The 55,663-nt window shown below is 67.2% G+C and carries 48 protein-coding genes (1 of these 48 cut by a window edge); 26 read left to right on the top strand and 22 right to left on the bottom strand.

What is annotated here, in order from left to right:
* The 3 genes from ACSLUQ_RS15275 to ACSLUQ_RS15265 all read right to left on the bottom strand — a co-directional run.
* A protein-coding gene (locus ACSLUQ_RS15275) for an NAD(P)/FAD-dependent oxidoreductase (RefSeq protein WP_417771650.1) crosses the window boundary here: on the bottom strand, window positions 1-1,133 show its 5' portion. 52 nt of this gene lie to the left of the window's left edge; 1,133 of the gene's 1,185 nt are visible here — the first part of the coding sequence; the start codon lies at window positions 1,131-1,133; its stop codon lies beyond the left edge, outside the window.
* 126 nt (window positions 1,134-1,259) lie between these two features.
* The gene (locus ACSLUQ_RS15270) at window positions 1,260-1,595 is read right to left on the bottom strand and encodes a hypothetical protein (protein WP_417771651.1); all 336 of its coding nucleotides are present in this window, start codon (window positions 1,593-1,595) and stop codon (window positions 1,260-1,262) included.
* 135 nt (window positions 1,596-1,730) lie between these two features.
* Entirely contained in the window at window positions 1,731-3,719 is a 1,989-nt protein-coding gene (locus ACSLUQ_RS15265; protein ID WP_461809021.1) for a methyl-accepting chemotaxis protein, read from the bottom strand.
* Window positions 3,720-3,913: 194 nt separating this feature from the next.
* Here ACSLUQ_RS15265 and ACSLUQ_RS15260 point away from each other — a divergent pair, with 194 nt between their 5' ends.
* Window positions 3,914-4,807, top strand: coding sequence for a DMT family transporter (locus ACSLUQ_RS15260; RefSeq protein WP_417771653.1), 894 nt, complete (start codon window positions 3,914-3,916; stop codon window positions 4,805-4,807).
* Window positions 4,808-4,855: 48 nt separating this feature from the next.
* Here the strand turns inward: ACSLUQ_RS15260 and ACSLUQ_RS15255 are convergent, their stop codons facing one another.
* A complete protein-coding gene (locus ACSLUQ_RS15255) occupies window positions 4,856-5,728 on the bottom strand; it encodes a YihY/virulence factor BrkB family protein (RefSeq protein ID WP_417771654.1) in 873 nt (290 codons plus the stop codon).
* 254 nt (window positions 5,729-5,982) lie between these two features.
* Between ACSLUQ_RS15255 and ACSLUQ_RS15250 the strand changes: the two genes are divergently transcribed.
* Window positions 5,983-7,665: an acyl-CoA dehydrogenase family protein gene (locus ACSLUQ_RS15250; RefSeq protein ID WP_461809020.1), complete on the top strand. Its 1,683-nt coding sequence runs from the start codon at window positions 5,983-5,985 to the stop codon at window positions 7,663-7,665.
* A 138-nt stretch (window positions 7,666-7,803) separates the two neighbouring features.
* Here ACSLUQ_RS15250 and ACSLUQ_RS15245 read toward each other — a convergent pair whose 3' ends face one another.
* A complete protein-coding gene (locus tag ACSLUQ_RS15245; protein WP_417771656.1) occupies window positions 7,804-8,325 on the bottom strand; it encodes a GNAT family N-acetyltransferase in 522 nt (173 codons plus the stop codon).
* 432 nt (window positions 8,326-8,757) lie between these two features.
* Here ACSLUQ_RS15245 and ACSLUQ_RS15240 point away from each other — a divergent pair, with 432 nt between their 5' ends.
* Entirely contained in the window at window positions 8,758-9,132 is a 375-nt protein-coding gene (locus tag ACSLUQ_RS15240; protein WP_461809019.1) for a DUF2794 domain-containing protein, read from the top strand.
* Between the two features lie 92 nt (window positions 9,133-9,224).
* Here ACSLUQ_RS15240 and ACSLUQ_RS15235 read toward each other — a convergent pair whose 3' ends face one another.
* From ACSLUQ_RS15235 to ACSLUQ_RS15215, 5 genes are all read right to left on the bottom strand, one after another.
* Complete coding sequence (locus ACSLUQ_RS15235) at window positions 9,225-11,333, bottom strand: S8 family peptidase (RefSeq protein ID WP_461809018.1); 2,109 nt, start codon at window positions 11,331-11,333, stop codon at window positions 9,225-9,227.
* A 312-nt stretch (window positions 11,334-11,645) separates the two neighbouring features.
* Window positions 11,646-12,407, bottom strand: coding sequence for a Bax inhibitor-1/YccA family protein (locus tag ACSLUQ_RS15230; RefSeq protein WP_417771659.1), 762 nt, complete (start codon window positions 12,405-12,407; stop codon window positions 11,646-11,648).
* Between the two features lie 357 nt (window positions 12,408-12,764).
* Window positions 12,765-13,523, bottom strand: coding sequence for a hypothetical protein (locus ACSLUQ_RS15225; protein ID WP_417771660.1), 759 nt, complete (start codon window positions 13,521-13,523; stop codon window positions 12,765-12,767).
* Between the two features lie 210 nt (window positions 13,524-13,733).
* Window positions 13,734-16,334, bottom strand: coding sequence for an ABC transporter permease (locus ACSLUQ_RS15220; RefSeq protein ID WP_461809017.1), 2,601 nt, complete (start codon window positions 16,332-16,334; stop codon window positions 13,734-13,736).
* Window positions 16,335-16,336: 2 nt separating this feature from the next.
* Window positions 16,337-17,059, bottom strand: a complete 723-nt coding sequence (locus ACSLUQ_RS15215) for an ABC transporter ATP-binding protein (protein ID WP_461809016.1) — start codon at window positions 17,057-17,059, stop codon at window positions 16,337-16,339.
* An 83-nt stretch (window positions 17,060-17,142) separates the two neighbouring features.
* On the opposite strand from ACSLUQ_RS15215, the gene ACSLUQ_RS15210 reads away from it, so the two are divergent.
* The 4 genes from ACSLUQ_RS15210 to ppa all read left to right on the top strand — a co-directional run bounded on the left by ACSLUQ_RS15210 (window position 17,143) and on the right by ppa (window position 20,489).
* Window positions 17,143-17,835, top strand: coding sequence for an arylesterase (locus ACSLUQ_RS15210; protein ID WP_461809015.1), 693 nt, complete (start codon window positions 17,143-17,145; stop codon window positions 17,833-17,835).
* Window positions 17,836-17,918: 83 nt separating this feature from the next.
* Complete coding sequence (locus tag ACSLUQ_RS15205; protein WP_417771663.1) at window positions 17,919-18,971, top strand: aldo/keto reductase; 1,053 nt, start codon at window positions 17,919-17,921, stop codon at window positions 18,969-18,971.
* A gap of 183 nt (window positions 18,972-19,154) precedes the next feature.
* Window positions 19,155-19,757 (top strand): RNA 2',3'-cyclic phosphodiesterase, encoded by a 603-nt coding sequence (gene thpR / locus ACSLUQ_RS15200; protein ID WP_461809014.1) that lies wholly within the window; start codon window positions 19,155-19,157, stop codon window positions 19,755-19,757.
* A 198-nt stretch (window positions 19,758-19,955) separates the two neighbouring features.
* Window positions 19,956-20,489, top strand: a complete 534-nt coding sequence (ppa, locus tag ACSLUQ_RS15195; RefSeq protein ID WP_417771665.1) for an inorganic diphosphatase — start codon at window positions 19,956-19,958, stop codon at window positions 20,487-20,489.
* An 83-nt stretch (window positions 20,490-20,572) separates the two neighbouring features.
* On the opposite strand, the gene ACSLUQ_RS15190 is transcribed toward ppa, so the two are convergent.
* Complete coding sequence (locus ACSLUQ_RS15190) at window positions 20,573-21,367, bottom strand: alpha/beta fold hydrolase (RefSeq protein WP_461809013.1); 795 nt, start codon at window positions 21,365-21,367, stop codon at window positions 20,573-20,575.
* A 194-nt stretch (window positions 21,368-21,561) separates the two neighbouring features.
* Between ACSLUQ_RS15190 and ACSLUQ_RS15185 the strand changes: the two genes are divergently transcribed.
* Both ACSLUQ_RS15185 and ACSLUQ_RS15180 read left to right on the top strand, forming a co-directional pair.
* A complete protein-coding gene (locus ACSLUQ_RS15185) occupies window positions 21,562-22,488 on the top strand; it encodes a sugar kinase (protein ID WP_461809012.1) in 927 nt (308 codons plus the stop codon).
* Window positions 22,489-22,591: 103 nt separating this feature from the next.
* Window positions 22,592-23,200: a L,D-transpeptidase gene (locus ACSLUQ_RS15180; RefSeq protein WP_461809011.1), complete on the top strand. Its 609-nt coding sequence runs from the start codon at window positions 22,592-22,594 to the stop codon at window positions 23,198-23,200.
* 115 nt (window positions 23,201-23,315) lie between these two features.
* Here ACSLUQ_RS15180 and dctP read toward each other — a convergent pair whose 3' ends face one another.
* The 5 genes from dctP to secA form a co-directional block, all read right to left on the bottom strand.
* Window positions 23,316-24,413 carry a TRAP transporter substrate-binding protein DctP gene (dctP, locus tag ACSLUQ_RS15175; protein ID WP_417771669.1) on the bottom strand — a complete coding sequence of 366 codons (1,098 nt, stop codon included), beginning with the start codon at window positions 24,411-24,413 and terminating at the stop codon, window positions 23,316-23,318.
* Between the two features lie 16 nt (window positions 24,414-24,429).
* Entirely contained in the window at window positions 24,430-25,755 is a 1,326-nt protein-coding gene (locus ACSLUQ_RS15170; RefSeq protein WP_417771670.1) for a TRAP transporter large permease, read from the bottom strand.
* Complete coding sequence (locus tag ACSLUQ_RS15165; RefSeq protein ID WP_417771671.1) at window positions 25,745-26,248, bottom strand: TRAP transporter small permease subunit; 504 nt, start codon at window positions 26,246-26,248, stop codon at window positions 25,745-25,747. The genes ACSLUQ_RS15170 and ACSLUQ_RS15165 overlap by 11 nt, the downstream gene beginning before the upstream one ends.
* Before the next feature lie 203 nt (window positions 26,249-26,451).
* The gene (locus tag ACSLUQ_RS15160; RefSeq protein WP_461809010.1) at window positions 26,452-27,651 is read right to left on the bottom strand and encodes an adenylate/guanylate cyclase domain-containing protein; all 1,200 of its coding nucleotides are present in this window, start codon (window positions 27,649-27,651) and stop codon (window positions 26,452-26,454) included.
* A gap of 95 nt (window positions 27,652-27,746) precedes the next feature.
* Window positions 27,747-30,530, bottom strand: coding sequence for a preprotein translocase subunit SecA (gene secA / locus ACSLUQ_RS15155; protein WP_417771673.1), 2,784 nt, complete (start codon window positions 30,528-30,530; stop codon window positions 27,747-27,749).
* A 300-nt stretch (window positions 30,531-30,830) separates the two neighbouring features.
* Between secA and ACSLUQ_RS15150 the strand changes: the two genes are divergently transcribed.
* From ACSLUQ_RS15150 to ACSLUQ_RS15130, 5 genes are all read left to right on the top strand, one after another.
* Window positions 30,831-31,730 carry a peptidylprolyl isomerase gene (locus ACSLUQ_RS15150; protein ID WP_417771674.1) on the top strand — a complete coding sequence of 300 codons (900 nt, stop codon included), beginning with the start codon at window positions 30,831-30,833 and terminating at the stop codon, window positions 31,728-31,730.
* A gap of 263 nt (window positions 31,731-31,993) precedes the next feature.
* On the top strand, window positions 31,994-33,226 hold the full coding sequence (argJ, locus tag ACSLUQ_RS15145) for a bifunctional glutamate N-acetyltransferase/amino-acid acetyltransferase ArgJ (protein WP_461809009.1): 1,233 nt from the start codon (window positions 31,994-31,996) through the stop codon (window positions 33,224-33,226).
* Complete coding sequence (locus ACSLUQ_RS15140; RefSeq protein ID WP_461809008.1) at window positions 33,223-34,062, top strand: GNAT family N-acetyltransferase; 840 nt, start codon at window positions 33,223-33,225, stop codon at window positions 34,060-34,062. Before argJ ends, ACSLUQ_RS15140 begins: the two co-directional genes overlap by 4 nt.
* Before the next feature lie 66 nt (window positions 34,063-34,128).
* Window positions 34,129-34,527 (top strand): 8-oxo-dGTP diphosphatase MutT, encoded by a 399-nt coding sequence (gene mutT / locus ACSLUQ_RS15135; RefSeq protein WP_417771718.1) that lies wholly within the window; start codon window positions 34,129-34,131, stop codon window positions 34,525-34,527.
* 54 nt (window positions 34,528-34,581) lie between these two features.
* A complete protein-coding gene (locus tag ACSLUQ_RS15130) occupies window positions 34,582-34,797 on the top strand; it encodes a Flp family type IVb pilin (protein ID WP_417771679.1) in 216 nt (71 codons plus the stop codon).
* 77 nt (window positions 34,798-34,874) lie between these two features.
* Here the strand turns inward: ACSLUQ_RS15130 and ACSLUQ_RS15125 are convergent, their stop codons facing one another.
* Window positions 34,875-35,801, bottom strand: coding sequence for a methyltransferase domain-containing protein (locus ACSLUQ_RS15125; protein ID WP_461809007.1), 927 nt, complete (start codon window positions 35,799-35,801; stop codon window positions 34,875-34,877).
* Between the two features lie 177 nt (window positions 35,802-35,978).
* Between ACSLUQ_RS15125 and ACSLUQ_RS15120 the strand changes: the two genes are divergently transcribed.
* From ACSLUQ_RS15120 to ACSLUQ_RS15105, 4 genes are all read left to right on the top strand, one after another.
* On the top strand, window positions 35,979-36,905 hold the full coding sequence (locus ACSLUQ_RS15120) for a ComF family protein (RefSeq protein ID WP_461809006.1): 927 nt from the start codon (window positions 35,979-35,981) through the stop codon (window positions 36,903-36,905).
* A 123-nt stretch (window positions 36,906-37,028) separates the two neighbouring features.
* A complete protein-coding gene (gene grxC / locus ACSLUQ_RS15115; protein ID WP_417771682.1) occupies window positions 37,029-37,283 on the top strand; it encodes a glutaredoxin 3 in 255 nt (84 codons plus the stop codon).
* Window positions 37,284-37,306: 23 nt separating this feature from the next.
* Window positions 37,307-38,161 carry a carbon-nitrogen hydrolase family protein gene (locus ACSLUQ_RS15110; RefSeq protein WP_461809005.1) on the top strand — a complete coding sequence of 285 codons (855 nt, stop codon included), beginning with the start codon at window positions 37,307-37,309 and terminating at the stop codon, window positions 38,159-38,161.
* Window positions 38,158-38,667 carry a DUF1178 family protein gene (locus ACSLUQ_RS15105; RefSeq protein WP_417771684.1) on the top strand — a complete coding sequence of 170 codons (510 nt, stop codon included), beginning with the start codon at window positions 38,158-38,160 and terminating at the stop codon, window positions 38,665-38,667. The genes ACSLUQ_RS15110 and ACSLUQ_RS15105 overlap by 4 nt, the downstream gene beginning before the upstream one ends.
* Before the next feature lie 70 nt (window positions 38,668-38,737).
* Here ACSLUQ_RS15105 and ACSLUQ_RS15100 read toward each other — a convergent pair whose 3' ends face one another.
* Window positions 38,738-39,178, bottom strand: coding sequence for a MarR family winged helix-turn-helix transcriptional regulator (locus tag ACSLUQ_RS15100; RefSeq protein WP_461809004.1), 441 nt, complete (start codon window positions 39,176-39,178; stop codon window positions 38,738-38,740).
* 159 nt (window positions 39,179-39,337) lie between these two features.
* Here ACSLUQ_RS15100 and ACSLUQ_RS15095 point away from each other — a divergent pair, with 159 nt between their 5' ends.
* Window positions 39,338-39,763, top strand: a complete 426-nt coding sequence (locus tag ACSLUQ_RS15095) for a VOC family protein (protein WP_417771686.1) — start codon at window positions 39,338-39,340, stop codon at window positions 39,761-39,763.
* 20 nt (window positions 39,764-39,783) lie between these two features.
* Window positions 39,784-40,140: a DUF1428 domain-containing protein gene (locus ACSLUQ_RS15090; RefSeq protein ID WP_417771687.1), complete on the top strand. Its 357-nt coding sequence runs from the start codon at window positions 39,784-39,786 to the stop codon at window positions 40,138-40,140.
* Here the strand turns inward: ACSLUQ_RS15090 and ACSLUQ_RS15085 are convergent, their stop codons facing one another.
* The 3 genes from ACSLUQ_RS15085 to ubiG all read right to left on the bottom strand — a co-directional run bounded on the left by ACSLUQ_RS15085 (window position 40,141) and on the right by ubiG (window position 42,956).
* Window positions 40,141-41,334, bottom strand: a complete 1,194-nt coding sequence (locus ACSLUQ_RS15085; RefSeq protein WP_461809003.1) for a porin — start codon at window positions 41,332-41,334, stop codon at window positions 40,141-40,143. It abuts the gene before it with no gap.
* Window positions 41,335-41,449: 115 nt separating this feature from the next.
* The gene (locus ACSLUQ_RS15080) at window positions 41,450-42,145 is read right to left on the bottom strand and encodes an alpha/beta fold hydrolase (RefSeq protein WP_461809002.1); all 696 of its coding nucleotides are present in this window, start codon (window positions 42,143-42,145) and stop codon (window positions 41,450-41,452) included.
* A gap of 19 nt (window positions 42,146-42,164) precedes the next feature.
* Window positions 42,165-42,956, bottom strand: a complete 792-nt coding sequence (ubiG, locus tag ACSLUQ_RS15075) for a bifunctional 2-polyprenyl-6-hydroxyphenol methylase/3-demethylubiquinol 3-O-methyltransferase UbiG (protein WP_461809001.1) — start codon at window positions 42,954-42,956, stop codon at window positions 42,165-42,167.
* A gap of 168 nt (window positions 42,957-43,124) precedes the next feature.
* Between ubiG and ACSLUQ_RS15070 the strand changes: the two genes are divergently transcribed.
* The 6 genes from ACSLUQ_RS15070 to clpB all read left to right on the top strand — a co-directional run bounded on the left by ACSLUQ_RS15070 (window position 43,125) and on the right by clpB (window position 52,918).
* Window positions 43,125-44,375, top strand: a complete 1,251-nt coding sequence (locus ACSLUQ_RS15070) for an aspartate kinase (RefSeq protein WP_417771691.1) — start codon at window positions 43,125-43,127, stop codon at window positions 44,373-44,375.
* Window positions 44,376-44,471: 96 nt separating this feature from the next.
* Complete coding sequence (gene ptsP / locus ACSLUQ_RS15065) at window positions 44,472-46,739, top strand: phosphoenolpyruvate--protein phosphotransferase (RefSeq protein ID WP_461809000.1); 2,268 nt, start codon at window positions 44,472-44,474, stop codon at window positions 46,737-46,739.
* 114 nt (window positions 46,740-46,853) lie between these two features.
* On the top strand, window positions 46,854-47,927 hold the full coding sequence (prfA, locus tag ACSLUQ_RS15060) for a peptide chain release factor 1 (RefSeq protein ID WP_461808999.1): 1,074 nt from the start codon (window positions 46,854-46,856) through the stop codon (window positions 47,925-47,927).
* Entirely contained in the window at window positions 47,924-48,841 is a 918-nt protein-coding gene (gene prmC, locus ACSLUQ_RS15055; protein WP_461808998.1) for a peptide chain release factor N(5)-glutamine methyltransferase, read from the top strand. The genes prfA and prmC overlap by 4 nt, the downstream gene beginning before the upstream one ends.
* Before the next feature lie 400 nt (window positions 48,842-49,241).
* Window positions 49,242-50,066 carry a DUF4167 domain-containing protein gene (locus ACSLUQ_RS15050; protein ID WP_461808997.1) on the top strand — a complete coding sequence of 275 codons (825 nt, stop codon included), beginning with the start codon at window positions 49,242-49,244 and terminating at the stop codon, window positions 50,064-50,066.
* 251 nt (window positions 50,067-50,317) lie between these two features.
* Window positions 50,318-52,918, top strand: coding sequence for an ATP-dependent chaperone ClpB (clpB, locus tag ACSLUQ_RS15045; protein WP_417771696.1), 2,601 nt, complete (start codon window positions 50,318-50,320; stop codon window positions 52,916-52,918).
* A 139-nt stretch (window positions 52,919-53,057) separates the two neighbouring features.
* Here clpB and ACSLUQ_RS15040 read toward each other — a convergent pair whose 3' ends face one another.
* Window positions 53,058-55,022: a M23 family metallopeptidase gene (locus ACSLUQ_RS15040; protein ID WP_461808996.1), complete on the bottom strand. Its 1,965-nt coding sequence runs from the start codon at window positions 55,020-55,022 to the stop codon at window positions 53,058-53,060.
* Between the last annotated feature and the right edge of the window lie 641 nt (window positions 55,023-55,663).

Genomic DNA, 55,663 nt, shown 5'->3' with positions numbered 1-55,663 from the left:
GCCATCATGTGCGAGCGCGGGTGGTTGATGCTGTCGACCGCGATCAGCCGACCTTCCTTCAGATAGGCGACGAAGAAGCTGCCGGAGGCCGGGTCGCCGAAGGTGCGGGCGTCGTCATAGTCCTGCGACAGGCCGGCGATCTGCAGCTTGGTCTTGTACTGATCGGACCAGAACCAGGGCACCGGGTCGTAGTCGACCTCGCCGCCGAGCAGGGTGGCGGCGACCGCCTTGCCCTGGTCGATGGCATTCTGCACGCTCTCCAGCCGGACCGAGCGACCGTAGAGGGTGGAGAAGAAGCGGGTGCAGTCGCCGGCGGCGAAGATGTCCGGGTCGGAGGTGCGTCCCGCGCCGTCGACGAGGATGCCGTCGTCGGTTTCGAGGCCGGCGGCCGTCGCCAGCTCGTCGTTCGGCACCGCGCCGACGGCCACCAGCACCATGTCGCAGGCCAGTTCATGCCCGTCGGCGAGCGTCACCGCGCGAACGCGGTCGTCGCCGGTAAAGCCGGCAACGCCGGTTTCGAGCCGCAGTTCTACGCCGTTGTCGCGGTGCATCCGGTCGAACCAGGCGGAGACACCGGGCGTGACGACGCGCTTCATCACCCGGTCCTGAGCCTCGACCACCACCACCTCGTGGCCCATGGCGCGCGCGACCGCGGCGACCTCCAGGCCGATATAGCCGGCGCCGACGATGGCGATGCGGCCCGGGGTGGCAAGAAGCGGGCGCATGGCCTCGATGTCGGAGATCTTGCGCAGCGTGACAACCCCGGGGAGCGAGGCCCCGGGAAGGGGAATGGTGCGCGGCCGGGTGCCGGTGGCGATCACCAGCTTGTCGTAGGAAACGCTCTCGCCGTCCTCCAGCGCGACTGTTTTCGCCGCTCGGTCGATGGCGGTCACGGGGGAAGCGAAGCGGCAGTCGATCTCGTTCTGGGAATAAAAGGCGGAGGGACGCAGGTGCAGGCCCGCGTCGTCAATCTCGCCGGACAGGTGCTTCTTGGAGAGCGGCGGGCGCTGGTAGGGCGGATGTGCCTCGTCGCCGATGAGGGTGAGGCGACCGGTGTAGCCGCCGGTGCGCAGCGAATGGGCGATTTGCGCCCCGGCCTGACCGGCCCCGACAATGACGATGCTGTCGGCCATTCTATCCCCGTCTTGCATGTTGCGACCGGCCGGACGTAGCACGCAGCGAAGGCCGCGCCAAGGCCGCAGCATGGCGTTGCGCGGGCAGGGCAAGGGCGGGAGGCACCTGAGCCTCCCGCCTGAAGATCATTCGTGGATCGTGTAGGAATCGATCTCGCAGAAATCCTGGGAGTCCGTGGTGGTGTCCAGATCGGAGCCGTCCTCGAACTCGAATTTCATGTCGTATTCGCAGACCTCCCGCCCGTCGGCGATGGTGATCTTGATGCTTTCGCCGGGAGCCAGCACGTCGCGCCCGAACACGTCGTCTTCCCAGTTCTCCACGCCGACGGGAGACGTGTAGAAGTGGGTCAGAACGGAATTCGTTCCGTTCTTGAGCGTGAAAACGAGATCTTCGGCCTGTGCGGGGGCCGATACGCACATGACAACTGCCGACGCCGCCAGGGCGAAGTTGAGCTTTCTCATATTACCACCTGCGAGAAGATAGGCGCGCCAATCGCGCACTCTTCTCTATCCCAGGACGAGGCCGATCTGAAGCGTGTCGCGAGGCAGGCCAGGGCCTGTGCACAGGTGCCGATCTTGCGCGCCGAGCGTGCGTGTTCAGGCGGCGCGCACGTCCTTCAGGAAGACCGCGATTTCCGCGCGCAACACCCGAGCCTGGTCGGCGAGCGTGCCGGAGAGCTCGCCGACACGGGTGCCGGTGCCACGTGCATGCTCGGTCGCGCCGGAGACGCGCTCCATCGCCGCCGCGCCGGCGCCGGAGCGTTCCGAGGCGCGCGCCGTGTTCTGCACGATGGCGTCGAGCGCCTGGCTCTGTTCCTCGACGGAGACGGAGACCGCCCCGGCGATGTCGCTCATCTCGCCGATGACGGTTTCCACGTCGCCGATGGCGCTGACGGCGGTGGCGGAGGCAAACTGGATCGCTTCCACCTGCTGGGCGATGTCCTCGGTCGCCTTGGCGGTCTGGCCGGCGAGGTCCTTGACCTCGGCCGCGACGACCGCGAAGCCCCGGCCGTGCTCACCGGCGCGCGCCGCCTCGATGGTGGCGTTGAGGGCGAGGAGGTTGGTCTGGTTGGCGATCTCGCGAATGAGGCTCATGACCTCGCCAATGCGGTCGGCCGTGCGGGAGAGCTCGGTCATCGAGCTTCCGGTCTCGCGCGCGCTGGCCACGGCCCTGCCGGCGACGTCGGTGGAGCGTCGCGCCTGCGCGGCGATCTCGGCGATGGAAGCGTTGAGTTCTTCCGAGGCGGAGGCGGCGGAGGTCACATTGTCGGTGGCGATCCGCACGGCGTTGCCGGCCTCGCCAACTTCCTCGGCGGCGCGGCCGGTGGCCTCGCCGAGCGCGCCGGATGCGTCGGCCAGCGCGTCGGCCGCCTCGTCGAGGCGGGCAAGGACTGCGCTGGCGGTGTCCTCGAAGCCGGAAATCATGGTCTCGAGCCGTCCCATGCGGGCCTCTCGGCCGGCGCTTTCCTGCTCGCGCGCGGCCGTCAGCCGTTCCCGGTCGAGGGCATTGTCGCGGAACACGGCGACGGACGCGGTCATGGCGTCGAATTCGGTGCGCCCGGCGGCGTGCGGCAGGTCGATGTCGGTCTCGCCCTGTGCCAGCCGGTCCATCGCCTTGCGCAGAACGGCCAGCGGGCCGGCGATCGAGGTGCCGATGAGAAGGCCGGCGACCAGCAGCATGGCGACCATGGCGACCATGATCGCGGTCATCACCGTCGAGGCGAGAGCGCGATTGCCGGCAAGATCAGCGTTCGCCGCGGCAAGGCCGGCGGCGGCGGCGGCGCGAAGTTCGGCCAGATAGGGCGGCAGCACGTCGAAATGCGCCTCGAGCCGCTCGGTGATCGCGCCACGCGTCTTGTCGTCGGCGACAAGCACGTCGATGGCCTTGCGGAAGACGGCGAACGTGGCGGCGAGGTCGTCCTTCGTCGCCTGTTCGAACGCGGCGCGGGCAAGGGAGCGCTCGAAACGGCCGGCGGTCACCTCGAAGGCGCCGATGGTGACGTCGTCCATGTGCAGGATCGCCGCCTTCCCGGCGCGGGCCATGTCGACCACTGCGAAGGCGAGCTTGTCGTTGGCCGGGTTGCGGGCGAAGCGGGCTTCCTTCTGGATGCGGGTGACGAGATCGTGGTCGGCGCGCGCAAGCGTCGCCAGCGCACCGGCGTCGGTGTCGGGATCGGCGTCGGCGAGCCCGAGGCGCTGCTGCACCGCGTGCAATTCGCCGTAAACCTGCCCGATCTCGCCGACGACGGAGGACACCTTGTCGATCTCCTCCGCGTAGGGCCTTGCCGCCGGCCGGGCCGCGAGTTCGGCGATCTGCGCGCGGGTCCGGGCGATCCCGTCCTGGAACTCCTCGAACCGGGCGGCGGTCGGCGCGCCGAGGTAGGCCTTCTCGATCATGCGCAGATTTGCAGATGCGGTCTCAAGCGCCGCGACATCGCTGGCAAGGCCGGTGAAGCCGTCGGCACGGGCGAAGGCTGCCTCGACGCTTTCCTGGCTCCACCAGAACACGCCGCCGATGGCGGCAAGGCCGGCCATGGTGATGGCAATGAGCAGGAAAATCCTGATGCGGACGGTCAGTCGAGCCACTATGGTGGCGGCCCCTGCGAGAACGTTCAATCTCGTCACACCCAAATCCTCGCGGTCGGGAATTCAATCTCGACAGAACTGTGCGTCTTGAATATTGCCATTGCTTTAATCCTGCCGATCAAATCGGCAACAGCGGAGCTTGGCAGTTTTTAATTATCGGCCGCTACGTCAAATAAAACAGGACTTTAGTTTCCTTGCGTAACCTGATCACAAAGATAGCTCCCGGAATCTTCGTTCTGCTGTGGTCGACCGGTTTCATCGGCTCGAAGCTCGGCGCGCCCTATATCGAGCCCTTCACCTTCCTCACGGTCCGTTTCCTGCTGGTGCTGCCGGTGCTCGTCTGCCTTGCCGTCGCGTTCCGCGTGACATGGCCGCGCACGGGGCGTGGCTGGCTGCACGGGCTGGTCGCTGGCGTGCTCATTCACGGCGTCTATCTGGGCGGCGTCTTCTATGCCATCGCCCATGGCATGCCGGCGGGCATCACGGCGCTGGTGCTGGGCCTGCAGCCGCTGATGACGGCACTGCTCGCCGGGCCAATGCTGGGCGAGCGGGTTAGCGGGCGGCACTGGGCGGGGCTGGCCGTCGGCGCGGCGGGGCTGGTGCTGGTGATGGGGCCGAAGCTCGGCGCGGTCGCCTCGGGGCTGAGCGTGGAAAACATCGGCATCTGCCTTCTCGCGGTCGCCGGCATTGCCTTTGGTACGGTCTATCAGAAGCGCTTTGCCGGCGGCGTCGATCTCGTCGCGGGGACGGCGATCCAGTATGTCGGCGCGCTTGCCGTGGTCGCGCCACTGTCGCTTGCCGAAAGCTGGCAGATCACCTGGTCGGGAGAGCTGCTGTTCGCGATGGCCTGGCTGGTGCTGGTTCTCTCGCTCGGTGCGATCCTGCTGCTGATGGTGCTGATCCGCGAGGGCAGCGCCGCCAAGGTGGCGAGCCTGTTCTACCTAGTGCCGGTGGCGACCGCGGTGGAAAGCTACCTTCTCTTTGGCGAGACACTGGTGCCGCTGCAGATCCTGGGCACGGGGCTCGTCGTCGCGGCTCTGCTGATGATCCGCGAAAGGCGCATCGGCACGCGCCGCGCGCCGGCGTGAGCCACGCCCTCGTCGTATCCCGGGCCGCGGAGTCCGGGATACGGTGTTTCAGGGCGCGGGGGCGAGGCGGGTCTTGGCCCGCTCGCGCCGCCAGCGCAGGATCGCGGCGTTGAATTCGCCGCCGAAGACGAAGCATAGCGACACGAGGTAGAGGAAGACGAGCGCTGTCATCACGCCGGCAAGACCGGCGTAGGTGGAAACATAGTTGGCGAAGCTCGCCAGATAGGCGCCGAAGGCCGCGCCCGAGGCCAGCCACAGCGCCAGCGTGACGCCGATGCCGGGCAGCACGTCGATGAGGCGCATCCGTCCGGCGGGCAGGACCAGATGCACCGCGAGAAGGCCGCCGAAGGTCATCAGCGTGGCGATGACGTAGCGCGACAGGTTGAGCCTGGAGATGAAGGCCTCGAGCACCGGGGCGGCGGCCACCGCCGCCTTGATGGCCAGCGGAGCGAGCACGATCATGAAGCCGAAGACGATCAGCACGATGGAGCCGACGAGGACGCCGACGATCGCCAGCAGCCGCAGCCGGAAATAGCCGCGCCATTCCAGCACGCCATAGGCGCGGTTCAGCGCCACCCGCAGCGCGTCGACGCCATTGGCGGCGAACCACAGGGTGACCGCGATGCCGAAGGTCAGCGCGTCGCCGCGCGGCTCGGTCAGCACGACGCGGATTTCCCTGGCGATGGGGCCGGCCACCTGCTTCGGCCAGGTGTCGAACAGCAGCGCGGTGATCCTGTCGGCCATGTCGGCCATGCCGAGAAAACCGGTGAGCGCGGCCACGAAGATCAGAAATGGAAACAGCGCCAGAAGCGAGGACAGCGCGACGTGGCTCGCCAGCGCGAAGCCATCGTCGTTGGTCATGTGGCTGACCGCATCCCACAGGATGGTGGCGGCCGCACGCAGGGGGGCAAAAACGCGCATGCAACGGCTTTTGAAGCGCCGGACCGGTCTCGTCAAGGCGGTGCGGCCGGTCGTGCCGGCCAAACCGTCGGGCGCGCAACAAAGTTTCTCGGAGCCTTCGTCAATTGGAGGATTGCTTCGCGGCGTCGGCGCGATATTGTGTGCGCTGCACCATCGCGGAGGGCGGTGCAGCACCAGCGGCATCGGCGAACCGGGCCGCGAGCGGACATGCGTTGCGGCGCGACGATCGCCGGGCGGTGAGAGGGAGTGAGAGGATGCACAGTGCCGGACAGGCCGGGAACGCCGCCGACAGGCCGATGGAGACGCTGACGGCGGAGGCTGTCGGCGCGGTGTCGGATCTTCTCGAGCTGGCGGTGGAGCGCGTACGCGCCCGTGTCGTCGAGAACGGCCGGATCTCGGGCGAGGCGATGGAGCGCGAGCAGCGTGCCGCCCATGGTCTTGCCTGGCTTGCCACCTATGTGAGCGCGCTGCGGCAGCTCGACGCCTATGCCGGCCGGCTGCGGGAGGCGGGTCGTTTCGGCGCGACGGAAGATTGCATCGTCCGCCTCGCCTTCGCGGAATATCTGGCGCAGATCTTCGGCGGCATCCCGATGAACCAGGGCGAGACCGTGCGTCTTGCCGATCTCGGCATCTCGCGCGGCGAGGCGGCCGGCTTCGAGACGGATGCGGTCGCGACGCTGGTTGCGAGCGGCAACACGGTCGAGGTGCGCGCGCTGCTTGCCGAGCTGATCCGCCAGCAGCAGGGCGTTTCGGTGTTCGGCGCCACGGGGCTCGACGAGACCTACGAGCAGGTGCGCAGCGAGATGCGCCGCTTTGCTTCCGATCGGGTCGAGCCCTTCGCCCATGACTGGCACCTGAGGAACGACTACATCCCGCTCGAGGTGATCGGCGAGATGGCCGACCTTGGGGTCTTCGGCCTGACCATCCCCGAGGAGTTCGGCGGTCTGGGGCTCGGCAAGGAGAGCATGTGCGTGGTTTCTGAGGAGCTGAGCCGCGCGTATATCGGCGTCGGCTCGCTCGGCACCCGCTCGGAAATTGCGGCGGAGCTGATCCTGTGCGGGGGAACGGAGGCGCAAAAGCGGGAGTGGCTGCCGAAGATCGCCACTGGCGAGGTGCTGCCGACCGCCGTCTTCACCGAACCAAACACCGGTTCCGACCTTGCCTCGCTGAAGACGCGGGCCGTGCGCGAGGGGGATGTCTGGAAGATCTATGGCAACAAGACGTGGATCACCCATCCCGTGCGCGCCGACGTGATGACGTTGCTGGCGCGCACCGACCCCTCCGAGCCGGGCTATCGCGGACTTTCGATGTTCCTGGCGACCAAGCCGCGCGGCACGGACGCGGATCCGTTCCCCGCGCCGGGCATGTCCGGCGGCGAGATCGAGGTTCTTGGCTATCGCGGCATGAAGGAATATGAGATCGCCTTCGACGGCTTCGAGGTGGCGCATGAAAACCTGCTCGGTGGGGTCGAGGGGCAGGGCTTCAAGCAGCTCATGCAGACATTCGAAGCGGCCCGCATCCAGACCGCGGCGCGGGCCCTTGGCGTCGCGCAGGCGGCGCTCGACCTGGGGCTGCGCTATGCGCAGGAGCGCATCCAGTTCGGCAAGCCGCTGATCGCCTTCCCGCGCGTGTCGGACAAGCTGGCGCTGATGGCGGCGGAACTGATGGCCGCGCGCCAGCTCACGTATTTTTCCGCCTGGGAGAAGGACTCCGGCCGGCGCTGCGATCTGGAGGCGGGCATGGCCAAGCTGCTCGGCGCCCGCGTTGCCTGGGCGGCGGCGGACAATGCGCTGCAGATCCATGGTGGCAACGGCTTCGCGCTGGAATACCAGATCAGCCGGGTGCTTTGCGACGCGCGCATCCTCAACATCTTCGAAGGCGCCGCCGAAATCCAGGCGCAGGTGATCGCGCGGCGTCTGCTCGACGGGCGCGACTGAGCCGGCAGGCGACGCAAAGGACTGAGAGCCGGCAGGCGATGCCAAAGGACTGAGTTGGCGGACGACCGCAAGCACGGGACGGGCGGTCGGTCGTCCGTCCCCTCAACCGCAAGTGCCCGGGGGCCTTGCGGGAGATCGTCAGGTCAGATCGTCGGGGAACCAGCCGAAGACGGTGAGGTCGAGCGCGGTCTGGGCGATGCGCTCGCGGCTGGTCATCAGCACCTGGCCGCCGCGGTGGTGGTAGAACCGCACGGCTTCCTCATTGTCACGCACGACCCGGACGGCGAGGCCGGAGAGCCGCGTGCGTTCCAGTGCCGCGCGGGCGGCCTGGAACAGCTCGGTGCCAAAGCCCATGCCTTGGTGGTCGGGCCGCACGTAGAGCTCGTAGATCTCGCCCTCGAAGGGAAGCTCGCGCATGCGGCTGCGGCCGAAGGTGGCATAGCCGGCCGGCGTGCCCGCCACATAGAGGACCTTGATGCGGACCCCGCGGGCCAGCGCCGTGCGCCACCATTTCGGCCCGCGCTTGGAGATCATCCGTTCCAGCTCAAGCCCGTCGATGACACCGCGATAGGTCGCCCGCCAGGTCTCCTCATGGATGGTGGCGAGCGCTTCGGCATCATTGTCGCGCGCTGGGCGCAGGGAGGTCAGGCCGAGGGTCATGAGGACATGATAGCGCCGATCGGGCCGCGACAAAAGCTGCGGAAACCACGGTGCGAAATTTTGTCCAGGAGAACAGCGGGGAGGTGGGGAAACGGAAAAGGGCCGGCTCAAGGCCGGCCCTTCCGGTTGCATTCAGTGTCCTGACCGACTGCATGACAGTCGGAGAACCGGATCCTTGTGCCGCGAAACCCCGGGGGGCTGGGGGGCTGTTGCGTTCCGAAGCTCCACGGCGGTTCCTTCTGCAACCATGCTTTTTTCGTCGCTCAAGATGGCGCGGTATGGGCTGCAATGGGGCGAAACTGTGAAATTTGAAGGAGCCGCGAAAACCGGCGGAAACGGCTGAATCCGGGGATTCCAGAACGAGGCTTGCATTGCCGGCGCGGCGCGGCCCATCATGACGGGAGGATGACGCGGCGAAATGCGGGAGGCGCCATGAGCGAGGTCGAGGATGAAACCGCACGACGGGGGGCCGACGGCGCGCCCGACCGGTCGGGACCGGCACCCCTGCCCATCACCGCATTTCACCGGCGGGAGCTCGATCTGATCCTGCGTGTCTACGGACAGAAGGTCGCCGCCGGCGAGTGGCGCGACTATGCGATCGACCATCTGAAGGACCGGGCGGTGTTCTCGATTTTCCGCCGCAGCTCGGAAATGCCGCTCTATCGCATCGAGAAGGTGCCGCGGAACGCGCGTCGACAGGGAGCCTATGCGGTCGTTGGCGCCGGCGGGGCGCTCCTGAAACGCGGCGGCGAGCTTGCCCAGGTGTTGCGGGTCTTCGAGAAGAAGCGGCACCTATCGCTGGTCTGAGGCTTTTTCAGGACATGAAAAAAAGGAAGCGGCGCATGCGCCGCTTCAGGTGTTGCACGTCACGCACGCCGGCCTGAAGCGGCCGGCAATGCCTAGAACCGCAGGCCGATGCTTGCGTTCAGGGCATGGGATGTGGCCCGGGCGCGAAATTCGCCCGCGTAGCCGAGACTGCCGCTCAGACGCCCGTCCATGGCGGTGTAGGTGAGTCCTGCGCCGAGACGGGCAATGTCGCGCCCGACGCCAACGGCGCTTGCCGCGACGGGCGAGCCCAGCATGGTCACCGAGCGGCTGTCGCCGAGCGAGCCGATGGCGCGGGCGTAGGCGACATCGACCACCGGGCGCAGCTCCGCGCCGGCACCGAGGGCGAGGGCATTGCCGGTGACGCGGACGCCGGCGCCGAGGTCGGTCTGCATCGTGGTGGCGGAGGCCGCGCTCAGGCCGAAGATACCGGCGCCGCTTTCGGACTGGGAGCCGAGCCACTGGTGAACGGCACGCGCCTGGGCATAGGGCTGAAGCGTCGCGGCGAGCGTCGCGAAGGTCATGCCGACGCGCGCGTTGCCCCAGGCGCCGACATCGGTGCCGGAGCTCTTGCCGGTGAGGCCGGCGGCGGCGCCGCCGAGGCCGGCGATGCCCGAGCGGGTGGTCTTCGTCTCGAAGCGGCTGACGCCGAAGCCGCCGTCCGTGAACCAGACATCCGTCGAATAGCCAGCATAGGCAAGGCCGTGCACGCCGGTCGAGCTGACCTTGTTGCCGGCACTGCCCGTGCGCGACTGGCTGAAGCCGACGCCGAAGCCGAAGCGCACTTCCTCGGAGGGGCGGAAGTCGAGGCCGGTGATGGCGCCGCCGGTGCGGGTGATCGCCGAGGCGGTGGTGGCGCTTGCCGAGGTCTGGGTGAAGCCCGCCATCGGCGCCAACCACCAGCGCATGCGCATGTCAGCCGTCGGGGCCGCGCCGTGGGTGGACAGCGTGACGCCGCCAGGCGCCGGATCGCCGCCGCCGAGGCTGCCCGACAGGTTGCCGGCGATGTCGGCGATCTGGCCGAGGGTGCGCGTCTGGGCGAAGGCGCCCTGCGAATAGACGGCACCGGTGGCCGCGTCCCTCGTCGACGTCAGGTTGTCGAGGTTGAGGATGCCCCAGCCGTAGACGTCGTCGATGCCGGCGGCACCCACGTCGGTCGCCGTGGCGAGCACGAGCTGGGCCAGATCGGTGGCCTTGGCGTTGGGGAACATCTGACGGGCGATGGCGAGCGCGCCGGTGACATGCGGCGCGGCCATGGAGGTGCCGGACATGCGCACGTAGGTGCCGTCATTGGCGGTCGAATAGATGCCGCCATTCTCCTGGTCGTCATCGCCGCCGGGGGCGGAAAGGCACCAGGCGGCCGCGATGCCGCAGCGGTTGGAATAGTCGGTGACTTCGCCGGTCTGGCCGACGGCGGCGACGGCGATCCAGTTGGCCTGGAGCTCGGGATAGAGAACCGGCAGGCCGGGCTCGTAGGCAACGCTTGCCAGTCCGTCGTTGCCGGCGGCCCAGACGAGCACCGAGCCGGCGTTGGCGGCGGAGCGGAAGGCGGCGAGCGTATTCGGGTTCTCGACCTCGAAATAATGGCGCGCCGCCTCGAGATCGGGGCCGGACGCCGGCATCACCGGATCGGAGCCCCAGGAGTTGTTGTAGAACTCGATGCCGTTGGCCAGGCCATAGGCATAGACGTTGGAGACCACCTGATCGAGCGTCGCCTGATCGATGTTGCCGGCGTCGTTGGCAAGCTGCAGCGGCGCGACTTTTGCGCCCGGGGCGACGCCGACCATGCCAACGCCGTTGAGCGTCGCGGCGATGGTGCCGGCGACATGGGTGCCGTGGCCGTTGCCGTCGGCTGCGACCGGCAGGCCGGTCACGCCCGAATAGGACAGATCGGACAGGTTGGCGACAAGATCGGGATGCAGGGGCAGGACGCCGCTGTCGACGACGCCGACGGTGACGCCCGAGCCGGTGTAGCCACGGTCATGGGCAGCCTTCGCGCCGATCATGCCGAGGCCCCACTGGGCGGCGTATTCGTCGACGGGCGGCATCGGTTCGGCGGCGGCAAGGCCGGGAAGCAGCAGGACCATGGCCGCGGCGGCGCTGACGCCGAGGCGGAGGCCGGCCGCGCGGCGGGAAACCACGCCGGCAGCGCGCCGGGTATGCAAGGGGAACACGCGAGACATGTCGATCCATCCATAGATAATGCGATGGCGGCGATATTGCGCGCGTCTCAGGGCCCGTCAATTGCGAAACGGCCCATGAAAATCAACGGTTTAATAAAATGGACGGAGTGCAGATCCGGCTGGACGGAGCGGCAAAAGCGCAGGTGCGAAAGGGGCAGGCGGCGGGCCTTCGGCTGGCTGGCGAGCGGTCGCCGCGATGCCCCGGCAGCGTGATGAATCGTCGGGAGAATGAAAAAGGGCGCGAGGTTTCCCTCGCGCCCTTTTTTTGCATTCGGTGCCAGACCGCGTCGTGCGGTGCGGCTGTCGGCATCCTCAGTCGCGGTTGCCGAAGAGCTGCAGCAGCATCAGGAAGAGGTTGATGAAGTCGAGGTAGAGGCGCAGCGCTCCCATGACCGACTTCTTGATCGAAACCTCCGAGCTGTCGCCCTCGTAGTACATTTCCTTGATCTGCTGGGTGTCGTAGGCGGTGAGGCCCGCAAACACCAGGACGCCGATCACGGAGATGGCGAACTGCATCGCCGAAGAGGCGAGGAAGATGTTCACGATCGACGCGATGACGATGCCGATCAGGCCCATGAACAGGAACGAACCCCAGCCCGACAGATCCTTCTTCGTCGTGTAGCCATAAAGGCTCAACGCGCCGAAGGATGCGGCGGTGATGAAGAACACGCGTGCGATCGAGCCACCGGTGAAGACCAGGAAGATCGACGACAGCGATACGCCCATGATCGCGGCATAGACCCAGAAGGTCGTCTGCGCGGCCGATGCGCTCATCTTCTGGATGCGGAAGCTCAGGAAGAACACCGCGGCGAGCGGTGCGAGCATGACCACCCACTTGAGCGGGCTCAGATAGATCGCCTGACCGAACGGGGTCAGCGCCATGCCGCCCGAGGACTGGTCAATCGCGAAATAGAAGGTCGCGAGCGCGGCAAGGCCGGTGATGCCGAGGCCCAGCGCCATGTAGTTGTAGACGCCCAGCATGTAGGCGCGCAGGCCTTCATCATAGACGCCGGCCTCGGCACGCGCGCCGGCCGCAGAATACCGAAGGTTCGAATTGCGGTCGAAGGTCGACATCGAGTGTCCTTTCTGTCCCTCTCGTCGCCATGCTCGCGGATCGCCGTCGGCGTACCCGCAAAACCATGGCCATGATGCGTTTCGACCCGCCATCGCGGGTCCGACATGCCGGGCTTTCGCGTCATCCGCGCAGCCCCAAGGGACACCGCTGGCGCGAAGACCCACACGTCTTACCGAATATGGACACGCTCAATGGCATGAACAAGAGGCGAAAAGCCGTTTTCGCATTCCGGTGCCGTCATGTTTCGCGCGGGGTAAACGCACCGTGACCTTTCGCGCAAAACGCGAAGGCCGCCCGGAGCGGATGATCCGGGCGGCCTTGCCTCGCGGTCGGGGCATTCGCCCCGCCGTGTCGTGTTATTTCATCGCCTTCAGACGGGACTTGATCTGCCTGTCGCAGGTGCCTCCCGGCTGACGCACGATCTCCTCGCGGGCGAAGTCGAGGATCTCCTTCTTCGGATCCCGCATCGTGGCGACGTCGACGCCCGGCTTGAACCACTGGACGACGGCATAGTCGCCGCCGCCGTCGGTGAGGAAGGCGATCGGCTGGCCGTTCTCGACGATGCCGAGGCGGCCGACGCGCACGGGCATGGCCTCGATGGTGCGGCTCTGGCCGTCGATGGTGAGTTTCGACTTGGTCAGGCGCATGCGCTTGAACGACGAGGCAGTGGTGCCCGTCCAGTTGCCGAACAGACGCTCGCTCTTGTTCTCGACCGACAGGCAGGAGTTCTTGTAGTTGGGGATCGAGAGACGGTTGGCGGACAGTTCGACCGGCTCCTGGCCCTTGATGAAGACGGTGTACTTCATCTCGTGTTCGCCGGTGCGGTAGACGCGGATCTCGACCGGCGCATAGACGCTCTCGCCGATGGTGCGGGTGAGGAAGTCGAACTGGTTCTGGTCGTTGGTGCCGGCCTTGCGGTAGAGCCAGCGCTTGGGCAGGCCCTCCTCGAAGACCAGCCAGTCGCTGACGACAAGGCCTTGCGAACCCGTGGGAGCGTTCACCTGCCAGACGCCGGTGTGGAAGGGCGATTCCGCCTGCGCCGGCATGGCCCAGGCGGTCGCGGCGAGGGCGGCGGCCACGGCAAGGCGCCGAAGCGGGTTTCGGACTGTCGTCATTTGGTGTGTCTCCCGGTCGATATGCGTCGGTCGGCCCCCCCGTTCGAGGGACACATTTGTTCCGGTCGCGATCTTAACCGTCCGAGACGCTGTGAAAACCCTTGCTATCCGCCAATTGGCCAGGTTTCCGGGGAAAGCGGCGACATGCTTGCCCGAAACTTGCCGGTGTGTGCAATTTGCAAGGGTAGGGTGCGGGCCCCTGCCTTGAGCTCAGAGGTTGCGCAGCACCGGCGCGGGGCGGCGGCCGAGTACGCGCCAGGTGCCGACAAGGCCGAGGCCGACCGTCAGCACGAGCGCGGCAAGCGCCGCGCCGACGGCGGTGGCCGGCAGAAAGGTGAAGCCCGTGTTCATCACGCGGGTCAGCACGAAGGAGGCGGCAAGCGTTCCGGCGAGCACCGCGAAGGCCGCGGTGACGAGGCCGAGCAGCGCATACTCCAGCGCGAAGGCGCCGATCAGCCGCGCCCGCGTCGCGCCCAGCGTCTTGAGGATCACCGCGTCATGCACCCGGTGCCGGTGACCGGCGGCGAGCGCCCCGGCGAGCACCAGCACGGAGGCGACGAGGGTGACCGAGGCGGCCGCCCTTATCGCCCAGGCGAGTTGGGCGACGAGCCCGTTGATCTGATCGATGGCGTCCTTGACGCGCACCGCGGTCACGGTCGGAAAGGTATCGGAGAGCGTCTTCAGCAGCGCCAGCTCCCGCGTCTCGCCGCCGCCATCAGCGTAGGTCAGCGTGCGCAGATGGGTGTGTGGCGCGCCGGCGAAGGTGTTGGGCGAAAACACCATGACGAAGTTGATGGAGAGCGATTCCCAATCCACCTGGCGGAAGTTGGCGATCCGCGCGGTGACGGCGCGGCCGAGCACATTGACCGTCAGCGTGTCGCCGAGCTTGAGGCCAAGCGCCCGGCCGGCGTCGGCCTCGAAGGAGACCAGCGGCTCGCCGCCGTAGCCGGCCGGCCACCAGTCGCCTTCCGTCAGCTTGGAGTTGGCCGGGATGTCGGTGGAATAGGTGATGCCCCGGTCGCCGCGCAGGACCCAGGCGCCGCCCTCGGCGGGGGTGAGTTCGTCGGCGGGCACGTCGTTCACAGCGGTGATGCGGCCGCGCAGCATCGGCGCGCCGTCGATCTTCGCGCCCGGCGCCTCGCGCGCCAGGAGCGCGTCGAAGGCCTCGCGCTCGTTCTGCTGCACGTCGAGGAAGAAGAAGCTTGGCGCCTGGGCCGCGATGGTCTCGCCGAGCTCGCGGCGCAGGTTGCCGTCGATCAGCGCCAGCGTGACCAGCAGCGACAGGCCGAGACCGAGGGACAGCACGACGGAGGGCGTCAGCGCGCCTGGCCGGTGGATGTTGCCGACGGCAAGCCGCAGCCCGGTGGAGCGGGCGCGCGGGGCGCGGCGGGCCAGCGCCATGATCAGCCGGGCGATCAGGGCAAGCAGCGCGAAAACCGCAAGGGTCGCGCCGACATAGGTGAGTGAGACCCGCAGGTCGCCCGACAGCGCCACCGCGAGGGAGGCGAGCAGCAGCACGGCGACGCCGGTTGCCACGACGTAGCGCGCGCGGGGCCAGCGGCTCTCGCCGCTGACGTCGTCGCGAAACAGCAGGCGCGGCGGCACGTCATGGGCCCGGCCGAGCGGCCAGAGCGCGAAGGTGACCGCCGTCAGCCCGCCGTAGAGCGCGCCGAGACCGAGTTCCAGCGGGTAGATGCTCGCGACCGCATGGATCGGCAGGATCGTGGCGAGCGCGCCGGCGGCGGCGAAGGGAATGAGTGCGCCGATGGCAAGCCCGATGACGATGCCGGCGAGTGCGAGCAGCAGGATCTGGATCAGGTAGACGCGAAAGACGAAGGCGCCATCGGCGCCGACGCAGCGCAGGGTGGCGACCACCGGGCGCTTGGCATCGAGGTAGGAGCGCACCGCGTTTGCGACGCCGACGCCGCCGACGACGAGCGCGGTGAGGCCGACGAGGGTGAGGAACTGGGCAAGCCGTCCGATGTTGCGCTGGAGACCCGGGGCGGCCTCGGCGCGCGACTGGATACGCCAGCCGGCAAGCGGGAAGCGCTGGTTGGCCTCCTCGCTCAGGGTGCGGATCTCGTCGAGGCCGGTGCCCTCGGGAAGGCGCACCCGGTAGGTCCAGCGCACCAGACTGCCGGGCTGGACGAGCCCGGTCTCGGCCAGTGCCTGCTGCGAGACGATGACGCGGGGGCCGAAATTGATGCCGTCGCTGAGCCGGTCGGGTTCGGCGGCGATGGTGCCGGAAATCTTCAGGTCGGCGCGGCCGAGGCGAAGCGTGTCGCCCTCGGCAAGCCCGAGGCGGACAAGAAGCTCCGGCTCGACGAGCACGCCGAAGCCGCCGTCGCGCCTGGCAAGACCAGCGCGGAAGTCTCCGCCGTCGGACAGGCGCATGGCACCGTAGAGCGGATAGGCGTCGTCCACGGCCTTGAGCTCGACCAGCGTCTGGTCGCCGCTTGCGGGAACGCGGGCCATGGCGCGCAGGGTGGCGACGCGCGAGACCTGGCCAAGGCTTTGCAGGTAGGCGGCCTCCGCCTCGTCGGCCTGGCGGTGGGTGAGACGGAAGGAGATGTCGCCGCCCAGGATCGAGGTGCCTTCGGCGGCGATGCCCTCGACCAGTGCACGCGATACAGAGGTGACGCCGGAGATCGCCGCCACGCCGAGCGCGATGCAGGCGATGAAGACATAGAACCCCTTGAGGCCGCCGCGCATCTCGCGCAGGGCGAAGCGCAGCGCCAGGGAAAGCGGTGGCGACCTGCGGGGCGCGGGGGATGGGATCCGCGGGGCGGGCGGGCTCGCCGTGCCGTGCATTGTCACGCCTCCGTTCCGGCGGGAGATCCTGCCGGTTCGAGGCGCTCGATATGGCCGGCGCGCACGCGGATCGTCTCGTCGCAGCGCCGGGCAAGGGCCGCGTCATGGGTGACGAGCACCATGGTCATGCCGCGCTCGGCGCAGGCGGCGAACATCAGCTCGACGATCTGTGCACCGGTCGTCTCGTCCAGGTTGCCGGTCGGCTCGTCGGCCAGAAGCAGTGGCGGGCGGGTGACGAGCGCACGGGCGATGGCGACGCGTTGCTGCTCGCCGCCCGACATCTGCGCGGGATAGTGGTGGGCACGTGCGGCGAGGCCGACAGCGGCAAGCTCGGCCTCGGCGAGCACGAAGGCGTCCCGCCGGCCGGCAAGCTCCAGCGGAATGGCGACGTTCTCGAGCGCCGTCATGTTGGGCACCAGGTGGAACGACTGGAAGACGATGCCGATCTCGCGGCCGCGGAAGCGGGCGAGGTCATCCTCGCCAAGCGCGGTGAGATCCGCCTCGCCGACGCGCACGACGCCCCGGTCGGCCCGCTCGAGGCCGGCCATGATCATCAGCAGCGTCGACTTGCCGGAGCCCGAGGGGCCGACGATGCCGAGCGAGCGTCCGCGGGCGATCTCGAGGTCCACGCCCTTGAGAATATCGACCCGCCCGGCACCATGGCCGAGGCTGAGATACACGTCGGAAAGGGAAATCAGGGGCGCCGAAGCTGGCCGGTCGGTCATGCACTGCCCTATATGTCGCTCGGGTACGGCGGATGCGCGCCGAAGGGTGCCGGCGCCGCTTGCGGTTTCATGCGATATGGGGAATGCCCCCGCAGACGTCCAGAGGAAGGCTTCAGGTGATACGCTTCGTTACACTTTTCAGACCGTTCGCGCCGCTTTGCCTCGCCCTGTCGCTGCTGCCGGCGGCAACCGGGGCGGCGCGGGCCGAGCCGGTGGTGATCGCGGCCTTCGGCGACAGCCTGTCGGCGGGCTACCAGCTTCCCGCGGAGGATGCCTTCTACGCGCAGCTCGAACGGGCGCTGGCAGCACGGGGCCACGACGTGCGGGTGATCGATGCCTCCGTCTCCGGCGACACGACCGGCGCCGGGCGCGCGCGGCTCGACTGGTCCATCGGCGACGAGGTGGAGATCGCCATCGTCGAGCTTGGCGCCAACGACGCGCTGCGCGGGCTGCCGGTCGAGGCGGCGCGTGACAATCTCGATGCCATCATCGTGCGGCTGAAGGAGCGCGGCATCAAGGTGCTGCTCGCCGGCATGAAGGCGCCGCGCAACATGGGCGAAGACTACGCCAGCGGCTTCGACGCGATTTATCCCGAACTGGCGCAGAAGTACGATGTAGCGCTCTATCCATATTTTCTGGCCGGCATCCCGGTCTCCGCGGACACGGTGCTGCCTGACGGCATGCATCCGACCGCGAAGGGGGTTGCGATCATCGTCGAGGGCATCCTTCCCGGTCTTGTGAAAATTGTCGAGGAGGTGGCCGCCTCGCGCGGTTGACCTGTGGCCGGGGCGGGGTCAAATTGTCGCCCCTTACGTATTGCTCCCAAGCAAGACACTCCCAGTCAGGACAACAGACCCCCATGGAACAGCGCCGTCTTGGACGCACCGACATTACCGTTTCGAGCCTGTCGCTCGGAACGATGACCTTCGGCGAACAGAACACCGAGGCCGAAGGTCATGCCCAGCTCGACCTCGCGCTCGATCGCGGCATCAACCTGATCGACGCGGCCGAACTCTATCCGATCCCGCCCAAGGCGGAGACCCAGGGGCGGACCGAGGAAATCATCGGCACCTGGATGAAGGCGCGCGGCACCCGCGACAAGGTCGTGCTCGCCACCAAGATCGTCGGACGCAGCGACAACACCTGGTTCCGCGATGGCGGCGTGAAGGCCAATCTTTCGCGCGCCCATGTGGAAGAGGCCATCGACAAGAGCCTGAAGCGTCTCGGCACCGACCATGTCGATCTCTATCAGGTGCACTGGCCAGACCGGAACGTCTCCGGCTTCGGCTCCAATCCGACGATCTGGCAGGACCCGGCGCCGCTCGAGGACGAGATCGCCATCGAGGAGACGCTGGCCGCGCTCGCCGACCTGGTGAAGGCCGGCAAGGTGCGCCACATCGGGCTTTCCAACGAGAGCGCCTGGGGCACCATGCGCTATCTGGCGATTGCCGAGAAGATGGGGCTGCCGCGCGTCGCCTCGATCCAGAACGCCTATAATTTCGTCAACCGGACGTTCGAGACCGGCCTTGCCGAGATCGCCCACCGCGAACAGGTCGGCCTGCTCGCCTATTCGGCGCTGGGCCAGGGGTACCTGACCGGCAAGTACCGCGACGGGGCGCTGCCGGAAGGCGCGCGCAAGACGCTGTTCAACCGTCTGCAGCGCTATGAGAAGCCGGGCGCCGAAGCAGCGATCAACGCCTATGTGGATCTTGCCGCGGAACTTGGTGTGTCGCCCTCGCAGCTCGCCATCGCCTTTGCCGAGACCCGCCCCTTCACCACTTCGGTGATCCTGGGCGCGACATCGCTCTCCCAGCTCGAGCACGATCTCGGCGCGCAGGATCTCAAGATCACCGAGGAGATCGAGACGCGGATCAACGAGATCTACCAGAATCACGGCAGCCCCTGCCCGTAAGCCGGCAAGGGGTCTTCGTGCGAAACTGATTCTCGCCGGCCCGCCACGTCACACGCGGACGGGCCGGCGAGGCGACGGGTGGCGCGCGCAAGATCCTGATGTGGCGCGCAAAACCGTTTTTTCTTGCAGTGCGGTGTGTTTCTCGTCCTGATGAAGTCATCGGCGACAGAGGAGGGTCACACCATGCCTCGACTGTTCACCGGGCTTGAGATTCCGTCGCAAACGGGTCTCATGCTCTCCCTTCTCCGTGGCGGCCTGCGCGGCGCGCGCTGGATCGATCCCGAGAATTACCACATCACGCTCCGCTTCATCGGCGACATCGACGACCGCATGGCCGACGAGATCGCCGACGCCCTGTCGCGCGTTCGCCGCGACCCGGTGGAAATTCGCCTGACCGGCCTCGGCGCCTTTGCCAACGGCAAGCCGCACGCGATCTTCGCGCGGGTGGAGCCGACGCCGGAGCTGATGGAGATGCAGGCGGAGCAGGAGCGGCTGATGCAGCGCCTGCGGCTTTCCCCGGAGCGGCGCAAATACATCCCCCATGTCACACTGGCGCGCTGCCGTTCGGCGACCAATCAGGACGTGGCCAGATGGCTCGCCGAGCATGGCGACTTTCAGGACCTGACCTTCACCGTCAAGCGCTTCGTGCTGCTGTCCTCGCGGGCAAGCGTGGGCGGGGGCCCCTATCTGGTCGAGGAAACCTACCCGCTTGGCAGGGAGACCAGCGGCGGGGCGGGCGGCGTTGCGCCCGACGACTGGCTCGGCGCACCGGCCGACCACTGGTAGCGGCAGGCGCGGGGCCAGGCTCGGCCTTCGGGAGACGGAACGGCGGGTTTTGCCCGCGAACGGCAGCGCGCGCAAAGGTGCAGCGCACAAATTCCGTCTTGCCTTCGCGCGCCCGGCTTGCGATACAGCCGGCGATATTTCACGCAAGGTCCGCGGTCGGGCGATGACGTCCCGCCGCCTGTCCGAGGAGCCCCATTCATGCGCATCGATGCCGTGCCGATCGGCAAGAACCCGCCCGAAGACATCAACGTGATCATCGAGGTCTCGGTCGGTGGCGAGCCCATCAAGTACGAGATGGACAAGGATGCGGGCGCCATGTACGTGGACCGCTTCCTCTACACCCCGATGCGTTATCCTGGAAACTACGGCTTCGTTCCGCACACGCTGTGCGGCGACGGCGATCCGGTTGACGTGATCGTCGCCAACCAGCGCCCGATCGTTCCCGGCGCGATCATGAGCTGCCGCCCGATCGGCGTGCTGTTCATGGAAGACGAGGCGGGCCAGGACGAGAAGATCCTCGCCGTGCCGTCGGCCAAGCTGACGCGCCGCTACGAGAACGTGAACCATTACGAGGACCTGCCGGACATCACCATCCAGCAGATCAAGCATTTCTTCGAGCACTACAAGGATCTGGAGCCGAACAAGTGGGTGAAGATCACCGGCTTCGGTGGTCCGGACGAGGCCAAGCGCATCATTCTGGAGTCGATTGAGCGCGCCAAGGCCGCCAAGTAAGACACCGCGTTACGGGTCTATACCGAAACGAAAAAAGGGGCCGCGCCGGCATTCCGGCGCGGCCCTTTTCATTTTCGCCGCGCTCAGCGGCCGGAGATCTGCTCCGTGACGAGGCGCTGCACCGCCTCGGGGATCTCCAGATGCGGCATGTGGCCGACACGCGGGAAGACATGGACGGCGAAGGCGCCTGGAACACCGCGCGTCTGGTCGACCGGCAGCACCCGGTCCTCGGTGCCCCAGACAAGCTTCACGGGAATGCCGAGGGCGGCGAGATCTTCGAGCGGCAGTGTCGCCTGGCCCGCTCCGTCGAGGATCGCGCCGGCGATCTCGGCAAGCGTCTCGACGACGCCCGGACGGGCGCGCTCTCCGGCCATCTGGCGCGAGACGAGGGGAGCGAGTTCGTAGTCCCAGGCAAAGAACTGTTCGAAGAGAACATGCAGCTCCTGCGCTTGCGTGGCGGCGGCGAAGCGCCTGAGCAGCAGGTGGTTGATCTGCGTTCCGAAACCGCCGGGAGAGAGCAGCGTCAGGCTGGCGATGCGCTCCGGCGCCTTCAACGCGACCAATGCCGCCGTCGCGCCGCCCATGGAATGGCCGACGAGATGGGCGCGGGGGATCTCCAGCGCGTCGAGCGTGCCGAGCACGGCGCGCGCGGCGACGCCGGCGCCGCCTATGCGCGGCCAGCCGAGCGCCCGTCCGTGGCCGGGCAGGTCGACGGCGAGCGTGCGACGAAGGCCGGCAAGCCCCTCCTGCAGGTCGACCCAGCCGCGGGCATCGCCGCCGAAGCCATGCAGCAGCAGCACGGGCGCGCCGGCGTTTTCCGGGGCGTCCGCGAGCGGGCCGCGTTCGAAGAAGGGGAGGGCAATGGGAGGTGGCGTCACGGGAATCTCCGTCAGGCGAGTTTTCCACTTTGTCGCACGGCAAGACAGCGCTGGCGAGAGCCCTGGTGCGGCAACGCCGGCCGGCTGTACCCTTGACAGCAGGAGAATGGCGTCGCATGGGAAACTAAATCGATTGAAATGGCGTGTGCGCGCGATGCGCCGAACGTCTGAAAGCAATGGGAGTGCCGGATCCGATGGAGCTTTTGTGCCTCGGCGAGCCGATGATCGAGTTCAACCAGACGACGCCGGGCGGCAGCTATGTGCAGGGCTTTGGCGGGGACACATCGAACGCGGCCATCGCGGCAGCGCGGCAGGGCGCTTCCGTCGGCTATCTCAGCGCGACGGGAACGGATGTTTTCGGCGATCTGTTCGACGATCTCTGGCGCGCGGAAGGCGTCGACACGCGGGGCGTGATCCGCATGGAGAACGCGCCGACGGGCCTCTATTTCGTCACCCACGGGGCGCAGGGGCATGTCTTTTCGTACCGGCGCACGGGCTCGGCCGCGAGCCTGATGCGCCCCGCCGACCTGCCGCGCGCGGTGTTGGAGCAGGCGAAGGTGCTGCATGTCTCGGCGATCAGCCAGGCGATCTCCGAAACCGCCTGCGACACGGTGTTCGAGGCGATCGACATCGTGCGCAAGGCCGGCGGGCTGGTTTCCTACGACACCAACCTGCGGCTCAAGTTGTGGCCGCTGGCCCGTGCCCGGGCGGTTGTCGAGGCGACGGCGGCCATGTCCGACATCCTGCTTCCCGGTCTCGACGACGCGCGGCTCTTGACCGGACTGACGAGGCCGGAGGAAATCGCGGACCATTATCTGGCGCTCGGCGCGAAGCACGTGGCGCTGACGCTCGGCGCCGACGGGGTTTTCTACGCCGGCGAAAGCGCGCGCACGCGTATCGCGCCGCATCCGGTCGAGGCGCTTGACGCAACCGGGGCGGGCGATGCCTTCGACGGGGCGTTCCTGGCGGAGTTCCTCAGGACGGGGGATGGCCTGTCGGCGGCGCATCACGCCAATGCGGCGGCGGCGCTGGCGGTTTGCGGCTTCGGTGCTGTTGCGCCGCTGCCACAGCGCGACGCCGTCCTTGCGCTGCTCGAAAGCAGGAGCGGCGCCGGGCGTTAGCCCGATGTAAATTCGCGTCATGCATTTTCCGCAGGATGGCCGGCCCGGATCTTCCGGGGACTGTTGCGCGCAGGCGGGCCGGTGCGGGCGACGAGGAGCGAACATGCGATTTTGGGCAGGACTTGCAGGCGCGGTGATGGCGCTTGCCGTGGCCGCTGGCGCGGCCGAGGCGCAGACCGGGCGCTATTACGATCCGGTCAGCCGGAGCTGGCAGGAATACCGCATCACGCCGGAAGCCGCCGGCAAGATCGCGCGGGCGAAATACAAGCGCACCGTGGTCGGCTACCGCACCCAGCAGAAGCCGGGCTCTGTGGTGGTCGATACGCGTGAGCGCTACCTCTACTACGTCATGCCGGGTGGCAAGGCGATGCGCTATGGCATCGGCGTCGGACGCGAGGGCTTCGGCTGGTCGGGGGCGGAGAAGGTGACGCGCAAGGCCAAGTGGCCGGGTTGGACGCCGCCGCCGGAGATGATCGTGCGCGAGCGCAAGAAGGGCCGCAAGCTGCCGGCCCACATGCCGGGCGGGCCGAAGAACCCGATGGGTGCGCGCGCGCTCTATCTGGGGTCGACCGAATACCGGATCCACGGCACCAACGAGGACTGGTCCATCGGCCAGGCGGTGTCCTCCGGCTGCATCCGCATGCTGAACGAGGACGTCGAAGACCTCTATGAGCGCGTCAACGTCGGCGCGACGGTGGTGGTGCGCCAGTAACGGCGGGCTTCCGGTTCAGGTGATCGAAGACAAGAAAAGCCGGCCATGGGCCGGCTTTTCCCGTTTTGCGTGGGCGCATGCCCTGCCGGCGGATCGTTCCGCGGCAGGACGCTGCTTACTTCTCGGCGCAGGCGCGGATCTTCTCGATGTCCGGGCCGTTCGGCGTGCGGCCGAGATTGAAGGGGGCCGAGGCCTCGCGCCAGCCGCTGTAGTCCGCCAGATAGGAGAGCTGGCTGAGATACACCTTGGCCGAGGACGGCGTTTCGCAGGCGGTCTCGACGATCACCTCGTTGGCCATTTCCTGGATCTTGGCCAGCGTCTCGTCATCCATGCGGGTGATCTCGATGCCGGCTTCCTTGAACTTGCCGTAGGCCTCGTTGGCGCGCTTCTCGGTGAAGGCGAGCGACCAGAGCAGGGTGGCGTCGGCTGCGATCTTCAGCTTTTCCTGCGTCTCGGGCGTCAGTGCGTCCCAGGAGGCCTTGTTGATCATCACGCCGAAGACCGAGGCCGACTGATGCCAGCCCGGTGTCGACCAGTATTTGGTCACCTGCTGGAAGCCGCCGGAATAGTCGACGTTGGGGGTGGAGAACTCCGCCCCGTCGATGACGCCGCGCTCTAGCGACTGGTAGATTTCGCCGCCGGCCATGGAAACCTGGCTACCGCCGAGCTTCTCCAGAAGACGGCCCTGCTCGAGGCCGGACAGGCGCAGGCGCTTGCCCTTCAGGTCTTCAAGGTTGCGGATCGGGGTGTTGCTGCGGAAGCCGGATTCATTGTTGGTCACGCCATAGGGCAGGTAGACCATGCCGAACTTGCCGTAGGTTTCCATGTAGAGCGCGTCGCCGCCCCACTGCTTGATCCAGTTCACATAGTCGACGGCGTTGAACAGGCTGGCGGTGGTGGACAGCGGCGAGAACGCCGGGTCGCGGCCGGCCCAGTAGCCGGGCCAGTCGCCGCCGGCCTGGATCGTGCCGGATTCGACCGCGCCGAAGACCTCGCCAGCGGGAACAAGGCTGCCGCCTTCGTAGAAGTCGATCTTCAGATCGCCGCCGGTGAGCTTGTTGGCGAGTTCGACGAAGTGCTTGTCGGTCTCGATCAGCTCCAGCGACGACGGCCAGGTGCTCGTCATCGTCCAGGTCTCGGCGGCCAGCGCCGGACCGGCCATCGTCGCCAGTACGGCGATGCTTGCGGCGTATTTCAGGGATGTCTTCAGCATTGACGTCTCCTCCCGTCTAGTTGCTTGCATAAAGAACACTCGGCAGCCAGGTGACCAGATCGGGCACCAGGGCGACGAGGATGCACATCAGCACGATCAGCCCGACGAAGGGCAGAACGCCGATGATGATGTCGGCTGTCGACACGCTGCGTGGGGCTATCGCCCGCAAGTAGAACAGCGCGTAGCCGAATGGGGGTGTCAGGAACGAGGTCTGCAGGACCACCGCCATCAGCACGACGAACCACAGCAGGCTCACGTCCATCTCCTGCACGATCGGCAGGAAGATCGGGAAGGACAGGAGCACGATGCCGGTCCAGTCGAGGAAGGCGCCGAGCAGGAAGACGATCGCCATCATCATGGTGATCAGCAGCCAGGGTTCCATGTCGAGGCTGCGGATGATCTCCTGCACCGCGCGCAGGCCGCCGGTGATGTTGAAGACGCCGGTGAAGGCGGTGGCGCCGATGACGATGAACAGGATCATCGCCGAGGTGCGGCCCGTCTCGATCAGGGCGCCGTAGAAGGTCTTCATCTGGAACCTGCCGCGCAGGACGACGATGGCGAGCGCCAGCGCCGCACCGATGGCGGAGGCTTCCGTCGCCGTGGCGATGCCGGCAAGCAGGCTGCCGAGGATGCCGAGAATCAGCACCAGCGGCGGCGCCGCCTCAAGCGCCAGCAGCCGCAGCAACTCGCCGCGCCCGACCTTCTCGTCAGGCTCGACGGAGGGCGCGAGATCGGGACGCAGGATGGCGATCAGCGCGACATAGCCGGCATAGAGGAAGCCAAGCAGGATGCCCGGCACCATGGAGCCGGCGAAAAGCTCGCCCACCGATAGCGGCGAATAGCTCGCCATCAGGATGAGCATGATCGACGGCGGGATGAGGATGCCGAGGCAGCCGGACGAGGCGATGACGCCGGTCGTCAGCCGCGGGCTGTAGCCATATTGCAGCATCGGCCGCAGCGCCATGACACCCATGACGGTGATCGAGGCGCCGATGATGCCGGTGGTGGCGGCCAGCAGGATGGAGATGAACACCACCGCCAGCGCCAGGCCACCGCGAATGCCGGACATCAGCAGGCGCAGCGTCTCGAACATTCGGTCCGTGACGCCCGAATCGGACAGGAACCGCGCCATCAGCACGAAGAGCGGAATGGCGATCAGCGTGTAGTTGTCGAGCACGTCGCCGTAGATGCGGTTGACGATGATGCCCAGAAGCATGGGCTTGCCGGCGAGAAGGGTGCCCGCGACCGCGGCACCGCCGAGGACGAAGGCGAGCGGATGCCCCATGAACAGCCCCAGCAGGAGCATGGCGAACATGGCGGCTGCGATGATCTCAGGCGTCATGGCGTGCAGGGTCTTCCCGGTTCAGGACCAGCTTGAGGAATTCGGAGATGCCTTGCAGCAGCAGCAGGCCCGCCGCCACGCACATGGCGATCTTGAGCGGATAGACCGGAAGCTGGATGGAGCCGTAGGTGGTCTCGCCCTGGCTCCACGAGCGCTCGGCGAAGATCCAGGACTGGTCGAAGAAGACCCAGGCGAAGGGAAAGAAGAAGATCGGGTAGCCGGCGGCCTCGACGATGCGCCGCGCACGGGGTTTCAGCGCGGCGGTGATCAGGTCGACCCGTACGTGCGCCTGATGGCGCAGGGCGTAGCCGCCGAGCAGGATGAAATAGAAGCCGAACAATTGCTTCGTCACGTCGAACGCCCAGCGGGTCGGGGCGTTCAGCGCGTAGCGCATGACGACGTCGTAAATGATGATCGCGGCGAAGATGATGGCAAGAACGCTAACGACACGCCCCACCACCTCGTTCAAACCGTCTATGGCACGAAACAGCATGGATCCTCCCTCAACCATTCCGATCATGTCTGGCGCCGTCGCGCGTGACAAGGCCAAGTGTTGAGCTGTGCTGACGTGATGGCAAGTGACGTAACGTTCGTAAAGGCTTGCGGGTGAATAACAAAAATATGAACACGTCGTCAGGTTGCGCTGCCGAACGGCTGTTCGACCTGTGCGCGAGGTGGCGTGCGCGGGGCGTCGGTTCAGGGGCGCTGGGACGTTGCCCGAGGGGCGAAAAGTTCCACCTCGGCACCGAAGCCGGCAAGCGTGTAGCTGCCTTTGGGCAGGAAGGCCGAGGGGGCCGCAGCGGCAACTTCCGAGGTCACCAGAACGGGTGTCGCCAGGTGCTTGGTCATCGCCTCGATGCGCGCGGCGGCGTTCACGGTGCGGCCGATTACCGAGAAGGTCAGCCTGTCGGCGACGCCGATGTTGCCGAACATCACCTCGCCGCAGGTCAGCGCGATGCCGCAATGGAGCGGATACGGGGTCAGGGCGCGGGCCGCTTCGAGCCGGGCGAGGGCGTGTTCCGCCGCCTCGAGGGCGCGCAGGGAGGCTGCATCGAGTCCGTCTTCGTCAATGGGAAAGACGGCCAGGATCGCGTCGCCGATGAAGTCCAGCACATCACCGCCTGCGGCGATCACCGCGCCGGCCGCCGCGTCGAAATAGGCGTTGAGATGGGCGAGATAGGCGTCTTCCGACAGGCTGTCGGCAAGGGCCGTGGAACCGCGCAGGTCCGAATAGAAGATCACGGCGTCCAGCCGTTCGCCGTCGCCGTGGCGAATCGAGCCGGACAGGACACGCCGGCCGGCATGGCGGCCGAGATAGGTCTCGGCGATCGTGTGGGCGATGCGGGTCTGGATCGTGGCCCTTGCGGCGAGCGCGAGGCGGATCTGAAGATAGTCGATCTGGTCGATCGTCCGGGTATCGAAGCCCCCCGGCGCGCGCGTCGCCCAGCTCACCATCATGCCCGTTGGGCCGACCTCGCTGGTGGTGGGCAGGTCAAAGGGCGTTCGCAGGATGATGTAGTCGGTGTAGCCCTCGTCGCGCAGGCGGCGCAGCATGGGGAAGCCGGGATCCGAGTTGCCCGAGGCGAGTTGGCGACGCAGCCTGTCCTCACCGGTCATCAGCATGGCGCGGATGGGGCTTTGCAGCCAGTCCTCCTCGTCTTCCCGGTCATGCGGGTACTGCTCGAAGAGGGCGTCCTCGCCGGCCACCCACAGCACCGCCTCGGCATTGACCAGCGGGTGCAGCGTCGACCAGGCCAGATTGGCGCGGGCAATGGGGATGCCGGCCGCGACGAGACGCTCGCAGGTGCCGGAGAACATGGCTGTCATGTCCGGGCTGCCGAGGGCCTCGCGGATCAGCCAGTCCTCTATCCGTTCGAGTTCGGGGTTGGTGCGCACTGCAATTGCCTTTCAGACGTCTGCCGGGCGCGCATCAGTTCAATCGGACGCGGGCCGCGATCCTGCGCGCGCCCCGCGTCGCCCCTCGGGCGCGCTCAGGTGAGCGCGCCGTGGCAGTGCTTGTACTTCTTGCCCGATCCGCACGGGCAGGCTTCGTTGCGGCCGACCTTGCCCCACGTCGAGGGGACGTTCGGGTCGCGCGGTCCGCCCGGTGCCGTCCCGGCGGCATTGCCCTCGTCGAACTCGTTCTCGCCGGTGAGCGGGTCGCGGTGTTCGGCGTGCATTTGCGGCAGGTCGCTGTCGGAGGGCAGCGACGGCGCCTCCTCCTGGACGAGCTCCACGCGCATGAGCTGGGCAGTGGTCGCCTGGCGCAGGTTCGCGAGCATCACCTCGAACAGCGTGAAGGCCTCGGTCTTGTACTCCTGCAGCGGATCGCGCTGGGCGTAGCCGCGGAAGCCGACGACCGACCGCAGGTGGTCGAGATTGGCCAGATGCTCGCGCCACAGGTGGTCGAGGGTCTGGAGAAGGACCGCCTTCTCCACCTGGCGCATGATCTGCGGGGAATACTGGCCGACCTTGCGGGCCATGGCCTCGTCGGCCGCCGTCTTGAGGCGCTCGATGACCTCCTCGCCGGCGATGCCTTCCTCCTTGGCCCAGTCGACCACCGGCAGCTCGAGAGCGAGATACTGGCGCACCTCCGCCTCAAGGCCTTCCGTGTCCCACTGCTCGGGATAGGCCCGCTCGGGAATGTGGCGGGCGACCATTTCCTCGATGACATCGTGGCGCATGTCGGTGACGGTTTCGGCCACCGCCTCGCCGTCCATGAGGTCGATGCGCTGCTCGAACACGACCTTGCGCTGGTCGTTCATGACGTCGTCGAACTTCAGCAGGTTCTTGCGGATGTCGAAGTTGCGCGCCTCGACCTTCTGCTGTGCCTTGGCCAGGGCCCGGTTGATCCAGGGATGGACGATCGCCTCGCCATCCTTGAGACCGAGCTTCTGCAGCATGCCTTCCATTCGGTCGGAGCCGAAGATGCGCATCAGATCGTCCTGAAGCGACAGGAAGAACTTGGAATGTCCGGGATCGCCCTGGCGGCCGGAGCGACCGCGCAGCTGGTTGTCGATGCGCCGGCTCTCGTGGCGCTCTGTGCCGATGACATAGAGGCCGCCGGCCTCCTTGGCCATCGTCTTGCGTTCCTCGATGTCGGCGAGGATCGCGGCCTCTTTCTCGGTGCGCTCCGGCCCCTCGGGCATGTCGCCGAGCTCGCGGGCGAAGCGCATCTCGGAGTTGCCGCCGAGCTGGATGTCGGTGCCGCGGCCGGCCATGTTGGTGGCGATGGTCACGGCGCCGGGCAGGCCGGCCTGCGAGATGATCGTCGCTTCCTGCTCGTGGTAGCGGGCGTTGAGCACGGCGAAGATCTTCGCCGTGGTGGCACCACCGGCGGAGAACAACGGCTCGAAGGCGTTCAGATCGTTGACGTCGACCTGCTTGTAGCCGGCCTCCCGCAAGCGGGTGGCGAGCAGTTCCGACTTCTCGATCGAGGTGGTGCCGACGAGCACGGGCTGGCCGCGCGTCTTGCAGTCGTCGATGAGCTCGACGATGGCGTCGTATTTCTCCGCGACCGAGCGATAGACCTCGTCGTCGTCGTCGATGCGGCGGACGGGCAGGTTGGTCGGGATGTCGACGACCTCGAGCCCGTAGATGTTGGCGAACTCCTCGGCCTCGGTGTCGGCGGTGCCGGTCATGCCGGCGAGCTTGTCATAGAGGCGGAAGTAGTTCTGGAAGGTGATCGATGCCAGCGTCTGGTTCTCGGGCTGGATCTGTACCTTCTCCTTGGCCTCCAGCGCCTGGTGCAGGCCCTCGGAGTAGCGTCGGCCCGGCATCATGCGGCCGGTGAACTCGTCGATGATGACGACCTCCCGGTTGCGCACGATGTAGTCCTTGTCACGCTGGAAAAGCTTGTGCGCCTTCAGCGCCTGCTGCAGGTGGTGAACGACGGAGACGTTCTCCAGATCGTAGAGGCCCTCGCCCTTGAGCAGGCCGGCCTCGCGCAGCAGCGTCTCGAGCTTCTCGTTGCCGGCTTCGGTGAAGCTCGCCGAACGCTGCTTCTCGTCCAGCTCGAAGTCGCCCGCCTCGAGCGCCGGGATGAAGGCGTCGATGGTGTTGTAGAACTCGCTGCGGTCCTCGAGCGGGCCGGAGATGATCAGCGGCGTGCGCGCCTCGTCGATGAGGATCGAGTCGACCTCGTCGACGATCGCGAAGTGATGCCCGCGCTGCACCATCGAGCCGCGCTCGTACTTCATGTTGTCGCGCAGGTAGTCGAAGCCGAACTCGTTGTTGGTGCCGTAGGTCACGTCCGCGGCATAGGCCTCGCGGCGCTCCTCGTCGGTCAACCCGTGGACAATGACGCCCGTGGTCAGGCCGAGGAAGCGGTAGATGCGGCCCATCCAGTCGGCGTCGCGCGAGGCGAGATAGTCGTTGACCGTGACGACGTGGACGCCCTTGCCCTCCAGGGCGTTCAGGTAGACGGCGAGCGTGGCGACGAGCGTCTTGCCCTCGCCGGTGCGCATCTCCGAGATCTGGCCCGCGTCGAGAACCATGCCGCCGATGAGCTGAACGTCGTAGTGACGCTGGCCGAGGACGCGGCGCGCCGCCTCCCGGACGGTGGCGAAGGCGGGTTCCAGGAGGGTGTCGAGCTTTTTGCCCGCGCTCAGTTCCTCGCGGAAGACGCGGGTGCGGTCGCGCAGTTCGTCGTCGCTGAGCTTGCGAAGATCGTCCTCCAGCGCGTTGATGGCCGCAACCCGGTTCCGCAGTTGCTTGACGCGACGATCGTTCGCGGTTCCGAAGAGCTTTCTGGCGATTGCGCCGAGGCCGGCCATGTGGCGGTCCTTATCCTTGACTGGGCAGCCGCCCGATAGTCAGCGCAGGCGACGATCCACTGATCATATTGACGATACGGGCGCGTGCCGGCCTCAGATCCGCCGCATTGCGAAGGGAGAGGGACGCACGCTCGACAAAAGGGGTCGGCCGGCCGCACGGCCGGGCCGTTCGACAGATAAGAGGGGGTCCGAAGGTTGTCAACGCCGCGTCTTTTGCGCCAGTGTGCCGGCGACGCGATCCGGGCCCTTCGCGACCTCACCACCCGAGCGGACCGCGATCATGGAGCGGAAGGAGAGAGAATGACATTTCATCTTAGCGCAGCACGCGGCAAGGCCCTGCTTGGCGGCGTCATGACGGCCCTGTTCATCGGCGTCGCGGGCATCGCGCATGCACAGGATCCGGGCGATGCTGTCGCCAAGGTCGGCGACACGACGATCACCGAAGCCGATCTCGCCTTCGCCTCGCGCGACTTCGCCGACCAGCTGCGCCAGGTTCCGCCGACCCAGTGGCGCCCGGTGCTGACCGACGTGATGGTCGACATGCAAGTGATGGCCAATGCGGCGCGCGCGGCCGGCATCGACAAGGAGCCCGACTTCGAGCGTCAGCTCGAATTCCTCAAGACCCGTGCCCTGCGCAACGCCTATCTGGCGCGCGAAGTGGAGCAGAAGGTCACCGAGGCGGACGTCAAGGCTGCCTATGACAAGGAATTCTCCAACTACGTCGGCGAGGAGGAGCGTCATGCGCGCCATATCCTGCTGAAGACCAAGGAGGAGGCCGAGGAGGTCATCAAGGCGCTCAAGGACGGCGGCAACTTCGAGGAACTGGCCAAGGAGAAGTCGACCGGCCCATCGGGTCCCAACGGCGGCGATCTCGGCTATTTCACCAAGGGCCGGATGGTCAAGGAATTCGAGGATGCGGCCTTCAACCTGGAAGTCGGCAAGTTCACCGAAGAGCCGGTGGAGACCCAGTTCGGCTGGCATGTGATCAAGGTCGAGGATGCCCGCAAGCAGGCCGCGCCGGAGCTGGACGCGGTGAGCGAGCGGATCCGTCAGGATCTGCTGCGCGAGCGCTACGCCGCGCTGATGGAAGACCTCAAGGCGAAGACCAAGATCGAGATCATCGCTCCGGCCGAGGACCCGGCCAAGGCGGAAGATGCGACCAAGGCCGGCGAGACGCCCGAAGCGCCCAAGGCCGACTGAGCGGACGGCCCCGGGCCTGCCTTCAGGCTCGCCAGCTTTCCACGAACAGCGAGACGGCCGCCTTCACGGCGGCCGTTTCCATGTCCAGCCGTCCGGTCAGCAGCCGACACCAGGCGAGGCTGATCCCGTTCCTCTACGGTCGGTTCTTTTCCTTCATCCATCCCGAGCGGTGCGTCGCCGGGCGTTAGGACTTGCGTCGCGGCGGGGGTTCGGGCAAGGCTCGCCCGGATCGATTTTCCCCCAGCACTTCAGGAGAGTGCCCGATGTCCAGCGCCGTCTCGCCACTCGCGCCGAAATCCTATCCCGAACTGCCGGAGGTCGGCGGCGTGCGCTTCGCGACCGCGCAGGCCGGCATCAAGTATGCCGGGCGCACGGACGTGCTGATGATGCTCTTTGATGCCGGCGCGGATGTCGCTGGCGTCTTCACCCGCTCGCGCTGCCCCTCGGCTGCCGTCGACTGGTGTCGCGACAGCCTGAAGGGCGGGCGCGCCCGCGCGCTGCTTGTCAACTCCGGCAATGCCAATGCCTTCACCGGCAGGAAGGGCAAGGAAGCGACGGAATTGTCGGCGCGCCTGGCCGCCGCCGCCGCGGGCTGTGCGCCCGGCGAGGTGTTCCTCGCTTCGACCGGCGTCATCGGCGAGCCGCTGCCGGCGGAGCGGTTTTCCGGCGTGGTCGACAGGCTCGCCGGCGCCGCGACGGCCGGAAGCTGGCAGGAGGCGGCCCGGGCGATCATGACCACCGACACCTATCCCAAGGCGGTGAGCCGCCAGGTGAAGGTGGGCGACACGGATGTGGTGCTGAACGGCATCGCCAAGGGAGCGGGCATGATCGCGCCCGACATGGCGACGATGCTGTCCTTCCTGGTCACCGACGCCGCGATTTCGGCACCCGCGCTTCAGGCGCTGCTGTCGGGCACGGTCGGTGACACGTTCAACGCCATCACCATCGATGGTGACACCTCGACCTCCGATACGGTCCTGCTGTTCGCCACCGGGGCTGCCGGTGGGGCGCGCATCGAAAGCGCCGACGATCCGCGGCTGGCCGACTTCAAGGTCGCGCTTGGCGATCTGATGCGCGAACTGGCACAGATGATCGTCAAGGACGGCGAGGGTGCGCGCAAGTTCGTCGAGATTACCGTGACGGGTGCCGAAAGCGACGCGTCGGCGCGGCGTATCGGCTTTTCCATCGCCAATTCGCCACTGGTCAAGACGGCGGTCGCCGGCGAGGACGCCAACTGGGGCCGCATCGTCATGGCCGTCGGCAAGGCAGGCGAGCCGGCCGACCGTGACCGGCTGGCGATCTGGTTCGGCGACGTGCGCGTCGCCGTCGACGGCGAGCGCGACGCGGACTATTCGGAGGCAGCCGCCTCGGCGGTCATGCGCGAGGAGTTCATTCCGGTGCGCGTCGACCTCGGCCTCGGCGAGGGACGCTCGACCGTATGGACCTGCGATCTCACCAAGGAATATGTCGCGATCAACGGCGACTATCGCTCGTGAGCCACGAGACTGCCTGGCCGGGCGGTCTCGTCGCGGCCATCGAGGAGGCGAATGTCAACGCCTTTCCAAGCGCCATGGCGCATTTCGATGGTCGCTGGATGCTGCGTCTTTCGCCGGGAAATCCGGCGCGCCGGGTGAACTCGCTCAACATCTACGACGCATCCGACGATGCGGACGCCGGAGACCGGCTTGCCGCGGCGCAGGCGCTCTTCGCCAGTCATGGCGTGCCCTTCCATTTGCGCCGCACGCCGCTGACGCCTGCGGCGGTGCTCGACCTCTGCGACCGGCGCGGCTGGCCGCAAGCCGGGCGGAGCGACGTCTGGGCGCGGCGGATCGCGGATGCGCCTGCGTGCGGCGTCGTGGCGGCGGATGCAGCGGGCGCGACGATCCAGACAACGGATCTCGCCTCGTGGCTGACGGCCTTCGCCGAGACAGGGGGAACCCGACCCGAGACGGTGACGCCGGTGGCGCTGGAACAACTCGGGTCGGCGCTTTCGCGGGTGGTTTCACCGCGCGTGTGTCTTGTCGCGCGCGATGAGGCGGGGCGTGCCTCGGGCGTTGCGGTGGCGATCGCGGATCGCGGCCTTCTCGGTATCTATGATGTTGCGGTTGCTCCCGGCGCTCGCCGCCAGGGCCTTGGCGCACGGCTGGTCGAGGCCTGCCTCGCAGCCGGCCGGGCGGCCGGCGCGGACACCGCCTGGCTGCAGGTGACGGCGGAGAACGGCCCTGCCCGGGCGCTCTATGCCGGCCTCGGCTTTTCCCATGTCTATGACTATGTCTACCGGCACCCGCCGGCCGGGGACGCGAAACCGGTGCGCTCGCCGGAGGTCGCCTGACTGCGGTTTGCGGTCATGGTGAGCGAAACCTTAGCCAGGCGTGCCGAAACGAAACGGGGTCAACGCATGAAACTTCTGCTCGTCGCGGCTTGCGCGCTTCTTGATGTCGACAACCGGGTGCTCATTGCCCAGCGACCGCAGGGCAAGGCGATGGCCGGCCTGTGGGAATTCCCGGGCGGAAAGGTCGAACCGGGCGAGCGGCCGGAAGAGGCGCTCATCCGAGAACTGGCCGAGGAACTCGGGATCACGGTTAAGAAAGAGTGCCTCGCACCGCTCACATTCGCGAGCCACGCTTATGAGGACTTTCACTTGCTGATGCCACTTTATGTGTGCCGACGATGGTCGGGCACGGTGGCGGGCCGGGAAGGCCAGGCGATCAAATGGGTGAGAGCGGTGAAGCTTCGGGACTATCCGATGCCGCCGGCGGACGAACCTCTCATTCCGCATCTGATCGATCTGGGCTAGACCTGAAATAACGAGAAACCGCCAGCGTGACGCAGTCAGGGACAGGACCGGGTCATGCAGTTTCATCGCGACGCTTCGGGCGGACAGAGCGGGCTTTCGAGCGGGACCGTGCGGACATTCCTGCGCGACGAGAGCGGCGAGACGGCCGTTGAATACACGCTGATCGTGGGGCTCATCTCGCTCGCCATCTTCACCGCGCTCTCCAGCATCGCCACGGTTTTGAACGATGATGTCTTCGGCGTCATCGCCTCGGCGGCTGCGTCGATCTGACCATCATTTCGGATGCGGGCGCGCTCAGGCGTGCGTCCGCGACGTTGCCGCGCCGGGCGCGGCCGCTGCAGGACGCGTCAGTCCTCTTTCCCACCTTTGCCTTTTGTATCGAAAGCCGACAGCGCGTCGGCCAGGCTGACCTTTGCCGAGCCTGGCTTCAGCGGCTTCTGCTGGCTTTCATGCGGCGCCCATCCCGATAGCGAGACGATGTCAAATGTGGCGCGGATGCGTCCGTCGGCGTCCGCGTGCTCATTTGCGTAGATCTCGCCGGCGCGGGCGATGATCGCGCGCGAAAGCGGCGTGCGCGCGCGCTCGGCGAGCATGTTGGTTGCCCCCATGGCCCGCAGGTCGCGGATCAGGGCGAACATGCTGTCGTAGCGCACCGTGACCCGGTCGACGTCGGCGACGGGAAGCGCGAAGCCGGCGCGTTGCAGCAGCGCCCCCAGCCCACGCGTGTCGGCGAAGGGGACGACGCGCGGCGCGGCACCACCGGAGATCTCCAGCTCCGCCCGCATCAGGCAGTCCTTCAGCTCGAACAGCGTGTCGCCGCCAAGCACGCTTGCCAGAAACAGGCCGTCCGGCTTCAGCGACCGGCGGATCTGGATCAGCGCGCCGGGAAGGTCGTTGACCAGATGGAGCGACAGCGCGGAGGCAATGAGGTCGACGCTCGCCTCGGCAAAGGGTGGCAGGGCGTCATCGACGACGAGATCTGCACCGGGAACGTTGGGATCCGCGATGAAGAGATCGGCGCGAAGCGCGCGGCCGATGCGTGGATGTGTCGCGAGAACTCCTGCAAGACGCCCGGTGTGGCCGCCAAGATCGACGGCAGTGGAGAAGTCGCGGGTCACCGCAAGCAACCGGTCGGCCATATCGGCGACCGCGTGGGCGAGCAGGAAGTCCGCTCCCTCGACGGCGCGGCGCAGGGCGCGGGCGCGTCGCTGCGCCAGCAGAGGCCGGTCGAAGAGGTCGGGCCGCGTCGGCGCCGTCGGATCCTGCGAGGCCATGGCGTATCGTTCCCTGGTGGGCTTGCGTCGGGCCGCGCGGTGCGTGCAACCTGATCGCAACCTGTGGTTATGCCGTGCTATCGTCGCCGTGGCGACGGTTCCGCGCCGGTGAACCATGCCGGACGGTCACGGTCAATGGTCAATGGTCAACGGTCATCTGGCGGCAAGGGGAGGCACATGTCCGGGACGGGAGGAGTGGAGAGCGAGAGGGAATGGATCCCCTGCGGCGTTCCCTCCCTGCACGGGGACGATGCGGATCCGATGGCGGCCCTGCACCTGAGCGAAACGCGCGGCGGCGGGCGGGCGCGCGCGCCGTTCTCTCCGGGGCCGGCGCTGGTCCGGTTTGCCGCTGTCGCCTCCCGTGTCGCCGGCGCTGCCTTGCGGCTGGCGCTGCCGCCGACCTGCCTTGCCTGCGACCGGCTCGTCGCTTCCGATCAGGCCCTTTGCGCGAAGTGCTGGAGCGCCATGACCTTTCTCGCGCCGCCCTGGTGCGCGCGGCTCGGGCTGCCCTTCGCCTATGATCTCGGTGAAGGCGCCCTGTCGCCCCGGGCCATTGCCCACCCGCCCGTCTTCGACCGGCTGCGGGCGGTCGCCGCCTATGAGGGGCCTGCGCGGGCGCTGGTGTCGCGGCTCAAGTATCACGACCGCCCGACGGCGGCGCGTATGATGGGGCGGCTGATGGCACTCGCCGGTGCGGAACTCCTGAAGCGGGAAGAGGGGGTGCCGCCGCCGCTGCTGGTGCCGGTGCCGCTGCACCGGTTGCGCCACTGGAGCCGACGCTACAACCAGGCGGCACTGCTGGCCCGCGAAGTGGGCGCGCGCAGCGGCCTCGAGGTGGCGCCGGCGCTGCTTGAGCGCGTGCGCGCGACGAAACGGCAGGTCGGGCTCGATGCAAAGGCGCGGGCGACGAATGTGCGCGGCGCCTTTGCCGTCAGCGCCTCCGGCGTGTTGCGGATCGCGGCGCGGCGGGTGATCCTGGTGGACGATGTCTTCACCACCGGCGCAACGGTACAGGCGGCGACGCGCGCCTTGCTCAGGGCGGGAGCTTCGGGCGTCGATGTGCTGGCCTTCGCCCATGCCGGGGCGGATGCGCCGATCAGCTAGCCGGCGTCGGGGGTTGCGTTTGCCGCGCGGAGATCAATATATCGCCGGCAAGGCAATTTCCGACGTGCCGGCCACTGGCCGAAAAGATGCGCGTCGCACGGATCAGCAAGGGACGACAACACCATGGCGGTCGAGATCTATACGCGTCAGATGTGCGGGTACTGCACGCGGGCGAAGTCGCTTCTCCAGAAGAAGGGCGTCGCGTTTCGCGAGTATGACGCGACCTTCGATCCGCAGATGCGCAAGGAGATGATCCAGCGCACCAAGGGCGCGGCGACCTTTCCGCAGATCTTCATCGGCGATACCCATGTGGGCGGCTGCGACGAACTGATGTCGCTGGAACGTTCCGGCAAGCTCTCAGCGCTGCTGGACGCATAGGACGGGACAACGCGGAGATTGTCATGAGCAAGCTGACAGCCGGACTGGTCCAGATGCGCAGCGGCCGCGACGTGGCGGCGAACATCGCCGACGCGAGTGCTATGATCCGCGCCGCGGCGAGGGACGGGGCGACCTATGTCCAGACGCCGGAGATGACCAATCTGCTGGAGCGCAGCCGCTCCGATCTCTTCGCCAAGATCCGCCCCGAGGCGGAGGATACCTCCGTTGCCGCCTTCGCGGCGCTTGCCGCCGAACTCGGCATTCACCTGCACATCGGCTCGCTGGCGATCCGCGCCGGCGAGGAGAGCGCCGTCAACCGGGCCTTCCTGTTCTCGCCCGAGGGGGCGATCCTGGCGCGCTACGACAAGATCCACATGTTCGACGTCGACCTCGCCAATGGCGAGAGCTGGCGCGAATCAGCCACCTATCGGCCGGGCGGGGAGACGCTTGTCATCGACCTCGCCGGCATGCGGCTTGGCGTGGCGATCTGCTACGACATCCGCTTCCCGGCGATCTTCCGCATGCAGGCGGGCGCCGGGGCGCTGGCACTTTCCGCGCCAGCCGCCTTTACCCGCCAGACAGGTGCGGCGCATTGGCATGTGCTGCAGCGGGCGCGGGCCATCGAAAACGGCGCCTTCGTGCTGTCCGCCGCGCAGGGCGGTGTCCACGAGGACGGGCGCGAGACCTACGGCCACAGCCTCGTCGTCGACCCCTGGGGCAAGGTGGTCGCCGAGATCGACGGGGATGCGCCCGGACATCTTTGCGCCGAGATCGACCTGGAGGCGGCGCTTGCAGCGCGCCAGCGCATTCCGGCGATTGCCAACCAGCGCGACTTCGCGTTGCGGGTCGTCGCCGCGCGAGCGGAGGCGGCCGAGTGATCCGGTTCTCCTTGCGCTGCGACAACGGCCACGGTTTCGAGGGCTGGTTTCGCGGCAACGATGATTTCAACGGCCAGAAGGAGCGCGGCCTCGTTACTTGTCCGGCCTGTGGGTCCGCGGCGGTCGAGAAGGCGCTGATGGCCCCGTCGGTCGCGACCGCGCGCAAGCGCGAGGAGCGGGCCGAACAGCTTTCCCGCGCTCCCATGGCGCAGGCCGGTGCGTCGGTGGATGCGCCCGCGGGGAAAGCACCTGCAGCGCCCGCGGTGTCCCCGAGCGGGCCGCAGGCGGCCGATCTTGCCGCCAGACTGCGGGCGCTCAAGGCGGAGATGCTCGCCAGTGCCGTCGATGTTGGCACGGCCTTTCCGGAGGAAGCGCGCAAGATCCACTACGGCGAGGCGGAGGCGCGGGGCATTTATGGCGCGGCCTCTGGCGAGGAGGTGCGTGAACTCCTCGACGAGGGCATTCAGGTTCTGCCGCTTCCCGTGCTGCCCGAAGACCGCAACTGACGTCTTCCGGGCGTTCTTCCCGATTGCTCGCCGGACCTCGACGCCGGCTCGGGCTCGATTGCTCGCCGCCTCAGGCGATGCGCCGCAGTGCCTGGCGCAAGGCTTCCGGATCCATCGGCGCAAGCTCGCGGTCGATTTCCGCATGGGTCTCGCGCCAGACCGGCAGGGCGGCGATCAGTGCGGCATGTCCCTCTTCCGTCAACGCCAGACGCCGGCTCCTGCGGTCCTTCGGATCGGGCTCGATGGTGAGCAGGCCGCGCCGCTCCAGCGGTTTCAGCGCGGCGGTGAGCGTCGTGCGGTCCATGGCGAGCAGGCGGGCGACCGGAGCCAGCGTCGGCGGTTCGGGCCGGTTCAGCGACATCAGCAGAGAGAACTGGCCGTTGGTCAGACCGAAGGGGCGCAGGACCTCGTCAAACCGCCGTGCGAGCGCGCGTGCGGCACGTTGCGCGTGCAGGCAGAGGCAGTTGTCGCGCACCTCGATCGTGGCGTCGAACGGAAGTTTCTTTGACATGATCTAAATATGTTGATATCAACCTAAAAAGCAATCGAACGCTCGTTAAATCCGGCTCTTTCCAACAGGAAAGTCAGGATCTTGAGGGGCTTTTGCGCGCCAGGGGCGTGGCTGTGACGAGGTTGCTGGGGCGCATTCAGCGTCGGGAGGAGAGGTGAAATGAGGAAGATGATTTTCGTGAACCTGCCGGTCGCCGATCTCGACCGGTCGGTTGCCTTTCACGAAGCCATGGGGGCGGTGAAGGATCCGATGTTCAGCAACGAGACAGCAGCGAAGCTGACCTATTCCGACGAAATCCACCTGATGCTGCTGACCCACGCGCGGTTCGCGGATTTCACTGACAAGGATCGCGTCGACGCGAAGCACCAGGCGCAGGTGTTGATCTGCTTCTCGGCCGAGAGTCGGGGCGAGGTGGACGAACTCGCCGAACGCGCCGGCGCTCGGGGCGGGCGCAAGGATCCGGGGCCGGTGCAGGACTACGGCTTCATGTATGGCCGCAGCTACGAGGACCCGGACGGGCATATCTTCGAGCTGGTCTGGATGGACATGGAGGCCGCGACCGCGGCGATGGGTGCTGCGGGTTGAGGAAAGAGGAGGGATTTGAAATGAGCTATGTGACAGGGGTTGTCATGGCGGTGCCGGAAGCCCGAAAGGAGGCGTTCCGCGCCCACGCGCAGGCGGCGGCAAAGCTGTTTCTCGAATTCGGCGCGACCAGGGTGACGGAGTGCTGGGGCGACGACGTGCCGGAGGGAAAGGTCACCGATTTTCGCGGCGCGGTGAAAGCGGAGGAGGGCGAGGTCGTTGTCTTCAGCTGGATGGAGTTTCCGTCCAGGGAGGTTCGAGATGCGGCCCTCGAGAAGATGATGAGCGATCCGCGCATGGGGGAGATCGGCGAGATGCCATTCGACGGCAAGCGCATGATCTTCGGCGGGTTCGAGGGGCTGGTCGACCTGCGGGCCTGATCAGAAGTCGCGCTGCACGCGCACCAGGGTCACAAACTGGTTGCCGTCGGCAAGGCCGGCGGCGCGATAGTCGACATTGCGGAACTCGCCCTCGAGGCCGATCGCAAGACCTGCGACCGGTCGCCACTCGATGTTGCCGTTTACGCCGATCTGGCGGAAGTCGTAGGCCTGCCCGAGCGCATCGACCTTGTGCCAGCCGCCTTCCAGGTTGGCCGCCCAATGGGCGTTGAACTCGTGGCGGAGGCCGGCGACCAGGTTCCAGGTGGTGGTCAGCTTGGTGCGGGCGCCATCGGTGATCGCATCGGAGATGCGTCCGTCCCAGCTGTCCACCGCATAACGGCTCGCGCCATGGGTGTAGATGGCCTGCAGCATCAGGCGGTCCTTCGGGCCGATCACCGGCAGCTTCACCTCGACGCCCGCGCCAAGCGCGTAGCCGATGCGGGTTTTGCCGGGACCGGCTGCAAACATCACCTGGTGCAGTGCGCCCATCGCCTGTGCGCCACCCCAGTCGCCATCATGCTTGAGCCTGGCGACGATGTCGGGCATGCGCGGCCCACCGGAGGCGATCACGGTGGCTGGTGCGCCGAGCTGGACGAGATTGGTGCGGCGCTTGGAATTGTCCTCAATCGCGAGCGTCGCGCTCAGGCCGTCGGCAAGCTCGCCGGTATAGGAGACCGACCACAGCTTGGTGTTGGAATAGTCGGTGAAGATTGCGCCATAGGCATAACCCGTCCAATAGTCCCAGACGGACTGGGTCTTGCCGATGGTGAAACCGCCAAGCGAGATGAAGGCATGGTCGATGCCGACGGTCGTCGTGGCCGTTGCACCGCTGTCGGCGGTCAGAAACGCTTCCACATAGGTTCGCAGCAGGCCGTATTCCGTGTCACTGCGGCTGTCGAAGCGGGCATAGCCGCGCGCCCGCGTCTGGGTGGAATTGTCGGTGCGGTCATCCCAGGCACTGGCCATGTCGCCGAAGCCCCGCACCCGGTATTCGGCACGCACCCGGCCGCTGATACGCAGGCAGGTCTGGGTTCCAGGCACGTAGAAGAAGCCACTGCCATAGGCGTCGCAGACGCGCACATAGTCGACGGGTTCGACCTGCGTGGGCGAAGCTCCGGCCGCGCCGGCGTTCTCCCCGGCACCGGCCAGGAAAAGGGCTGCAAGGCTCACGGCGATGCTGTGGCGGGTGGTCATGGCAGTTGCTCCTTCTGGCCCTGGAGGGGGAGGGTTCAAGTCTGGCAAGGTGCTGAGACACGCATGTGGCAGCGGGGGACGGTGGCCCCTGGCTCCGTCTGATCGGGTGCGCTGGTCAGCAGTTCAGGAATTCGACAAGCCGGGCGGAGGTCTCGTCCGGTGCCTCGAGCGTCGGCAGATGGCCGCAGTTGGCGATGATCTCGAGCCGGCTGCCGGCGATGCGCTCTTGCATTTCACGCGCGCGTTCCGGCGGGGTCAGCCGGTCGCCATCGCCGACGACGATCATCGTCGGGCAGGTGATCGCCGACAGCCCCGGGCGGGAATCGATCCGGCCCATGATCGCCGCCTGCTGGCGGGCAAAGGCCTCGGCTCCGGTGTCGCGGGCCATGGCGAAGACGGTGGCGCGCAGGCCGGCATCGTTCTCGTGGCGCTCATGCACGAAGAGCGGGAACAGGGCGCCGATCACGTCGTCGAAGCGCCCGGCGGCCGCAAGCGCGACCTGACGCTTGCGGTTTTCCGTCTGTTCGGGCGCATCGGCGCGCGCGGCGGTGTCGAGCAGGACAAGCCTGGCGACCCGCTCCGGCGCCTGGCGCAGGACCTCCATGGCGACATAACCGCCCATGGAAAGCCCGGCGAGGGCAAAGCGGGGCGGGGCGTTTTCGAGCAGGCGCGCGGCGATGGCCGGGATCGTGTCGTCGCTGCGGTGATCGGCCACGTCGATCGTCATGCCATCGGCGGACAGGGCCGCGATCTGCGGGGCGTAGAGCGCCCGGGTGCAAAGCAGGCCCGGGACGAGGACAAGCGGATCCATCGGCATTTTGTCCTTCGGTTCAGGTGCGGTCGCGGCCGAAGAGCATCATGTAGTTGACGTCCATGTCGCGGGAACGGTTCCAGCTGTCGGCCAGCGGATTGAAGCTGACGCCGCAGCGGTCGAGCGGGATCAGGCCAGCCTCGGTCAGCGGACCCTCGATCTCGGCGGGACGCACGAGCTTCTCGTAGGTGTGGGTGCCCTTCGGCAGCCAGCCAAGCACATATTCCGCGCCGACGATGGCCAGCGTATAGGCCTTGAGCGTGCGGTTGATGGTGGCCATGAACATGATGCCGCCGGGCTTCACCAGCTTCGCGCAGGCGGAGAGATAGAGCGGCACGTCGGAGACGTGTTCGACCACCTCCATGTTCAGCACGACATCGAATTGCTCGCCTGCCGCGGCCAGGTCCTCGGCCGTCGTCGCGCGGTAGTCGATGGGGAGGCCGGACTGGGCGGCATGCAGTCGGGCGACCTCGATGTTGGTCGCCGATGCGTCGGCGCCGACGACCTCGGCGCCGAGCCGGGCCATCGGTTCGCACAGGAGGCCTCCGCCGCAGCCGATGTCGAGCAGGCGAAGCCCCTTGAACGCATCGGAGGCGCGGTCGTCGGCGCCGAAACGGGCGCAGACCTGCTCCTTGATGTAGCCGAGACGCACGGGATTGAACTTGTGTAGCGGCCGGAACTTGCCCGCCGGGTCCCACCATTCGGCCGCCATGGCGGAAAAGCGGTCGACTTCCGCCTGATCGATGGTGCTTGCCCGCTCCGTGTCGGTGGCGGGTGCGCTGTCGGTGTTGCTTGTGCTGGCGGGGGTCATGCTGCGGTCCTTATCCTGCCTCGCTGACAGGTCGAACGTCCCGGGGGCTTTGTCAAGCATGGCTGTTGCGATCCCTCGTCGCAATCTGTATGGATTGCGCCGATCCGGGAAGGTGGTTTCCTTGCCGCCTATCCTTCTACAGATGTTCGAGATCTCGCGAAGCACCCCATGGCCCGACTGGTTCTCAAGTTCGGCGGTACGTCCGTCGCAAACCTGGAGCGTATCCGCAACGCGGCGCGCCATGTGAAACGCGAGGTGGAGGCCGGCCACCAGGTGGCCGTCGTCGTCTCGGCGATGGCGGGTGAGACCAACCGGCTCGTCGGCCTGTGCCGCGAGGCCTCGGCGATGCACGACGCGCGCGAGTATGACGCGATCGTTTCCTCCGGCGAGCAGGTGACGAGCGGACTGCTTGCCATCGTGCTTCAGGACATGGGCATCGAGGCGCGTTCCTGGCAGGGCTGGCAGATCGCGCTGAAGACTGATTCCCAGCATGGCGCGGCCCGCATCACCGATGTCGAGTCGGATCTGCTGATCCAGCGGCTGGAGATGGGGCAGGTGGCGGTGGTCGCCGGCTTCCAGGGCGTGGCGCCCGACAACCGCATCGCGACGCTCGGGCGCGGCGGCTCCGACACCAGCGCGGTGGCGCTGGCGGCCGCGATCGGCGCTGACCGCTGCGATATCTACACCGACGTGGACGGGGTCTACACCACCGACCCGCGCATCGTGCCCAAGGCGCGCAGGCTTGACCGCATCGCCTTCGAGGAGATGCTGGAAATGGCCTCGCTCGGCGCCAAGGTGCTGCAGGTGCGCTCGGTCGAGATGGCCATGGTTCATGGTGTGCGCACCTTCGTGCGCTCCAGCTTCGACGACCCGGATGCGCCGCAGCTCGGCGCGGGCGGACTGCCGCCGGGCACTCTCATCTGCGACGAGGACGAGATCGTGGAACAGCAAGTCGTTACCGGGATTGCCTTTGCCAAGGACGAGGCACAGGTGTCCATCCGCAACGTTGCCGACAAGCCGGGCGTGGCCAGCGCCGTGTTCGGCTCGCTGGCCGACGCGAGCATCAACGTCGACATGATCGTCCAGAACATCTCGCCGGACGGGCGCACCACCGACATCACCTTCACGGTGCCGGAAAGCGACTATGATCGCGCCTTCACGGTGCTGCGGGAAAACAAGGATGCGATCGGCTACCAGGCCATCGAGGGCGCGCGCGACGTGGTCAAGGTTTCGGTGATCGGCATCGGCATGCGCTCCCACGCGGGCATCGCCGCGCGCTGTTTCCAGGGGCTGGCGGAGAAGGGCATCAACATCCGCGCGATCACTACATCCGAGATCAAGATCTCGGTTCTCATCGATTCCGCCTATACCGAGCTTGCGGTGCGGACTCTCCATTCGCTATACGATCTGGACGGGTAAGCGGACGGTCGGCCCCATGGCCTTCGTCCCCACCGGGTGCGGCGCTCCTGTCGTGCCCGCGCCCGGGCCGGTGATGCGGAAAGGGCTTGAAGGGTGATGCGGAGCACTCTCGCAGGGCCGCGCGTTCTGCTTCGGCGCCTCCGTGAGGTCATGGCGGAGCCGATCAACGCGCAGGAGCGGCTCGACAAGATTGTCGTGCTGATCGCGGCGAACGTGGTCGCCGAGGTGTGCTCGGTCTATATCCTGCGCGCCGACGGCGTGCTGGAACTCTATGCCACCGAAGGCCTCAACCGCGACGCGGTCCACAAGACCAGCCTCAAGGTGGGCGAGGGTCTCGTTGGCTTGATCGCGACGGACGCCCGCCCGCTCAACCTGCCCAACGCCCAGGCCCATCCCGCCTTCGCCTATCGCCCGGAAACGGGCGAGGAAGCCTATAATTCCTTCCTCGGCGTGCCGATCCTGCGCGCCGGGCGGACGTTGGGCGTGCTCGTCGTCCAGAATCAGTCTCACCGGACCTATTTCGAGGATGAGGTCGAGGCGCTGCAGACCACGGCGATGGTGATCGCCGAAATGGTCGCCGCCGGCGAACTCGAGGCCATCGTCCAGCAGGGCACGAAGCTCGATCTGTCGCGGCCGATGCACTTTCAGGGCGTGGCGCTGTCGGATGGCGTCGGTCTCGGCCACGTGGTGCTGCACGAGCCGCGCGTCGTCGTTACCAACCTTATCGCCGAGGACGCCGGCGTCGAGCTCGAGCGGCTGGAACGGGCGATCAACCGTCTGCGGATCTCGCTCGACGATCTGCTCAATTCCGGCGACATGGCCCCAAGCGGCGAGCACCGCGACGTGCTCGAGGCCTATCGCATGTTCGCCCATGATCGTGGCTGGATCCACAAGATCGAGGAGGCGATCAACAACGGCCTGACGGCCGAGGCCGCCGTGGAGAAGGTCCAGTCGGACACACGGGCGCGCATGATGCGCCAGACCGACCCCTATCTGCGCGAGCGGCTGCATGATCTCGACGATCTCGCCCATCGGCTGATCCGCGAGCTGATGGGCCGCAAGCACGGGCCCGTGCACGATGGCCTGCCGCAGGACGCGGTGATCGTGGCGCGCAACATGGGTGCGGCGGAACTGCTCGACTACGGTCGTGACCGGATTCGCGCCGTGGCGCTCGAGGAGGGCGGGCCGACCAGCCACGTCACCATCGTCGCGCGGGCACTGGGCATTGCCGCCGTCGGTCTGGCCGAGAACCTGGTGAGCCTGGCCGAATCGGGCGATGCGGTGATCGTCGACGGCGAGAGCGGGCAGGTCTATCTGCGCCCGGCCTCCGACATCGAGAATGCCTATGCGGAGAAGGTGCGCTTCCGCGCCCGCCGCCAGGCGCAGTACCGGCGGTTGCGCAACAAGCCGGCGGTGACGCGCGACGGCGTGGAGATGTCGCTTCAGCTCAACGCCGGCTTGCTGGTCGACCTTCCGGCGATGTCGGAGTCGGGCGCATCCGGGGTCGGCCTGTTCCGCACCGAGCTGCAGTTCATGGTCGCCTCGTCCTTTCCGCGGATGAGCGAGCAGACCGACTACTACCGGCAGGTGATCGAGGCGGCTGGCGGGCGGCCCGTGACCTTCCGCACGCTCGATATCGGCGGCGACAAGGTGCTCCCCTATCTGCGGGCGATCCAGGAGGAAAACCCGGCCATGGGCTGGCGGGCGATCCGTTTCGGGCTTGACCGCCCGGGCGTGCTGCGCACCCAGATCCGCGCGTTGCTCCATGCCTCCGCCGGGCGGGACCTGAAGATCATGTTCCCGATGGTCGCTGAGGTGAGCGAGTTCCGCCGTGCGCGCTCCGTTGTCGAACGCGAGATCGCCCATCTCAGGCGGCATGGACACCCGCTGCCCGAGCGGTTGCAGCTCGGCGTGATGATCGAGGTGCCCTCGCTTCTCTTCCAGCTCGATGAACTCTTCGGTCTGGTCGACTTCGCCTCGATCGGCTCGAACGACCTCTTCCAGTTCTTCAACGCGGTTGATCGTGGCAACACCCGGGTCGCCGGGCGCTTCGACACGATGAGCCCGGCCTTTCTCCGGGCGCTCAAGCACATCGTCGACACGGCCGCGCGCCACGACACGCCGGTCACGCTTTGCGGCGAGATCGCCGGCCGGCCGCTCGAGGCGATGGCGTTGGCCGCCCTCGGCTACCGGAATCTCTCCATGTCCGCCTCCGCCCTCGGGCCGGTCAAGGCCATGGTGCGCGGGCTTGACCTTGGCAAGGTGACGGAGCAGGTGCTGCCGCTGGTTGCCGAGCCGGGCGAGCTGGACAGCCTGCGCGAGACCTTGCGCAAGCTGGCGACGGACATCGATATCCCGCTCTAGCGCGCGCCTTCAGGATACGCGGAAGTGCTGCCGCCTGCGGGGCGCCGGGTCCGAGCCGCCGCGTCGGGACATCACGACACCGAAACATCGAAACGCAAGGGACTGCAGCAACGCATGATATCGGCGGACAAACTCGAAGGCCTGTTGTCGCGCGTCGCGGAAATCGAGCACGGGATGACCCAGAACCCGGACGCGGAGACCTATGTCCGGCTGTCGCGCGACTATGCCGAGCTCGAGCCGCTGGCCGCGCGTGTGCGGGCGCTGCTGCAGGCGCAGGAGGAGCTTGCCGGCGTCAAGGCGATGATCGCCGACCCCGAGGCCGATGCGGAGATGCGGGCGCTTGCCGAGGACGAGCGGACAGCGCTCGAGGAGACGGTCGAGGATCTGGCCCAGGCCGTGCGGATCGGCTTCCTGCCGCGCGATTCCGCCGATGCGCGCAACGTCATCCTCGAGGTGCGCGCAGGCACCGGCGGTGACGAGGCGGCGCTGTTCGCCGGCACCCTCTTTCGCATGTACCAGCGCTATGCCCAGCTTCGCGGCTGGAAGGTGGAGATCGTCTCGGCCAGCGAGGGCGAGGTCGGCGGCTTCAAGGAGGTCATCGCCTCGGTCTCGGGCGAGCGCGTCTTCGAGCGGCTCAAGTTCGAGTCGGGCGTGCACCGGGTGCAGCGGGTGCCGGAAACCGAATCCGGTGGGCGCATTCATACCTCCGCCGCCACCGTCGCCGTGCTTCCCCAGGCTGAGGACGTCGATGTCGACATTGCCGACAGCGATCTGCGGATCGACACGTTCCGCGCTTCGGGCGCGGGTGGCCAGCATGTCAACACCACCGATTCAGCGGTGCGCATCACGCATATTCCGACCGGCGTGGTCGTCGCCGTGCAGGACGAGCGCTCGCAGCACAAGAACAAGGCCAAGGCCATGCAGGTGTTGCGCACGCGCATCTTCGACGCCGAGCGGGCGCGGCTCGCCAGCGAGCGTACCGAGGCGCGGCGGTTACAGGTCGGTTCCGGCGACCGGTCGGAGCGGATCCGCACCTATAATTTCCCGCAAGGTCGGCTGACGGACCATCGCATCGGACTGACCCTCTACAAGCTCGAGGAAGTCCTGTCCGGCGAGGCGCTCGACGAGGTGATCGACGCGCTGGTGCTCGATCACCAGGCGACGCTGCTTACCGCCGAGGGCCTGTGACGGTGCCGGCCGCGGCGGAGCCACCGCTTCCCGCGACGCTGGGCGCGGCGGCACGCGCACTGCGTGCCCGGTTCGCGCAGGCCGGTATCGCCGATGCCGCGTTGGAGGCGCGTCTCCTCGTCGCTGCGGCAAGCGAACTCGAGCCTCAGGACGTGGTGCTGGATCCGGATCGAAAGATCGACGCGGCGGCGGGCGCGCGGCTCGCGCGGTTTCTCGACGCCCGGCTTGCGGGCATGCCGGTGGGCCGTATCCTTGGCCAGCGCGAGTTCTGGGGCCTGAGCTTCCGGCTCTCCGCCGACACGCTGGAGCCGCGACCGGACACGGAAACGCTGGTGGAAGCCGCGCTCGAGTGGGTCGACGCGACGGGCGGACGCGCTCGCCGCCTGCGCCTTGCCGACATTGGCACGGGAACCGGTGCGATTGCCGTGGCGCTCCTGCACGAACTGCCGAATGCCGTCGCGCTCGCCTGCGACCTCTCCGCAAACGCGCTTTCGAGTGCGCGCGAAAACGCCCGCTCGCATGGGGTCGGCGACAGGCTTCTCTGCTTTCAGGGTGATTTCGCCGCCGCGCTGGCGCCCGGTCTGGACCTTGTCCTCTCCAATCCGCCCTATATCGCGCTGGGGGAAGCGGAGGCGCTTGCGCGCGAGGTTCGTCTGCACGATCCGGCGCTGGCGCTCTTTGCCGGAGACGACGGCCTCGACGCCTATCGGGCGATCCTGCCGGACGCGGCGCGGGCGCTGTGCCGCAATGGCGCCTTGTTTGTCGAAATCGGCTGGCGCCAGGGCGCGGACGTGAGCGACCTTCTCGTTGCGGCTGGTTTCGAGGAAGTGACGTTGCGTCAAGATCTTGCGGGTAGGGACAGGGTCCTGGGAGGGGTTGGTGTGGCAAAAACACGCCAACCCGCCAGCTTGTGAAAAAGAAGCTTGGAAAAGCGTTCGGAACCGGCTAGTTTCAGCTCGCCGAGGCCCGACGGGGGTGGCATCGTGATCGACGGGTCGGCGGATCGAGGTCTCCTCAGAGATTTTTCGTTTCGGCCGAACACCGCATCGCGCGGCATTTACCGGCCGTCTACGAAGATGCACCGACGACCTTCAGGTCTGGGACTAGCTCGGCACTGGTCTGTTCAAGAAGAACCTTTCAGGATTCCGGAAAGATCGGTGCGATAGCACCGTGCGTATTCCGTACCCAATCGGCTTGTTCCGACCGCGCAACATCGACTCGTTCCGTTGCGTTTCATGGCGCCGGCACCCCTCGGGCGGCCGGACTGTTTTGACTGGCCTACGCCGGTCGCCGTTCGTGAGAGAAAACGGCAGAATGAGACCAGGAAATCAGAACAACAACAAGCGCCTCCGGGGGCGGGGTGGCCGCAAGGGACCGAATCCCCTTTCGCGATCCTATGAGTCCAACGGCCCGGACGTGAAGATCCGCGGCACCGCGCATCACATCGCCGAGAAGTACCAGCAGCTCGCGCGTGACGCGTCCGCCGCCGGTGATCGGGTGATGTCGGAGAACTATTTCCAGCACGCGGAGCACTATCTGCGCATCATCGCCTCGGCACAGCAGAGCATGCACCAGCCGGTGGTTCTGCCGCGCGGCGAGGACGAGCTCGACGAGATGGACGAGCAGGAGGAGCGTTCGGAACGAAGCGAGCGCGCCGAGCGGAGCGAACGCAACGAACGCCGCGACCGGGATCGGGATAGAGACCGTGATCGCGATCGCGACCGGGATGCGTCCGCCGATGCCAAGCCTGTGATGCCGATGGACGCACCGCAGCCTTTCGTCGATGCGATGCCCGTGCTGAACGGCAAGTCCGGACCGGCGGTCGCCAAGGATGACGGCGAGAGCAAGTCCGACGATGCCGCAGGCGATGACGATGCCGGCGGACGCCGCCGGGCGCGTGGCGCCCGGGGTCGTGGAATGCGCCGGACGCGCGCCAGCCTGGGCGATGAGGGTCGTTCCGAGGCCGGTCCGGCCGATGCCGCGGACAGCCCTGCATCGCCAGCCCCCTCCGAGGCAAAGGCCGAGACGGCCGGTGAGCCCTCCGGCGACGAGGGGGAGGTGAAGAAGCCGCGCACCCGTCGTGCGCCGCGGGCCCGCAAGACCGAGAGCCCCGAGGCTCCGGCGGCCAGCGACGCCTGACAAAGAAACATCTTCGGCCCGTTAGCGGGCCGGAGTGCCGGCTGCAGGGCTGGCATGATGCGACATCGAGAAGGGACCGCGCCTGGCGTGGTCCCTTTTTTCGTGCCGAGGCTTGCTTTGCTCTTTTGTTGTCGAAATGCAACACTATATGCAGAGGGCGGCCAAGACAGGGCCGTGCGGGTGCCGGCTCGGGCCCGCAGTCCGAAAAGGCGATCTCGCTTCGGGTGATCGCCGGATCAGGAGGTCACAGAATGAATTTCGAAAAATACACCGAACGCGCCCGCGGCTTTGTTCAGTCCGCGCAGAGCTACGCGCTCGGCCAGTCTCACCAGCAGTTCACGCCGGAACACCTGCTCAAGGTGCTTCTCGACGATCCGGAAGGCATGGCCTCCGGGTTGATCCAGCGCGCTGGCGGTCGTCCCGCCGACATAGCCACGGCCAATGATGCCGCGCTTGCCGCCATGGCCAAGGTCTCCGGCGGCAGCGGTCAGCTCTATCTCGCCCCCGCGCTGGCGCGGGTGTTCGAGCAGGCCGAGAAGATCGCCGAGAAGGCGGGCGACTCGTTTGTCACCGTCGAGCGGCTGCTTCTGGCGCTGGCCATGAGTTCCGACTGCGATGCCGGCAAGGCGCTGGCGCGTGGCGGGCTGACGCCTGCCTCGCTCAACGAGGCGATCAACGCGTTGCGCAAGGGCCGCACCGCCGACAGTGCCACGGCCGAAAACCAGTATGACGCGCTGAAGAAATATAGCCGCGACCTGACCCAGGCAGCGCGCGACGGCAAGCTCGACCCGGTCATCGGCCGGGACGACGAGATCCGGCGCACGATGCAGGTTCTGTCGCGTCGCACCAAGAACAACCCGGTGCTGATCGGCGAGCCGGGCGTCGGCAAGACCGCGATCGCGGAAGGGCTGGCGCTGCGGATCGTCAATGGCGACGTCCCGGAGAGCCTGCGCGACAAGAAGTTGCTTGCGCTCGACATGGGGTCGCTGATCGCCGGCGCGAAATATCGCGGTGAGTTCGAGGAGCGGCTGAAGGCCGTTCTTTCCGAAGTCGAATCGGCGGCGGGCGGCATCATCCTCTTCATCGACGAGATGCACACGCTGGTCGGCGCCGGCAAGGCGGACGGGGCAATGGATGCCTCCAACCTGCTGAAGCCCGCACTGGCGCGCGGCGAGTTGCACTGCGTCGGTGCCACCACGCTCGACGAGTACCGCAAGCATGTGGAGAAGGACGCGGCGTTGGCCCGTCGCTTCCAGCCGATCTTCGTGTCCGAGCCGACGGTGGAGGACACGATCTCGATCCTGCGCGGCCTGAAGGAGAAGTACGAGCTGCACCATGGCGTGCGGATCACGGATTCGGCCGTTGTCGCGGCGGCGACCCTGTCCAACCGCTACATCACCGACCGTTTCCTGCCCGACAAGGCCATCGATCTGGTGGACGAGGCGGCAAGCCGACTGCGGATGCAGGTCGACAGCAAGCCGGAGGAACTCGACGAACTCGACCGGCGCATCATCCAGCTGAAGATCGAGCGCGAGGCGCTGAAGAAGGAGACCGACGCGGCCGCCCGTGACCGGCTGGAGCGGCTCGAGGGTGAGCTTGCCGGGCTTGAGGAAGAGTCCGACGCGCTCACCGCCCGCTGGCAGGGCGAGAAGGAGAAGCTCTCCTCCGAGCAGAAGCTGAAGGAACAGCTCGAGGCCGCGCGCATCGACCTGGAGAAGGCGCAGCGTACCGGCGATCTGGCTAAGGCCGGGGAGCTCGCCTATGGCGTCATCCCGGATCTGGAGCGGAAGCTTGCCGAGGCCGATGCGAAGGAAGCCGTCGCGGGCGCCATGGTCGAGGAGGCGGTGACCACTGACCACATCGCCCAGGTGGTGTCGCGTTGGACCGGTATTCCGGTCGACAAGATGCTCGAGGGCCAGCGCGACAAGCTGCTGCGCATGGAGGATGAACTGGCCCGCCGCGTGGTCGGCCAGGAAGAGGCCGTGCACGCCATCTCGACCGCCGTGCGGCGCGCCCGCGCCGGCCTGCAGGACCCGAACCGGCCGATCGGCTCGTTCCTGTTCCTCGGTCCGACCGGCGTCGGCAAGACGGAGCTCACCAAGGCGCTGGCGTCGTTCCTCTTTGACGACGAAACCGCGATGGTGCGTCTCGACATGTCGGAATACATGGAGAAGCACTCCGTCTCCCGGCTGATCGGCGCGCCTCCGGGCTACGTTGGTTACGAGGAGGGCGGCGCGCTCACCGAGGCCGTGCGCCGTCGGCCCTATCAGGTCGTCCTCTTCGACGAGATCGAGAAGGCCCATGGCGATGTCTTCAACGTGCTTTTGCAGGTGCTTGATGACGGTCGTCTGACGGATGGCCAGGGGCGGACGGTCGACTTCCGCAACACTCTGATCATCCTGACCTCGAACCTGGGCTCGGAATATCTTGTCGCCCAGCCGGACGGCGAGGATTCCTCGGCGGTTCGCGATCAGGTGATGGCGGTGGTTCGCTCGGCCTTCCGGCCGGAGTTCCTGAACCGGCTTGACGACCAGATCCTGTTCCATCGGCTGCAGCGCTCGCAGATGGCGGCCATCGTCGACATCCAGCTCAAGCGGCTGCAGGGACTGCTGGTCGACCGCAAGATCGAGCTCGCGCTCGATGACAGCGCGCGCGGCTGGCTGGCGGATCGCGGTTACGATCCGGCATATGGCGCGCGTCCGCTGAAGCGGGTGATCCAGCGTCAGGTGCAGGACCCGCTGGCCGAGCTCATCCTGGCCGGGAAGGTCACCGACGGGGCGCTGGTGGAAGTGTCCGCCGGCTCCGACCGCCTGCTCTTCACCGTTGCGGGCGAAAAGGTCGCCGCTGCCTGAGGCAGAGCGCGGCCCTGGCTGCATAAAAGAAAACCCCGGACGGTCACCCGTCCGGGGTTTTTCGTTTTCGCGGAGCCGCGCGGGCGGTGCCGGCGGTCTATTTCTCTCCGAGCGAGGCCACGCGGGCGGTGCCGGCGGTCTATTTCTCTCCGAGCGAGGCCACGCGGGAGGGGCCGGTCGCCCGCTCGATCAGGGTGTCGATACGCGAACGCTCGCGGTTGAAGGCCTCGAGCATCTCTCCGTCGAGGGTGCGTCCGCGCGGTAGGCGGATACGCATGGGATCGACGAAGCGGCCATTGACCTTGACCTCGTAGTGGAGATGGGCGCCCGTCGACAGGCCGCTCGAACCGACGCGGCCGATCACCTGGCCCTGGCGGACGCGGACACCGTCGCGAATTCCGTCGGCGAAGCTCGACTGGTGGCTGTAGGTGGTCGTGTAGCCGTTGGCGTGCTGGATTTCGGTATGGCGGCCGTAGCCGGACATCCAGTCCGCGCGGACGATCACACCATCGCCGGCGGCCATGATCGCCGTGCCGCGCGGGGCCGACCAGTCGACGCCGTTGTGCGGGCGCATGACGCCAACGATCGGGTGGCGGCGCAGGCCGAAGCCGGAGCTGAACCGGCCGCCGGCGACCGGCTTGCGCATCAGGAACTTCTTCGCGCTCTTGCCGGTCTCGTCATAGAAATCGACGGACGTGTCGTCGGGCGTGCGGAAACGGTAGAAGCGGCGTGTGGTGCCGCCGGTCGTCAGCGCCGTATAGAGGATCTCGGCGGGTGCTTCCGCATCGTCCTGTTCGAGGCTGTAGAAGATCTCCAGCGTGTCGCCTGGCTTGACCCGCGCCTTGAAGTCAACGTCGAAGGAAAAGATCCGGACCAGGTCGGCGATGAGCTCTGGCTTGACGTCCTGCTCCAGCGCGGTCTGATACAGGCTGTCGTAGAGCGTCGGGGTGGTTCCTGCGTAGCCAACCCGATCTGCCTCTGCGAACGCATCGGCCAGGAAGGTGTCCGGCGCCTCGGCCGGGATGAAGTCGCCGGTGTCCGACCGGGCGACGGTCGCCTGATGCTCGGTGTCGGTATAGAGGCTGATGCGCTGCGGCTGCATGCGCTCGCTGTCGTCGCGCGCCGGGGCCAGCGCGATGCGCACGCGCTGGCCGGGCTCGATCTTTTCGATGCCGAACTCGCGGGCGAAGGCATCGGAAATGGCGTTGGCCTCGCTCTCGCTGGCGGAATTGTCGAGAAGGGTCTCCGCGAGCGTCAGCTCTCCGGTAACCGGAACGATTTTCTCCTCCATGCCGGCAAAGCCTTCCGGCGTGTCGTTCTTGGAGACGAAGGAGACATTTTCCGGCGTGATGCGCACCGACAGGCGTGACAGATCCGGCTGCTGAGCCAGGTTGAAATCGAAGCGACCGGGATCGATGACCGGTCCGGCTGCCGCGTCGATGGCATTGCCGGACAGGAAGCGCGCGGACTGGCGCACGAACTGCTCGATCTCGAGCTCCTGATAACCGGCGTCGGTGACGGCATCGGGATCGTCATAGGGAAAATCACGGGAGCTGATCGTCACCTCGCCCTCGACACGGGCATCATAGACCGCGTCGCTGGCGGCGCGGGCCGGGATGATCGTGTTGTCGGAGAAGAGCTTCAGCGGGTTGAAGGGCGGGATCTCCTCCGCCTCCTCGCGCGACTGACGGGTCGCCAGCGTTGCGGTGATGAAGGCATAGGGACGAACCTTGATGTGGTCGCGTCCGTCGAGGCGGTGCACTGTGGAGACGGGGATCACCTGGCGGGAGGAATATTGCGCCGCCGCGCGCGTGACCCGGTCTCCCTTTGCCGAGCCGAGGCCAAGCGGGCGCAGGACGGTTCCGCTGCCCGGCTCGCCGCGCGCGGGGGCGGCGGCAACCTGGTACTGGCCGTCGAGCGCGGCGAAGAGAGCGCCGCCCATCAGCGTCACCGACGTGAAGCCGGTCAGGATCGACCCAGTCAGCCAGCGAAGGCTGACCCGCCGTCTGTCGGGAAGTTGCGCGCGCCCATCATAGACCATGAGGGGCGGTTCATCGCCCAGATCCACGTCGTCGCGTCCGTGCGGTTGTCCGCCTAGATGCATGTCACCCTGCTGTCCCTGCAAACCTGCTTCCGAAGAACCGCCCCTGGTCCTGCCGGTAGCCGCCGAGCCCTGCGCGAAACGCTTGCCCGGTCACCTCGTTGTCGCCGACCTTGTGGTGCGCGCCGGGCGGCCGCCAGGTTTGCGAACCGGCCGGAAGAACCAGCCTGTTCGCAAACCCGACTGTCGCGACGCGGGAAGCGCACGGGTGTCGGTCATCGATCCTGGCGAGCGCACCGATCCGGCCCTTCCGAATGCAGGTGCGCGCGCGAGCTATACTAGGGGCCACGAAGGACAGGAGCAATCCGGCGTATTTGTGGCGCGAGGCGGGAAGGGAGCCGTATGGACGCCGTCCCGGCCTCGCGCCACTGCAGGAGGCGCTGCGTTGTGAGAGGGGGGGAGCAGCCCGAGGGGAATGTCACGCCACTCTGGCGGGCAAGGATCGTGGGGAGGGGGCTCGGCAAAGGGGGTATTGGCCATCTGAGCGCGCGAAAGCGACTGGGTTTGGCGGGCGTGTCGGGGCAGGGGGTTGAGACTTTAGGTTTTGGCTTTGACGCTTGGATGACGTTTTGGGGTTTGTGTTTGAGTGATTTTGGGGGTGGGGCTATCGGGCTTGTTTTGTTGGAGGGATTTTGGTTTTGCGC

The sequence above is a fragment of the Stappia sp. ICDLI1TA098 genome (assembly GCF_054880955.1).
The sequence above is the reverse complement of the archived record's forward strand: the minus strand, read 5'-3'. Positions and strand labels throughout refer to the sequence as shown.

What these genes read in the sequence shown, in the direction of transcription:
- ACSLUQ_RS15120 (WP_461809006.1), top strand. Translation starts at nt 35,979, where the DNA reads ATGTCCGGGACGGGAGGAGTGGAGAGCGAGAGGGAATGGATCCCCTGC.
- ACSLUQ_RS15245 (WP_417771656.1), bottom strand. Translation starts at nt 8,325, where the DNA reads ATGACCCTCGGCCTGACCTCCCTGCGCCCAGCGCGCGACAATGATGCC.
- ubiG (WP_461809001.1), bottom strand. Translation starts at nt 42,956, where the DNA reads ATGACCCCCGCCAGCACAAGCAACACCGACAGCGCACCCGCCACCGAC.
- ACSLUQ_RS15185 (WP_461809012.1), top strand. Translation starts at nt 21,562, where the DNA reads ATGGAGCTTTTGTGCCTCGGCGAGCCGATGATCGAGTTCAACCAGACG.
- dctP (WP_417771669.1), bottom strand. Translation starts at nt 24,413, where the DNA reads ATGCTGAAGACATCCCTGAAATACGCCGCAAGCATCGCCGTACTGGCG.
- ACSLUQ_RS15110 (WP_461809005.1), top strand. Translation starts at nt 37,307, where the DNA reads ATGAGCAAGCTGACAGCCGGACTGGTCCAGATGCGCAGCGGCCGCGAC.
- ACSLUQ_RS15130 (WP_417771679.1), top strand. Translation starts at nt 34,582, where the DNA reads ATGCAGTTTCATCGCGACGCTTCGGGCGGACAGAGCGGGCTTTCGAGC.
- ACSLUQ_RS15150 (WP_417771674.1), top strand. Translation starts at nt 30,831, where the DNA reads ATGACATTTCATCTTAGCGCAGCACGCGGCAAGGCCCTGCTTGGCGGC.
- ppa (WP_417771665.1), top strand. Translation starts at nt 19,956, where the DNA reads ATGCGCATCGATGCCGTGCCGATCGGCAAGAACCCGCCCGAAGACATC.
- secA (WP_417771673.1), bottom strand. Translation starts at nt 30,530, where the DNA reads ATGGCCGGCCTCGGCGCAATCGCCAGAAAGCTCTTCGGAACCGCGAAC.
- ACSLUQ_RS15270 (WP_417771651.1), bottom strand. Translation starts at nt 1,595, where the DNA reads ATGAGAAAGCTCAACTTCGCCCTGGCGGCGTCGGCAGTTGTCATGTGC.
- argJ (WP_461809009.1), top strand. Translation starts at nt 31,994, where the DNA reads ATGTCCAGCGCCGTCTCGCCACTCGCGCCGAAATCCTATCCCGAACTG.
- ACSLUQ_RS15100 (WP_461809004.1), bottom strand. Translation starts at nt 39,178, where the DNA reads ATGTCAAAGAAACTTCCGTTCGACGCCACGATCGAGGTGCGCGACAAC.
- ACSLUQ_RS15050 (WP_461808997.1), top strand. Translation starts at nt 49,242, where the DNA reads ATGAGACCAGGAAATCAGAACAACAACAAGCGCCTCCGGGGGCGGGGT.
- ACSLUQ_RS15225 (WP_417771660.1), bottom strand. Translation starts at nt 13,523, where the DNA reads ATGACGACAGTCCGAAACCCGCTTCGGCGCCTTGCCGTGGCCGCCGCC.
- ACSLUQ_RS15215 (WP_461809016.1), bottom strand. Translation starts at nt 17,059, where the DNA reads ATGACCGACCGGCCAGCTTCGGCGCCCCTGATTTCCCTTTCCGACGTG.
- ACSLUQ_RS15220 (WP_461809017.1), bottom strand. Translation starts at nt 16,334, where the DNA reads ATGCACGGCACGGCGAGCCCGCCCGCCCCGCGGATCCCATCCCCCGCG.
- ACSLUQ_RS15180 (WP_461809011.1), top strand. Translation starts at nt 22,592, where the DNA reads ATGCGATTTTGGGCAGGACTTGCAGGCGCGGTGATGGCGCTTGCCGTG.
- clpB (WP_417771696.1), top strand. Translation starts at nt 50,318, where the DNA reads ATGAATTTCGAAAAATACACCGAACGCGCCCGCGGCTTTGTTCAGTCC.
- ACSLUQ_RS15170 (WP_417771670.1), bottom strand. Translation starts at nt 25,755, where the DNA reads ATGACGCCTGAGATCATCGCAGCCGCCATGTTCGCCATGCTCCTGCTG.
- ptsP (WP_461809000.1), top strand. Translation starts at nt 44,472, where the DNA reads ATGCGGAGCACTCTCGCAGGGCCGCGCGTTCTGCTTCGGCGCCTCCGT.
- grxC (WP_417771682.1), top strand. Translation starts at nt 37,029, where the DNA reads ATGGCGGTCGAGATCTATACGCGTCAGATGTGCGGGTACTGCACGCGG.
- mutT (WP_417771718.1), top strand. Translation starts at nt 34,129, where the DNA reads ATGAAACTTCTGCTCGTCGCGGCTTGCGCGCTTCTTGATGTCGACAAC.
- ACSLUQ_RS15255 (WP_417771654.1), bottom strand. Translation starts at nt 5,728, where the DNA reads ATGCGCGTTTTTGCCCCCCTGCGTGCGGCCGCCACCATCCTGTGGGAT.
- thpR (WP_461809014.1), top strand. Translation starts at nt 19,155, where the DNA reads ATGCCTCGACTGTTCACCGGGCTTGAGATTCCGTCGCAAACGGGTCTC.
- ACSLUQ_RS15210 (WP_461809015.1), top strand. Translation starts at nt 17,143, where the DNA reads ATGCCCCCGCAGACGTCCAGAGGAAGGCTTCAGGTGATACGCTTCGTT.
- ACSLUQ_RS15125 (WP_461809007.1), bottom strand. Translation starts at nt 35,801, where the DNA reads ATGGCCTCGCAGGATCCGACGGCGCCGACGCGGCCCGACCTCTTCGAC.
- ACSLUQ_RS15235 (WP_461809018.1), bottom strand. Translation starts at nt 11,333, where the DNA reads ATGTCTCGCGTGTTCCCCTTGCATACCCGGCGCGCTGCCGGCGTGGTT.
- ACSLUQ_RS15165 (WP_417771671.1), bottom strand. Translation starts at nt 26,248, where the DNA reads ATGCTGTTTCGTGCCATAGACGGTTTGAACGAGGTGGTGGGGCGTGTC.
- ACSLUQ_RS15230 (WP_417771659.1), bottom strand. Translation starts at nt 12,407, where the DNA reads ATGTCGACCTTCGACCGCAATTCGAACCTTCGGTATTCTGCGGCCGGC.
- ACSLUQ_RS15090 (WP_417771687.1), top strand. Translation starts at nt 39,784, where the DNA reads ATGAGCTATGTGACAGGGGTTGTCATGGCGGTGCCGGAAGCCCGAAAG.
- ACSLUQ_RS15040 (WP_461808996.1), bottom strand. Translation starts at nt 55,022, where the DNA reads ATGCATCTAGGCGGACAACCGCACGGACGCGACGACGTGGATCTGGGC.
- ACSLUQ_RS15095 (WP_417771686.1), top strand. Translation starts at nt 39,338, where the DNA reads ATGAGGAAGATGATTTTCGTGAACCTGCCGGTCGCCGATCTCGACCGG.
- ACSLUQ_RS15240 (WP_461809019.1), top strand. Translation starts at nt 8,758, where the DNA reads ATGAGCGAGGTCGAGGATGAAACCGCACGACGGGGGGCCGACGGCGCG.
- prfA (WP_461808999.1), top strand. Translation starts at nt 46,854, where the DNA reads ATGATATCGGCGGACAAACTCGAAGGCCTGTTGTCGCGCGTCGCGGAA.
- ACSLUQ_RS15205 (WP_417771663.1), top strand. Translation starts at nt 17,919, where the DNA reads ATGGAACAGCGCCGTCTTGGACGCACCGACATTACCGTTTCGAGCCTG.
- ACSLUQ_RS15070 (WP_417771691.1), top strand. Translation starts at nt 43,125, where the DNA reads ATGGCCCGACTGGTTCTCAAGTTCGGCGGTACGTCCGTCGCAAACCTG.
- ACSLUQ_RS15085 (WP_461809003.1), bottom strand. Translation starts at nt 41,334, where the DNA reads ATGACCACCCGCCACAGCATCGCCGTGAGCCTTGCAGCCCTTTTCCTG.
- ACSLUQ_RS15250 (WP_461809020.1), top strand. Translation starts at nt 5,983, where the DNA reads ATGCACAGTGCCGGACAGGCCGGGAACGCCGCCGACAGGCCGATGGAG.
- ACSLUQ_RS15080 (WP_461809002.1), bottom strand. Translation starts at nt 42,145, where the DNA reads ATGGATCCGCTTGTCCTCGTCCCGGGCCTGCTTTGCACCCGGGCGCTC.